The organism is Modestobacter sp. SYSU DS0875 (genome assembly GCF_054050915.1).
Genome location: NZ_JBJHAH010000026.1, coordinates 1 through 56,308, shown reverse-complemented (window position 1 = coordinate 56,308; position 56,308 = coordinate 1). Strand labels below are relative to the sequence as shown.

57 protein-coding genes, 1 tRNA gene and 1 other RNA gene are annotated in these 56,308 nt (G+C 74.6%); 24 read left to right on the top strand and 35 right to left on the bottom strand.

Features of this window, described 5'->3' with window-relative positions:
* Positions 1-50: 50 nt before the first annotated feature.
* Positions 51-1,397 (top strand): reverse transcriptase family protein, encoded by a 1,347-nt coding sequence (locus ACI79Y_RS15240; protein ID WP_457159292.1) that lies wholly within the window; start codon positions 51-53, stop codon positions 1,395-1,397.
* A gap of 71 nt (positions 1,398-1,468) precedes the next feature.
* Entirely contained in the window at positions 1,469-1,882 is a 414-nt protein-coding gene (locus ACI79Y_RS15235) for a hypothetical protein (RefSeq protein ID WP_457159291.1), read from the top strand.
* A 6-nt stretch (positions 1,883-1,888) separates the two neighbouring features.
* Here ACI79Y_RS15235 and ACI79Y_RS15230 read toward each other — a convergent pair whose 3' ends face one another.
* Positions 1,889-2,974: an NAD(P)/FAD-dependent oxidoreductase gene (locus ACI79Y_RS15230; RefSeq protein ID WP_457159290.1), complete on the bottom strand. Its 1,086-nt coding sequence runs from the start codon at positions 2,972-2,974 to the stop codon at positions 1,889-1,891.
* A 101-nt stretch (positions 2,975-3,075) separates the two neighbouring features.
* Here ACI79Y_RS15230 and ACI79Y_RS15225 point away from each other — a divergent pair, with 101 nt between their 5' ends.
* Complete coding sequence (locus ACI79Y_RS15225; protein WP_457159289.1) at positions 3,076-4,545, top strand: MDR family MFS transporter; 1,470 nt, start codon at positions 3,076-3,078, stop codon at positions 4,543-4,545.
* A 3-nt stretch (positions 4,546-4,548) separates the two neighbouring features.
* Here ACI79Y_RS15225 and ACI79Y_RS15220 read toward each other — a convergent pair whose 3' ends face one another.
* The gene (locus ACI79Y_RS15220; RefSeq protein ID WP_457159288.1) at positions 4,549-5,382 is read right to left on the bottom strand and encodes a helix-turn-helix transcriptional regulator; all 834 of its coding nucleotides are present in this window, start codon (positions 5,380-5,382) and stop codon (positions 4,549-4,551) included.
* A gap of 102 nt (positions 5,383-5,484) precedes the next feature.
* Between ACI79Y_RS15220 and ACI79Y_RS15215 the strand changes: the two genes are divergently transcribed.
* Positions 5,485-6,180 (top strand): SDR family NAD(P)-dependent oxidoreductase, encoded by a 696-nt coding sequence (locus tag ACI79Y_RS15215; RefSeq protein WP_457159287.1) that lies wholly within the window; start codon positions 5,485-5,487, stop codon positions 6,178-6,180.
* 49 nt (positions 6,181-6,229) lie between these two features.
* On the opposite strand, the gene mdlC is transcribed toward ACI79Y_RS15215, so the two are convergent.
* Positions 6,230-7,810: a benzoylformate decarboxylase gene (mdlC, locus tag ACI79Y_RS15210; RefSeq protein WP_457159286.1), complete on the bottom strand. Its 1,581-nt coding sequence runs from the start codon at positions 7,808-7,810 to the stop codon at positions 6,230-6,232.
* Between the two features lie 101 nt (positions 7,811-7,911).
* Here mdlC and ACI79Y_RS15205 point away from each other — a divergent pair, with 101 nt between their 5' ends.
* Complete coding sequence (locus tag ACI79Y_RS15205) at positions 7,912-8,826, top strand: LysR family transcriptional regulator (protein ID WP_457159285.1); 915 nt, start codon at positions 7,912-7,914, stop codon at positions 8,824-8,826.
* 183 nt (positions 8,827-9,009) lie between these two features.
* A complete protein-coding gene (locus tag ACI79Y_RS15200) occupies positions 9,010-9,696 on the top strand; it encodes an Ltp family lipoprotein (protein ID WP_457159284.1) in 687 nt (228 codons plus the stop codon).
* Positions 9,697-9,800: 104 nt separating this feature from the next.
* Here the strand turns inward: ACI79Y_RS15200 and ACI79Y_RS15195 are convergent, their stop codons facing one another.
* Entirely contained in the window at positions 9,801-10,994 is a 1,194-nt protein-coding gene (locus tag ACI79Y_RS15195) for a DUF222 domain-containing protein (RefSeq protein WP_457159297.1), read from the bottom strand.
* Between the two features lie 323 nt (positions 10,995-11,317).
* On the opposite strand from ACI79Y_RS15195, the gene ACI79Y_RS15190 reads away from it, so the two are divergent.
* The 3 genes from ACI79Y_RS15190 to ACI79Y_RS15180 all read left to right on the top strand — a co-directional run bounded on the left by ACI79Y_RS15190 (position 11,318) and on the right by ACI79Y_RS15180 (position 13,309).
* Positions 11,318-11,725, top strand: coding sequence for a YciI family protein (locus tag ACI79Y_RS15190; protein ID WP_457159283.1), 408 nt, complete (start codon positions 11,318-11,320; stop codon positions 11,723-11,725).
* Entirely contained in the window at positions 11,722-12,870 is a 1,149-nt protein-coding gene (locus ACI79Y_RS15185; RefSeq protein ID WP_457159282.1) for an RNA polymerase sigma factor, read from the top strand. Before ACI79Y_RS15190 ends, ACI79Y_RS15185 begins: the two co-directional genes overlap by 4 nt.
* A gap of 88 nt (positions 12,871-12,958) precedes the next feature.
* Complete coding sequence (locus tag ACI79Y_RS15180; protein ID WP_457159281.1) at positions 12,959-13,309, top strand: VOC family protein; 351 nt, start codon at positions 12,959-12,961, stop codon at positions 13,307-13,309.
* A 144-nt stretch (positions 13,310-13,453) separates the two neighbouring features.
* Here ACI79Y_RS15180 and ACI79Y_RS15175 read toward each other — a convergent pair.
* From ACI79Y_RS15175 to ACI79Y_RS15140, 8 genes are all read right to left on the bottom strand, one after another.
* Positions 13,454-13,526 (bottom strand) — tRNA-Ala (locus ACI79Y_RS15175).
* 161 nt (positions 13,527-13,687) lie between these two features.
* Positions 13,688-13,924, bottom strand: a complete 237-nt coding sequence (locus ACI79Y_RS15170; protein ID WP_457159280.1) for a hypothetical protein — start codon at positions 13,922-13,924, stop codon at positions 13,688-13,690.
* Complete coding sequence (locus ACI79Y_RS15165; protein WP_457159296.1) at positions 13,921-14,061, bottom strand: DUF6191 domain-containing protein; 141 nt, start codon at positions 14,059-14,061, stop codon at positions 13,921-13,923. Before ACI79Y_RS15165 ends, ACI79Y_RS15170 begins: the two co-directional genes overlap by 4 nt.
* A gap of 22 nt (positions 14,062-14,083) precedes the next feature.
* Complete coding sequence (locus tag ACI79Y_RS15160) at positions 14,084-14,878, bottom strand: M23 family metallopeptidase (protein ID WP_457159279.1); 795 nt, start codon at positions 14,876-14,878, stop codon at positions 14,084-14,086.
* A gap of 203 nt (positions 14,879-15,081) precedes the next feature.
* Positions 15,082-16,176, bottom strand: coding sequence for a hypothetical protein (locus ACI79Y_RS15155; RefSeq protein WP_457159278.1), 1,095 nt, complete (start codon positions 16,174-16,176; stop codon positions 15,082-15,084).
* A 13-nt stretch (positions 16,177-16,189) separates the two neighbouring features.
* Positions 16,190-16,879 carry an SCO family protein gene (locus tag ACI79Y_RS15150; protein ID WP_457159277.1) on the bottom strand — a complete coding sequence of 230 codons (690 nt, stop codon included), beginning with the start codon at positions 16,877-16,879 and terminating at the stop codon, positions 16,190-16,192.
* Positions 16,876-17,592 carry a YcnI family copper-binding membrane protein gene (locus ACI79Y_RS15145; RefSeq protein ID WP_457159276.1) on the bottom strand — a complete coding sequence of 239 codons (717 nt, stop codon included), beginning with the start codon at positions 17,590-17,592 and terminating at the stop codon, positions 16,876-16,878. Before ACI79Y_RS15145 ends, ACI79Y_RS15150 begins: the two co-directional genes overlap by 4 nt.
* A 24-nt stretch (positions 17,593-17,616) precedes the next feature.
* Positions 17,617-19,350, bottom strand: coding sequence for a copper resistance CopC/CopD family protein (locus ACI79Y_RS15140; RefSeq protein WP_457159275.1), 1,734 nt, complete (start codon positions 19,348-19,350; stop codon positions 17,617-17,619).
* A gap of 171 nt (positions 19,351-19,521) precedes the next feature.
* Between ACI79Y_RS15140 and ACI79Y_RS15135 the strand changes: the two genes are divergently transcribed.
* From ACI79Y_RS15135 to ACI79Y_RS15105, 7 genes are all read left to right on the top strand, one after another.
* Positions 19,522-20,139 (top strand): DUF47 domain-containing protein, encoded by a 618-nt coding sequence (locus ACI79Y_RS15135; RefSeq protein ID WP_457159274.1) that lies wholly within the window; start codon positions 19,522-19,524, stop codon positions 20,137-20,139.
* Positions 20,140-20,146: 7 nt separating this feature from the next.
* Positions 20,147-21,145 (top strand): anion permease, encoded by a 999-nt coding sequence (locus ACI79Y_RS15130; protein WP_457159273.1) that lies wholly within the window; start codon positions 20,147-20,149, stop codon positions 21,143-21,145.
* Between the two features lie 9 nt (positions 21,146-21,154).
* A complete protein-coding gene (locus ACI79Y_RS15125; RefSeq protein ID WP_457159272.1) occupies positions 21,155-22,597 on the top strand; it encodes an MFS transporter in 1,443 nt (480 codons plus the stop codon).
* A gap of 52 nt (positions 22,598-22,649) precedes the next feature.
* Entirely contained in the window at positions 22,650-22,763 is a 114-nt protein-coding gene (locus ACI79Y_RS15120) for a putative leader peptide (RefSeq protein WP_457159271.1), read from the top strand.
* An 84-nt stretch (positions 22,764-22,847) separates the two neighbouring features.
* A complete protein-coding gene (locus ACI79Y_RS15115) occupies positions 22,848-23,837 on the top strand; it encodes a sulfite exporter TauE/SafE family protein (RefSeq protein WP_457159270.1) in 990 nt (329 codons plus the stop codon).
* A gap of 134 nt (positions 23,838-23,971) precedes the next feature.
* Positions 23,972-24,976 carry an NAD(P)/FAD-dependent oxidoreductase gene (locus tag ACI79Y_RS15110; protein WP_457159269.1) on the top strand — a complete coding sequence of 335 codons (1,005 nt, stop codon included), beginning with the start codon at positions 23,972-23,974 and terminating at the stop codon, positions 24,974-24,976.
* A gap of 10 nt (positions 24,977-24,986) precedes the next feature.
* Positions 24,987-25,637, top strand: a complete 651-nt coding sequence (locus ACI79Y_RS15105; RefSeq protein ID WP_457159268.1) for a class I SAM-dependent methyltransferase — start codon at positions 24,987-24,989, stop codon at positions 25,635-25,637.
* Between the two features lie 58 nt (positions 25,638-25,695).
* On the opposite strand, the gene ACI79Y_RS15100 is transcribed toward ACI79Y_RS15105, so the two are convergent.
* The gene (locus ACI79Y_RS15100) at positions 25,696-26,673 is read right to left on the bottom strand and encodes an NAD-dependent epimerase/dehydratase family protein (protein ID WP_457159267.1); all 978 of its coding nucleotides are present in this window, start codon (positions 26,671-26,673) and stop codon (positions 25,696-25,698) included.
* A 97-nt stretch (positions 26,674-26,770) separates the two neighbouring features.
* Here ACI79Y_RS15100 and ACI79Y_RS15095 point away from each other — a divergent pair, with 97 nt between their 5' ends.
* The gene (locus tag ACI79Y_RS15095; protein WP_457159266.1) at positions 26,771-27,352 is read left to right on the top strand and encodes a hypothetical protein; all 582 of its coding nucleotides are present in this window, start codon (positions 26,771-26,773) and stop codon (positions 27,350-27,352) included.
* A gap of 78 nt (positions 27,353-27,430) precedes the next feature.
* On the opposite strand, the gene ACI79Y_RS15090 is transcribed toward ACI79Y_RS15095, so the two are convergent.
* The 7 genes from ACI79Y_RS15090 to ACI79Y_RS15060 form a co-directional block, all read right to left on the bottom strand.
* Positions 27,431-27,913 carry a DUF5994 family protein gene (locus ACI79Y_RS15090; RefSeq protein WP_457159265.1) on the bottom strand — a complete coding sequence of 161 codons (483 nt, stop codon included), beginning with the start codon at positions 27,911-27,913 and terminating at the stop codon, positions 27,431-27,433.
* A 439-nt stretch (positions 27,914-28,352) separates the two neighbouring features.
* Entirely contained in the window at positions 28,353-30,242 is a 1,890-nt protein-coding gene (gene typA / locus ACI79Y_RS15085; RefSeq protein ID WP_457159264.1) for a translational GTPase TypA, read from the bottom strand.
* A gap of 151 nt (positions 30,243-30,393) precedes the next feature.
* Positions 30,394-30,738, bottom strand: coding sequence for a hypothetical protein (locus ACI79Y_RS15080; RefSeq protein ID WP_457159263.1), 345 nt, complete (start codon positions 30,736-30,738; stop codon positions 30,394-30,396).
* A gap of 26 nt (positions 30,739-30,764) precedes the next feature.
* Positions 30,765-32,105, bottom strand: a complete 1,341-nt coding sequence (locus ACI79Y_RS15075; RefSeq protein ID WP_457159262.1) for a DUF4232 domain-containing protein — start codon at positions 32,103-32,105, stop codon at positions 30,765-30,767.
* A gap of 40 nt (positions 32,106-32,145) precedes the next feature.
* Positions 32,146-32,913 carry a DsbA family protein gene (locus ACI79Y_RS15070; protein WP_457159261.1) on the bottom strand — a complete coding sequence of 256 codons (768 nt, stop codon included), beginning with the start codon at positions 32,911-32,913 and terminating at the stop codon, positions 32,146-32,148.
* Positions 32,903-33,376 (bottom strand): MauE/DoxX family redox-associated membrane protein, encoded by a 474-nt coding sequence (locus ACI79Y_RS15065; RefSeq protein ID WP_457159260.1) that lies wholly within the window; start codon positions 33,374-33,376, stop codon positions 32,903-32,905. Before ACI79Y_RS15065 ends, ACI79Y_RS15070 begins: the two co-directional genes overlap by 11 nt.
* A gap of 282 nt (positions 33,377-33,658) precedes the next feature.
* Complete coding sequence (locus ACI79Y_RS15060; RefSeq protein ID WP_457159259.1) at positions 33,659-34,216, bottom strand: YceI family protein; 558 nt, start codon at positions 34,214-34,216, stop codon at positions 33,659-33,661.
* 89 nt (positions 34,217-34,305) lie between these two features.
* Between ACI79Y_RS15060 and ACI79Y_RS15055 the strand changes: the two genes are divergently transcribed.
* Together ACI79Y_RS15055 and ACI79Y_RS15050 are read left to right on the top strand one after the other, a co-directional pair.
* A complete protein-coding gene (locus tag ACI79Y_RS15055) occupies positions 34,306-34,836 on the top strand; it encodes a MarR family winged helix-turn-helix transcriptional regulator (RefSeq protein ID WP_457159258.1) in 531 nt (176 codons plus the stop codon).
* A gap of 109 nt (positions 34,837-34,945) precedes the next feature.
* The gene (locus ACI79Y_RS15050) at positions 34,946-35,818 is read left to right on the top strand and encodes a DUF559 domain-containing protein (RefSeq protein ID WP_457159257.1); all 873 of its coding nucleotides are present in this window, start codon (positions 34,946-34,948) and stop codon (positions 35,816-35,818) included.
* Positions 35,819-35,883: 65 nt separating this feature from the next.
* Here ACI79Y_RS15050 and ACI79Y_RS15045 read toward each other — a convergent pair whose 3' ends face one another.
* The 3 genes from ACI79Y_RS15045 to ACI79Y_RS15035 all read right to left on the bottom strand — a co-directional run bounded on the left by ACI79Y_RS15045 (position 35,884) and on the right by ACI79Y_RS15035 (position 40,169).
* On the bottom strand, positions 35,884-37,044 hold the full coding sequence (locus ACI79Y_RS15045; RefSeq protein ID WP_457159256.1) for a glycerophosphodiester phosphodiesterase: 1,161 nt from the start codon (positions 37,042-37,044) through the stop codon (positions 35,884-35,886).
* A gap of 189 nt (positions 37,045-37,233) precedes the next feature.
* Positions 37,234-38,082: a patatin-like phospholipase family protein gene (locus ACI79Y_RS15040; RefSeq protein WP_457159255.1), complete on the bottom strand. Its 849-nt coding sequence runs from the start codon at positions 38,080-38,082 to the stop codon at positions 37,234-37,236.
* Positions 38,079-40,169, bottom strand: coding sequence for an MMPL family transporter (locus ACI79Y_RS15035; protein ID WP_457159254.1), 2,091 nt, complete (start codon positions 40,167-40,169; stop codon positions 38,079-38,081). Before ACI79Y_RS15035 ends, ACI79Y_RS15040 begins: the two co-directional genes overlap by 4 nt.
* Positions 40,170-40,287: 118 nt before the next feature.
* On the opposite strand from ACI79Y_RS15035, the gene ACI79Y_RS15030 reads away from it, so the two are divergent.
* Together ACI79Y_RS15030 and ACI79Y_RS15025 are read left to right on the top strand one after the other, a co-directional pair.
* Positions 40,288-40,767, top strand: coding sequence for a MarR family winged helix-turn-helix transcriptional regulator (locus ACI79Y_RS15030; RefSeq protein WP_457159253.1), 480 nt, complete (start codon positions 40,288-40,290; stop codon positions 40,765-40,767).
* Positions 40,768-40,827: 60 nt separating this feature from the next.
* Positions 40,828-41,856, top strand: a complete 1,029-nt coding sequence (locus ACI79Y_RS15025) for a potassium channel family protein (RefSeq protein WP_457159252.1) — start codon at positions 40,828-40,830, stop codon at positions 41,854-41,856.
* Between the two features lie 11 nt (positions 41,857-41,867).
* Here ACI79Y_RS15025 and ACI79Y_RS15020 read toward each other — a convergent pair whose 3' ends face one another.
* From ACI79Y_RS15020 to ACI79Y_RS15010, 3 genes are all read right to left on the bottom strand, one after another.
* Positions 41,868-42,044: a DUF1059 domain-containing protein gene (locus ACI79Y_RS15020; RefSeq protein ID WP_457081925.1), complete on the bottom strand. Its 177-nt coding sequence runs from the start codon at positions 42,042-42,044 to the stop codon at positions 41,868-41,870.
* A 100-nt stretch (positions 42,045-42,144) separates the two neighbouring features.
* Positions 42,145-42,327: a DUF1059 domain-containing protein gene (locus ACI79Y_RS15015; RefSeq protein WP_457139672.1), complete on the bottom strand. Its 183-nt coding sequence runs from the start codon at positions 42,325-42,327 to the stop codon at positions 42,145-42,147.
* Between the two features lie 43 nt (positions 42,328-42,370).
* Entirely contained in the window at positions 42,371-43,618 is a 1,248-nt protein-coding gene (locus tag ACI79Y_RS15010) for an EAL domain-containing protein (protein WP_457159251.1), read from the bottom strand.
* Between the two features lie 186 nt (positions 43,619-43,804).
* Between ACI79Y_RS15010 and ACI79Y_RS15005 the strand changes: the two genes are divergently transcribed.
* The 3 genes from ACI79Y_RS15005 (at position 43,805) to ACI79Y_RS14995 (ending at position 47,470) form a co-directional block, all read left to right on the top strand.
* Positions 43,805-45,196 (top strand): APC family permease, encoded by a 1,392-nt coding sequence (locus ACI79Y_RS15005; RefSeq protein WP_457159250.1) that lies wholly within the window; start codon positions 43,805-43,807, stop codon positions 45,194-45,196.
* Positions 45,197-45,274: 78 nt separating this feature from the next.
* Entirely contained in the window at positions 45,275-46,816 is a 1,542-nt protein-coding gene (ggh, locus tag ACI79Y_RS15000; protein WP_457159249.1) for a glucosylglycerate hydrolase, read from the top strand.
* 111 nt (positions 46,817-46,927) lie between these two features.
* Positions 46,928-47,470: a superoxide dismutase family protein gene (locus tag ACI79Y_RS14995; RefSeq protein WP_457159248.1), complete on the top strand. Its 543-nt coding sequence runs from the start codon at positions 46,928-46,930 to the stop codon at positions 47,468-47,470.
* A 49-nt stretch (positions 47,471-47,519) separates the two neighbouring features.
* On the opposite strand, the gene ACI79Y_RS14990 is transcribed toward ACI79Y_RS14995, so the two are convergent.
* From ACI79Y_RS14990 to ACI79Y_RS14950, 9 genes are all read right to left on the bottom strand, one after another.
* Positions 47,520-48,521, bottom strand: coding sequence for an aldo/keto reductase family protein (locus ACI79Y_RS14990; protein ID WP_457159247.1), 1,002 nt, complete (start codon positions 48,519-48,521; stop codon positions 47,520-47,522).
* A gap of 61 nt (positions 48,522-48,582) precedes the next feature.
* Positions 48,583-49,419, bottom strand: coding sequence for a hypothetical protein (locus ACI79Y_RS14985; protein ID WP_457159246.1), 837 nt, complete (start codon positions 49,417-49,419; stop codon positions 48,583-48,585).
* 327 nt (positions 49,420-49,746) lie between these two features.
* On the bottom strand, positions 49,747-49,881 hold the full coding sequence (locus ACI79Y_RS14980) for a methionine/alanine import family NSS transporter small subunit (protein ID WP_457159245.1): 135 nt from the start codon (positions 49,879-49,881) through the stop codon (positions 49,747-49,749).
* Positions 49,878-51,506, bottom strand: a complete 1,629-nt coding sequence (locus ACI79Y_RS14975) for a sodium-dependent transporter (RefSeq protein ID WP_457159244.1) — start codon at positions 51,504-51,506, stop codon at positions 49,878-49,880. The genes ACI79Y_RS14980 and ACI79Y_RS14975 overlap by 4 nt, the downstream gene beginning before the upstream one ends.
* Positions 51,507-51,676: 170 nt before the next feature.
* Positions 51,677-52,052: a transfer-messenger RNA gene (gene ssrA, locus ACI79Y_RS14970) on the bottom strand.
* A 75-nt stretch (positions 52,053-52,127) separates the two neighbouring features.
* On the bottom strand, positions 52,128-52,673 hold the full coding sequence (locus tag ACI79Y_RS14965; protein WP_457159243.1) for a GNAT family N-acetyltransferase: 546 nt from the start codon (positions 52,671-52,673) through the stop codon (positions 52,128-52,130).
* Between the two features lies 1 nt (position 52,674).
* Complete coding sequence (corA, locus tag ACI79Y_RS14960; RefSeq protein ID WP_457159242.1) at positions 52,675-53,844, bottom strand: magnesium/cobalt transporter CorA; 1,170 nt, start codon at positions 53,842-53,844, stop codon at positions 52,675-52,677.
* Positions 53,845-54,105: 261 nt separating this feature from the next.
* Complete coding sequence (locus ACI79Y_RS14955) at positions 54,106-54,987, bottom strand: hypothetical protein (RefSeq protein ID WP_457159241.1); 882 nt, start codon at positions 54,985-54,987, stop codon at positions 54,106-54,108.
* 19 nt (positions 54,988-55,006) lie between these two features.
* A complete protein-coding gene (locus ACI79Y_RS14950) occupies positions 55,007-56,002 on the bottom strand; it encodes a GNAT family N-acetyltransferase (RefSeq protein WP_457159240.1) in 996 nt (331 codons plus the stop codon).
* Between the last annotated feature and the right edge of the window lie 306 nt (positions 56,003-56,308).

Sequence of the window (56,308 nt, the reverse complement as noted above, 5' to 3'; positions counted from 1 at the left end):
CTGACGCCTCGATCAGGGGCTGGCTGGCCGCCCCGTCGCGCACCCGACCGGTGACGGCGCCGACCGGGCGGCGGGCGGCGACCACCGCCTCCGGCATCGCCGTGGCGCTGCTGGGTGGTCGCTGGCGGCGGCGGGAGATGGTCCGGCGGACGGCGGTCGCGCTCGGGTTGCCGCGGGCGCCGCGCTGGGTGGGCACGCTGGTGGGTGAGGTGCTGGCGGCCTACCGGGACGCCCCGGTGGACCGGCCGCGGGAGCTCGCCGCGTTCGTCCGGACGACGGAGGGCTGGCGGCGCGGCTGGACGGTGCTCCCGCAGCCGCGGGTGGTGCACTGGCAGCCGACGACCACCGACGTCGCGTTCCGCCGGCACGGGGTGACGGAGCTGCCGGACCTGGCGGCGCTGGCCCGGCTGCTGGACCTGGACGCCGGCGAGCTGGCCTGGTTCGCCGACGCGCACCGCCTGGAGCGCACGGTGCGGGAGCCGCTGCGGCACTACCGGTGGACAGCGCTCTCCGCGCCGGACCGGACCCGCCTGCTGGCCGCGCCGAAGCCGCGGTTGAAGGAGGCGCAGCGGCGGCTGCTGCGGCACGTGGTGGGCCCGCTCCCGGTGCACGGGGCGGCACACGGCTGCGTGCCGGGGCGGTCGGTGCGGACGGCGGTGGCGCCGCACGCGGGGGCGGCGGTGGTGCTGCAGCTGGACCTGGAGGCGTTCTTCCCGAGCATCACGGCGGAACGGGTGCACGCGCTGCTGCGCACGGTCGGCGGGCTGCCGGAGCCGGTGGCGCACGCGGTGACCGGGCTGGTGACGACGGTCGTGCCGCGGTCGGTGTGGGCGGCGGTGCCCGTGCCGGCCGACGTCGACCGGCACTTCCGGATCGGCCGGCGGCTGGCGGTGCCGCACCTGCCGCAGGGGGCGCCGACGTCGCCGGCGCTGGCGAACCTGGTGGCGTTCCGGCTGGACCGGCGGCTGGCGGGGCTGGCCGCGTCGTTCGGCGCGGAGTACACGCGGTACGTCGACGACCTGACGTTCAGCGGCGACCGCGGGCTGGACCGGGGGCGGTTCGAGGCGCTGGTCGGTGAGGTGGTGGCCGAGGAGGGGTTCCGGCTGAACGCGGCGAAGACCCGGTCGACGACGTCGGCGGGGCGGCAGTCGGTGCTGGGTGCCGTGGTGAACGTGCACCCGACGCTGCCGCGGCCGGAGCGGGACGCGCTGCGGGCACTGCTGCACAACTGCGCGGTGCACGGCTGGCGGTCCCAGGTGCGCGACCGGGACCCGGCGACGTTCCGCGACCACGTGCTGGGCCGGGTGGCCTGGGCGGCGTCGATCGACCCGGCGTTCGGCGCGCGGGCGCGCCGGCTGGCCGAACGGATCGACTGGAGCACGCCACCGGGAGGCTGACCCGGCCCCTGGCAGGTGCCGTCCTTGACGCCGGGGCACTCTTGACGGGTGATCGACGAGACGAGCTGCGCGTGAGCTACCGACCGTTCCGGGCCGCGCGGTGGCTGATCCCGCTCCTGTTCGCCGTCTTCGGCGTCGTCGCGGTGGGGATGATCATCGCGACCGCGCAGGGCGAGGGGCCGCCGCTGCCGTTCCTGCTGCTGTGGCTGGGCGCCCTGGGCTGGAACGCCTACTGGTTCCTGGTCCGTGCCTGCGTCGAGCTGGAGGTCGCCGGCGCCCAGCTGCAGTGGGCGACACCGCTGCGCGCAGGTGCCGTCTCCCTGCTGGACGTCGCCCGCATCCGGCGCAGCCGGCTCTCCAACGAGCTCGCGGTGATCGAGCTCCGGACGGGGCGGCCGCTCATGGTGCCGGTCCGGTACGGCTTCGCCGCCGTGGAGCGCGAGATCGTCGCCGGCTCACCCGGGGTGGTGGTCGAGGAGTCCTAGCGCCGCTCAGGCGAACCGCTCGGCGCGGAAGGCCGCCAGCAGCGGGCTCGGCTCGCCACTGACGATCTCGTCGGCGAGCAGCTCGCCCGCGATCAGTGCGAGCGTCGCGCCGCTGTGCGTGAACGCGACGTGCAGCCCGGCCACCCCGGGCACCGCACCGAGCACGGGACGGCCGTCCCCGGGGATCGGCTTGCGGCCCACGCCGATCGCCTCCACGGTCAGCGCGGGATGGCCGGCCAGCAGCCGGGATGCCTCGGCGAGCAGGTCCTGGACGGTGGAGTCGCGGACCTCGAAGGTGCCGTCGTCCCGGCGGACCACCTCCTCCTCCGACCAGGCGGCGTCCATCACCAGCGACCCGCCGGGCGCAGGACGAAGGGCAACCCGCGGGGTGTTGAGCACGGCCCGGAGGGCGTGGTCGACCGGTGGGGTGCGCACCAGCAGGGCGTTCGAGGTGGCGTCCGGGACCACCACACCCAGCTCGGCGAGCGCCGCGGGCACCTCCGCCCCGGTGGCGAGCAGGACCGCGTCGGCCCCGACGACGTCGCCGGCGCCGGTGCGCACGCCGGTGACGCGGCCACCCTCGACGACGGGCTGGCAGCGGCCGGCGGAGGTGCGCACCTCTCCCCCGGCGGCGACCAGCTCGCGGGCCAGGTGGGCGACGAGCGAGGGCAGGTCGACCCAGCCCTCGCCGGGGTTGAGCACGACGCCGTCGTCCGGCAGCGCGGCGACGTCCAGGCCCGGGGTGCGGTCGGCGACCTCGGCCGGCGTCAGCCACTCGGCCGGGTAGCCGATCGCCCGCTGGTGCTCGTAGGACTCCCGGACGCCGTCGCCCCAGCGGATGCCGCCGTCGAAGCGCACCCACGGGACGTCGAGGGCGCGGTAGCGCGCCAGCCCGGCCATCCGCAACCGGTGGTAGTCGGCGGGGAACGAGCCGGCGGAGTTCAGCCAGGACAGCGACCGCCCCGACGCGCCGCCGGCCAGCTCGCCGTCCGTCAACAGCGTCACCCGGGCACCCCGGCCGGCCAACTGCGCCGCGGCCGGCACCCCCAGCGCGCCCCCACCGACGACGACCACCTGCATCCGCGGACCCATGTGGCCAGGCTCCCACCCACGCCCGGCATGCCCGGCGGGGGTCGTTGGTTGCTCTCACCACCTGCCATGCAACGGCGGGCCACCCAGGAACGAGGAGCAGCGTGACCACGACGACGGCGACCGCGGGGGTCGGCTTCCGCTCCGAGCGCGGGCCGGTGCTCATCGGCGTCATGCTGGCGACGGCGCTGGTGGCGATCGACTCGACGATCATCGCCACCGCCGTCCCCTCGATCGTGGACGACGTCGGCGGGTTCGCCGAGTTCCCGTGGCTGTTCTCGATCTACCTGCTGGCCCAGGCGGTCACGGTGCCGATCTACGGCAAGCTGGCCGACCTGTTCGGCCGCAAGCCGGTGATGCTCGTCGGCATCGGGCTGTTCCTGCTCGGCTCGGTGCTCTGCGGGTTCGCCTGGAGCATGGGCTCGCTGATCGCCTTCCGGGCCCTGCAGGGCCTGGGGGCCGGGGCGGTCCAGCCGATGGCGATGACGATCGTCGGCGACCTGTACTCGCTGGCCGAGCGGGCCAAGGTGCAGGGCTACATCGCCAGCGTGTGGGCGATCAGCTCGGTCGTCGGGCCGACGCTGGGCGGGGTCTTCTCCGAGTACGTCAGCTGGCGGTGGATCTTCTTCGTCAACGTCCCGTTCTGCCTGCTCGCCGCGGCCATGATCGGCCGACGGCTCACCGAGACGGTCACCCGCAGCCGGCCGCGGATCGACTACGCCGGGGCCGGCGTGCTCACCGTGGGCCTCACCCTGCTGGTGCTGGGGCTGCTGGAGGGCGGCCAGGCGTGGGCGTGGGCCTCGCCGCAGAGCATCACCGTCCTCGCCGCCGGCGTCGTCCTGCTCGTCACCTTCGTCCTGATCGAGCGGCGGGCTGCCGACCCCGTCGTCCCGCTGGCGCTGTTCCGGCACCGGCTGATCCTGACCACGAGCCTGGTGTCCGCCGCCGTCGGCGCGGTGCTGCTCGGGCTGACCACCTACGTGCCCACCTACGTGCAGGAGGCGCTGGGCACCGGCCCGCTGGTGGCCGGGTTCGCGCTCGCGGCGCTGACCATCGGGTGGCCGATCTCCGCCTCGCTGTCCGGCCGGCTGTACCTGCGCATCGGCATCCGGGCGACCGCGCTGCTCGGCTCCGCCGTGGTGGTGGCCGGCGCCGCCCTGCTGCTGCTCCTGGACGCCTCCTCCAGCGTCGTCCAGGTGGGCGCGACGTGCTTCGTGATCGGGCTGGGCATGGGGCTCACCGCGGCACCGACGCTGATCGCGGCGCAGTCGGCGGTCGGCTGGCAGCAGCGCGGCGTGGTCACCGGCACCAACATGTTCTTCCGTTCGATGGGCAGCGCGCTCGGCGTCGCCGCCTTCGGCGCCGTGGTGAACGGGACGCTGGGCACCGCGTCGCTGGAGTCGGCGGAGGTCGGCCCGGACGCGCTCACCGGCGCCGTCCACGGGGTCTTCGTCGCGACGGCGGGCATGGCCGTGCTGCTGCTGGTGGCCGTCGCGCTCATGCCCCGGGAGGAGCGCTCCACCGAGCCCACCCCGGCCGAGCCGGCGCCAGCCGGGCCCACCGCCGCCGCGTGACGGTCAGGCCGGCGCCCTGCTGAGCCCGGCCACCCCGAGGGTGCGGATCAGGTCGAACCGGGACGCGTCCTCGGTGCCCGGCTCGGCGGTGTAGGTGACGATGCGCAGGTCGGTGCAGTTCGCGGTGAGGATGTCGCAGTCGAGCGTCACCGGCCCCACGGCCGGGTGGGCGAAGGTCTTGCTCTTCGACCGGTGCTCCACGACCGTGCCCTCGGCCCACATCCGCGCGAACCGGTCGTTGCCGTGCAGCTCGGTCAGCAGCGCCCGCACCGACACGTCGTCGGGGTACCGGATCACGGCAGTGCGCAGGTCGGAGACGAGGGCGCGCTCGTGCCGTTCCTCCTCGGCGGGGGTCCACACGACCTGCGGGGTCCGGCCGGCGAACTGCGCGGCGATCAGGTTCCCCCCCGGCTGGACGCGACCGAGCAACGCCTCCGAGGCGGCGTTGAGCGTGAGCAGCGTCCAGTGCGCGGTCCAGACGCTGACGGCGACGTCCGGCAGGCGGGCGATCAGCCGCTGCACGCTGCCGGGGATGTGCGTCGGCACGGCGCTCGCGGCCGGCGCGGGCAGCCCGGCGGCGAGGTACAGCTGGTCACGCTCGCAGTCGCCGACCTGCAGTACCCGGGCGAGCGACGCGACGACCTGCGCCGACGGCCGCTCGGCGCGCCCCTGCTCCAGCCGAACGAGGTAGTCGACCGACAGGCCGGCCAGCAGGGCGACCTCCTCGCGGCGGAGGCCAGCGGTGCGGCGCTGCCCGGCCGGGAAGCCGACGGCGGCCGGTTGCAGGCGCTCCCGCCACGCGCGCAGCAGCGTGGCCAGTTCCCCTCGGTCGGTCATGCACCCATGATCGACCCCCCGCCGGCGAGATGGGTGGTACTGCCGTTCCCACGGTCGAACGTGACCATCCGGCGTGGCCCGGACGGGGGCACCGTCGTCGGCATGACGACGACAGTGATCACCGGTGGGAACAAGAGCCTGGGCCACGAGACGGCCCGGCGGCTGAAGGGGTACGGGCACCGGGTGGTGATCGGCGCCCGCGACCCCGAGCGCGGGTCCCGCGCCGCGGAGGAGCTGGGGGTCGAGTGGGTGCAGCTGGACGTGACCTCCGACGAGTCGGTGACGGCCGCGGCGGCCGCGGTGCGGGAGCGCTTCGGCGGGCTGGACGTGCTGGTGAACAACGCGGGCATCGCCGGACCGATCGGCCCGGTGGCCGACTACACCGGCCCGGACCTGATGGCGGTGCTGGACACCAACACCGGAGGGATCGTCCGGACGACGCACGCCTTCCTGCCGTTGCTGCGGGAGTCGCCGGCGCCGGTGATCGTGAACGTGTCCAGCGGCCTGGGCTCGTTCGCCGCGCGCGCCGACGAGTCCCGGATCGAGCACTCGGTCCCCTCGCTCGGCTACTCGGCGAGCAAGGCAGCGGTCAACATGCTCACCGCCGTGTACGCCCAGTTCCTCCCGGAGCTGCGGATCAACACCGTGGACCCGGGCTACACGGCCACCGACTTCAACGGCCACTCCGGCCCGCAGACGGTCACCGAGGGCACCGACGCGATCGTCGCGATGGCGACGATCGGGGCCGACGGCCCGACCGGCACCCTCACCGACCGGCACGGCGCCGTCGACTGGTGACCCGGCCCGGCCACGGCGCCCCTCGCGGGCGCCGCGGCCGGGCCGCCGGTCAGTGGGGCCTGGTGGTCTCGGTGTCGACCTGGATCAGCCGCGGGGTCTGCGTCGGCTCGGCGAGCAGGGCGCGCAGGTGGTCGGTGCCGGCGGCCTGGACGCCGGTCACGCCGTAGCCCTCGGCGATCTTGGTGAAGTCCATGCCGGGGATGGTGGTGCCCGGCGCGTCGGGCGTGCCGAGCACGTCGGCGAACCACTGCAGCGCGCCGTAGGTCCCGTTGCGCAGCAGCACGAAGGTGACCGGCAGCCGGTGCTGCGCCGCCGTCCAGAGCGCGGTGATGCCGTAGTTGGCCGAGCCGTCGCCGATGACGCCGACGACGGGCCGGTCGGCGTCGGCGAGGGCGACGCCGACGGCGGCGGGCAGGCCGAAACCGAGCCCGCCGGAGGCCGGCCAGAACCAGGAGGCGCCGCGGCGCAGGTCGATCTGCTTCCACCACGCGCTGCTTGTCGAGGTGGACTCGACGACGTAGCGGGTGTCGGCGGGCTGGGTGTCGCGGAGGGCGGCGAAGACCTGCTCGGGGTGCAGCACGTCGTCGGCCTGCGGCTGCGCCGGCGTGGCCGGGGTCGTGTACCCGCGCCTCTGCTCGGGCGGCTCGGGCAGCGCCTTGAGCAGCGCGCGGATCACCGCGCCGGGGTCGGTGACCAAGGCGCGGCCCATCGGCGCGCGGGAGGCGGCCTCGGCGTCGTCGGTGACCTGCACCAGGCGGGTGCCCGCGGGCAGCAGGTCGCCGGGCACGTGCTGGTGGTAGCGGAACACCGGGGCGCCGAGCACGAGCACCAGGTCGTGGCCGGCGAACGCCTCCGAGATGGGTGCGATGCCGGCGGGCAGGACGCCGCGGAAGAGCGGGTGCCGGTTCGGGAAGGGCATCCGGAAGGTGCTGGGCGCGGCCCAGGTGTCGGCGCCCATCCGCTCGGCGAGCGCGGTGGCCTCGTCGAAGAGGCCGTCGGTGTCGAGGTCGCCGCCGAGGACGAGCGCGGGGTTGCGGGCGGCCTGCACCTCGGCGACGAGCCGGTCGAGCTGGGCGGGGTCGGGGTACGCGGAGCGCTCGACGTCGCGGTCGAGCACGGCGGCGGCGTTCGGGTCGGCCTCGACGGTCCAGTCGTCGTAGGGGATGGAGAGGTAGCTGGGCCGGCGGCGCAGCTGGGCCTCGAAGACGGCCTGGGCCAGCGAGCGCGGGACGTCGGCGGCGATGGCGGGCTCGGCGGCCCAGCCGACCAGCGGCCGCATCAGCTGCGCGGCGTCGACGTTGGAGAGCATCGCCTCCAGGCCGATGGCCGAGCGCACCTGCTGGCCGGCGGTGAGCACCAGCGGCGTCCGGGAGTAGACGGCGTTGGTGAGCGCGCCCATGGCGTTGCCCGAGCCGGAGGCGGCGTGCAGGTTGACCAGCGCGGGGCGGCCGGTGGCCTGGGCGTAACCGTCGGCCATGCTGATGACGGCGCCCTCGTGCAGGCCGAGCACGTAGCGGAACTCGCCGGGCAGCTCGGCGAGGAACGGCAGCTCGTTGGAGCCCGGGTTGCCGAAGATCGTCGTCAGGCCCTGACGGCGCAGGAACTCGTGCGCCACGGTGCGGATCAGCACTGATCCCCCTCGCTGGTCGGTGTGGTGGCGCTCACGCTAGGCGCTGGTACCGACAGCGATCCAATAGATGTGGTGTGGATGTCTGGATAGACACTGTCGATGTGCCGGACTTCGACCTGAACCTCGTGCGGGTGTTCGTGCTGCTGTACGAGACGCGCAGCGTGACGGCGACGGCCGAGGCGGTGCACGTGACCCAGCCGACGGTGAGCTACAGCCTCGGGAAGCTGCGCCGGCGGTTCGACGACGAGCTGTTCCGGCGCGGGCGGGGCGGGCTGGAGCCGACGGTGGTCGCCGACCGGCTGTACGAGCCGCTGCGGCAGGCGCTGGCGGGGATCTCGGCGGCGGTGGACCCGTCGTCGGCGTTCGACCCGGCCGTCTCCCAGGCCCGCTTCACGATCGCATTGTCGGACCTGGGCGAGGCGGGCCTGCTGCCGCGGCTGGTGGCACCGCTGCGGGAGGAGGCGCCCGGGGTGTCGCTGACCGTGCGGCCGCTGGACCTGGAGTCCTCGCCGGCGGAGCTCGCGCGGGGGCAGCTGGACGCGTTCGTGGCGACGCCGATCCTGTCCTCACCGCAGCTGCGGCGGATCCCGCTGTTCGCGGAGGGCTACCTGGCGATGGTGGGCGCGGCGCACCCGCGGCTGGGTGGTGACACCGTCACGGTGGAGGAGCTGCGGGCGGAGCGGCACGTGCTGGTCGACAGCGCGACCGGGCACGTGGGGCCGAAGCTGGCGCTGGAGACGCTGGACCTGCTCGATCACGTCGCACTTCAGGTGTCGAAGTTCTCCGTGCTGCCCTACCTGGTGGCGGAGTCGGACCTGGTCGCGATCGTGCCGTCGTACGTGGGGCGGGCGTTCACCGACCACCACCCGGTGCGGCTGCTCTCGCTGCCGATCCCGCTGGAGCCGCTGGAGATCGCCCTGTACGCCCGGCCCGAGGCGTCCCGGACACCGGCGCAGCGCTGGCTGGTCGACGTCCTGCACCGCCACCTCACCGACCCGGCCGCCCGGGGCGGGTAGGGCTCGCCGGCGTCCGGCGGCGAGCTCCTGGTCGAGGCGGCCAGCCCCAGCCATGCAGCCATCGACCTCACCACTTCCGCCCGGTCGTCACGGAGTACCCACGATCCGGTCAGAACCGTTCCATGCACCTTCGGCCCGCCCTACCGTTCAGCGTCCACTGCCGACGCACAGACGGGGAACAGCATGAGCCAGCCGCCCTTCCAGCAGCCGCCGCAGGAATGGGGGCCACCCGCGGGTGTGCCCGGCCCCGGTGGTGCCCCGACGAAGGTCGCACGACCGTTCCACCGGCGGCCGTGGTTCCTGGCGTCGGCCGGCGTCGTGGTGCTGCTGATCGGCATCGGGATCGGAGCCGCGGGTGGCGGTACGCGCACCAGCACGGTGGCCGACGCCGCCCCGGTCACCGCGACGGCGCGGGCGACCACGACGGTCACCGCCACTCCACCGGCGCCGTCCCCGGCGACCGTGACCGTGACGGCGACGCCTCCGGCCGCCGCCACCACCGAGGCTCCGCAGCCGTCTCCTGCGCCCGCACCGGCACCGGCACCGGCCCCCGCGCCGGCACCAGCTCCGGCGCCCGGGCAGACCGTCAGCCAGAAGAACGCACTGGGATCCGCCAGGGACTACCTGGACTACTCGGCGTTCTCCCGCTCCGGCCTCATCGGGCAGCTGGAGTTCGAGGGCTACTCGACCGTGGACGCCACCTGGGCTGTCGACAACGTGGGCGCGGACTGGAACGCGCAAGCAGCGCAGAAGGCCGAGGAGTACCTCGACTACAGCTCCTTCTCCCGCTCCGGCCTCATCGAGCAGCTGGAGTTCGAGGGCTTCACGCGCGAGCAGGCCGAGTACGGAGTGAGCCAGACGGGCCTCTGATCCGAGGACGTCGCACCATCGGCTGGATCGCGGCGTCGTCGAACGGGGCGCGCACCGGCAGCCGGCCACGGTGGAACCGTGGCCGGCTGCCGGTGGCGAGCAGGTCAGTGGAGAAGCGGGCCGATGAGGATCTCGGTGCCGTCGGGTCGCCAGGTGCGCCATCGGCCGTCGGGTTGTCGCTCGACCCGGAAGCCGTGGTGCACCTTGGTGTGGTGGCGCTCGCACAACAGTGCGGAGTTGTTCAGCGACGTCGCGCCGCCGTGGAGCCAGTGGATCAGGTGGTGCACATCGCACCACCAGGTCGGGGCGCCGCAGCCGGCGAACACGCACCCCTTGTCCCGGCGCTCAACGGCCTTGCGGAGGCCCGGGGTGACCACCCGGTGGTCCCGACCCAGGTCCAACGGCACCCCATCGGGGCCCATCACAATCCGGGAGATGCTCCCGTCGCAGGCCAGGTAGCGGGCCCGGGCGGCGGAGAGGGTCGCCCCGAACCCGGTCTGCGCAGCCCCCGGGCCGGTCGCGTCCTCGACGAGGTCGTCCAGGTCGATCCCGACCACCACGTGCGGCTTCACCGTCCGCAACGTCGGCAGGCCACCGGAGGCGAGCTGGTTGTCGCACAACTGCACCAGCGCATCGGCGTTCTGCTGCGCGCGCGTCCGCTCGTCACCCTTGGGGCGGCTGGCCTGCACGATCGACTCGATCGCCGCCTGCACCTTCTCCCCACCCACCGCATCCAGGTCGAACCGACCGGTGACGCTCCCATCGGCGTGCTTGGCCATCGCGAACCGCCGGCCCTCCGTCGGGTCAGGCTCGGGCCCGTCGGGGTCCAGCGCCTCGATGAACGCGCGCACCGCCACCCCGAGCGAGGCATGCGGCGCCTCCCGCGCCACATCCGCCCACACCTGGTCGAACGCACCCAGATCGATCCCCTGCTCTTGAGCACGCGCCCGCTCTGGTTCCCCCACCGCGCTCGCCACGACGTCGACCTGGGCGGCGGTGACCTCCCCGGCGGCGAACCCCGCCGCCAGCGCCGGCAGGTGCGCCAACGCCCGACCGGCCCGCACCACCCGCGACGCCTCGCCCGCCGACAACCGCCGGTGCCCGATCAGCCACGACCGCATCGACGCCAACCCGTCCCGCTCGGCCGCCTGCGCGAGCTCACAGGCGCGCACCGTGCGGGCCAGCTCCGCCGTCACCCGGTTCTGCAGCCGCACCAGCTCGCCCACCCGGTCCAGCAGCTCACCATCACCGAGCGCGTGCAGGTCCTCGGCCGCCAGCGCGTCCAGCGCGGCCGACAACGGCGACCCGAACAACCCCTCCAGGCCATCGGCGGACAGCTCCGCGACCACGTTCGGCGCAGGAGCGTCCAGCGTGATCGAGTCGCTCACGGACACCTCCTAGCCATTCGAACGTGTGTACGAACACTAGCGCGAGACGAGCGCCGCGACCAGTCGAATCCCCAGGTCAGCTGCCTGTCCACTGATCCATCGAAGGGTCTTGACAGAGCCCGCCCGAGCCGGGCCACACCGGACGACCGCCCCATGTCGAGAACACGCAGCCGGTTCCGTCCCTGGGGTGTCCGCGGCCACGATGGGCCGCACCACCAGCGAGGAGAGCCACGATGGCCAAGTACCTGATGCTCAAGCACTACCGCAGCACGTCGAAGTCGCTCGACTGCGCGCCGATGGACCAGTGGACGCCGGACGAGGTCTCGGCCCACGTCCAGTACATGAACGACTTCGCGGCCAAGCTGGAGGAGACCGGGGAGTTCGTCGACGGCCAGGCGCTCGCGCCCGAGGGCCTGTGGGTGCGGTACGACGGCGAGGGCCGACCGCCGGTCACCGACGGCCCGTTCGCCGAGACCAAGGACCTCATCGCCGGGTGGATGGTGATCGACGTCGACACCCACGAGCGCGCCGTCGAGCTGGCCGGCGAGCTGTCGGCCGCCCCTGGACCGGGCGGGGAGCCGATCCGTGAGTGGCTGGAGCTGCGCCCGTTCCTGGGCGCGCCGCCCACCGTCACCGAGTGACCCCACCGGTGGACGACGTCCTGGTGCGGAGCCTGGTGCCAGGGGTGCTCGGCGTCCTCGTCCGCCGCGGAGCCGACTTCGCGGCGGCCGAGGACGCCGTCCAGGAGGCGCTGGTCGAGGCGGTGCGCACCTGGCCGGCCGATCCGCCGCGGAACCCGCACGCCTGGCTGGTCACGGTGGCCTGGCGCAAGTTCCTCGACGCAACCCGGGCGGAGGCCACGCGCCGCCGCCGGGAGGAGACCGTCGCCGACGAGCCGCCGGCCGGACCGGTGCCCTCGGCCGACGACACGCTGCAGCTGTACTTCCTGTGCGCCCATCCGTCGCTGACGCCGTCGTCGGCGGTGGCGCTCACGCTGCGCGCCGTCGGCGGGCTGACCACCCGGCAGATCGCTGCGGCCTACCTGGTGCCCGAGGCGACGATGGCGCAGCGGATCAGCCGGGCGAAGCGCACCGTCGCCGGCGTCCGGTTCGACGAGTCCGGCGACGTCGTCACCGTGCTGCGCGTCCTGTACCTGGTGTTCAACGAGGGCTACTCCGGGGACGTCGACCTGGCCGCGGAGGCGATCCGACTGACCCGGCAGCTCGCCGCCGCCGTCGACCACCCGGAGGTGGCGGGGCTGCTCGCGCTGATGCTGCTCCACCACGCGCGGCGCGCGGCTCGCACGGCGGCCGACTGCAGCCTGGTGCCGCTCGTCGAGCAGGACCGCGAGCGATGGGACACCGCACTGATCAGCGAGGGCGTCGACGTGCTGCAGGCAGCCCTGGCCCGGGACCGGCTGGGCGAGTACCAGGCCCAGGCCGCGATCGCGGCGCTGCACGCCGACGCACGGTCCGCCGCGGAGACCGACTGGGTGCAGATCGTCGAGTGGTACGACGAGCTGGCCCGGCTGACCCACAGCCCGGTGGTGCGGCTCAACCGCGCGGTAGCCGTCGGTGAGGCCGACGGCCCCCGCGCTGGCCTGGCGGCGCTCGCCTCGGTGAATCCCTCGGTCCCCCGCTTCGCCGCCGTCCGGGCGTACCTGCACGAGAAGGACGGCGACCGGACGACGGCGGCGCGGCTCTACGCCGAGGCGTCCGCCCTGGCAGGCAACACGGCCGAGCGCGACCACCTGACCCGCCAGGCGGCCCGGCTCAACTCCCGCTGACGGTCGGGCCGATGACTTCCCCGTCGTCCCGGAGTCAGTGCTGCGAGACGACCGACCCGGAGGAGACCCCGCGCCCACGATCCTGCCCATGCTGCTCACCGCCGACCCGGAACGCCTGAGGGACTTCTACGTCGGAGTACTGGGCGCGGAGGTGGTCGAGCAGACGCCGGAGGCGGACGCCGGCGACCCGCCGTTCTTCCTCAGCCTGCGCATCGGTGACTCGGTGCTGGGGCTCGTCCGGGAGGCCGAGCCACCCGCTGGCAACCGGACCCTGCTGGGGATCGACGTCCCGGACGTCGACGCCCTGCTGCACTCCGTGCGCTCGCACGGAGGCTCCGTCACCGGAGGGCCCTCCGACATGGCGTGGGGCATGCGCGTGGCCCACGTGCGCGACCCGGACGGCAACCCGATCAACCTCCAGCGCCCCGCCAGGGGCTGAGGTCGGCCAGCGAGTGCCTGCCTCCGGTGGGACGGGACCTGTGATCGATTCCGGATCAGCGATCGCATCGTCCGGCTGATCACGCGTACAGGCGCAGGAACGACGAAGGCCGCCCTCCCAGCGGGAGGACGGCCTGTCTACGGGTGGAGCTGAGGGGACTCGAACCCCTGACCCCCACACTGCCAGTGTGGTGCGCTACCAGCTGCGCCACAGCCCCTTGCCGACCCGGTCTGGTGTGTCCGAGCCGTGGAGAAGACTACATCAGGGTGAACGGCCCACGGCGGAGGGGTCCCCTCCGGGCGCCGTGTCGTCAGCCGGACCTCCGCTCCCCGGACCGATGTGCACTGACGGCGGGTTCCGGCCCCCACGAACCCGCCGTCAGCGCACATCGTCGTCGTCAGGCAGCAGGAACGTCACCCCCTCGACCCGGCGCCGCTGCAGATAGCGGTGCGGCGTCTCGCCGAAGGTCGCCTTGAAGGTGCGGATGACGTGCGCCTCGGAGACGTACGCGATGCGGGCCAGCGCCGGGGCGTCCAGCGGCTCGGCGTAGGAGCGGTCCATCGCGTCCCGGGCGCGCAGCATCCGCCGGTTGGAGTCCTCCGTCGCCCGGCTCACCGGGGTGGCAGCACCAGGTGGGCGACCCCGGCGTCGAGGTCGACCCGGCTGCGCGGCAGCGCCCCGTCGGTCTCGTCCTCCCGCATCAGCTCGGTCGCCAGCCGCTGGTCGACGCCGTGCACCCGGGCCGGCTCCAGCGCGGCGGGCCGGCCCTCGGGGCTACAGGTCGACGCCGCGGGCGGCCAGCCACTTGACCGGGTCGACCCGCTTGCCCTCCAGCCCGCCGGAGTGCACCTCGAAGTGCAGGTGCGGCCCGGTCGACTGGCCGCGGTTGCCCAGCAGCGCGATCTGGTCACCGGCCTCGACGACGTCGCCGGCGCGCACCTGGATCTTCTCCATGTGGCCGTACACGGTCACGTCACCGCTCTCGCCGAGGATGTAGACCGCCAGCCCGTAGCCGCTGGCCGCGCCGGCCCGCAGCACGACGCCGTCCTCCACCGCGTACTCCGGGGTGAGCATCGGGGCGGCGAGGTCCACGCCCCAGTGCATGGTGCCCCAGCGCTGGCAGAAGCAGCTGGTCAGCCGGTACGTGTCCAGCGGGGCGACGACCTTGGGGCGGGCGGCCTCGGCGGCGGCCGCGGCCGCCTCCTCCTCGCGGGCGCGGCGCTCGGCGCGGGCGGCGGACACCTCGGCCAGCCGGGCGCGGGCCTCGGCCTCGCTGATCGACGACTGCGGCATCAGCGCCGCCTCCTCGTCGATGAGCGACGAGTCGGCGGCCAGCAGCGCGGCCACCTCGACCGGCTCGGCCTCTGCCGTCGGCAGCGCGTGGCTGCCCAGGAACGCGACCAGGCCACCGATCGCCAGCGCCGCCAGCAGCGCGGCGGGCCGGCGGCGCTGCACCGATGCGGGGCGGACGGCAAGGCGCTCGGCGGTGTCGGGCGAGACCTCGGCGACGACCTCGGCGACGGTCCGTCGGGTTCCCTCGACGACGCTGCCGACGTGCCTCGAAGCCATGCGCGCTGCCCCTCAGTTCGATGGCGGCGCTGCGAGCGCCGGATCGGTACGGCAGTCATCCAAACATCGAGTTGCAGCTTTGTAATTTGTTCGACGGCGTGTTCGCCAAGACACGCCGTGTGACGCCTTCATCACGTTCCGAAACCGGTCGATGTGTCGACACGGCGACACGTCGACTCGGCGATCCGCGCCGCCGGAGCGGGTCAGCCGCCGACGGGCGCCGGCGTGGGGTCCTCGACCGCCGGGCGTCGCCGGACGTCGTCCCGGAACCGGCGGGCGGCCAGCGCCCCGCCGATCACCAGGCCCAGCCCGACCGCGACCAGGACGGCGACCGCGGCCCGGCCGAGCAGCTCCGGCCCCCGGGTGATCGTGTGCGCGGTCCACAGCACGTCGACGTCGGGCAGCCCCTGCACCAGCAGCAGCCACCCGCCCACGACCGCCATCAGCCCGGTGAGCACCCCGCGGTCGCGCAGCGCGGCCCGGACGCCGATGCCCGCGACCAGCACCGCCAGCAGCGCCGGCAGCAGCGCGGAGACCAGCGCCCCCGCGTGGGAGCCGACCGTCACCGGCGGCTCGGGGGTGGCCAGTGCGTGCGCCAGCGCCGCCAGCCCGCCGGCACCCAGCGCGACCGCCAGCGGGCGCGGCGTCCGCGCCCGCCACCCGGCCAGCACGGTGCCGGCCAGCAACAGCGCGTAGACCGGCCAGACCAGCCAGGCCGGCGGTGGCGGACTCCAGGTGAGCTCACCGGTGACCAGCAGCGGCGTACCGGCGTGCGCCATCGGCACGGTCCACTCCGCGACCAGGTGCGCGCGGGTGGGGTCGGCGGCGACCGCCGGGGGCAGCAGCCCCTCGGTCATCCAGTGCGTGCGGTGGTCGTGCCACACGTACTGCGGCTCGGTGGAGACCTGCTCCCAGCGCGGCGGCGCGGTCACGTCGACGTCGTCGGGCACCGGGGTGAGCCCGTAGCGGTCCAGGTTCAGGTAGGTGGCCGGGCTCAGCGCGTTGCGCCAGACGCCGTCCGGCCCGATCCGCAGGTACGGCTCGTCGTTGTAGCCGGGGACGGTCAGCTCCGCGCCGGTCTCGTTGACCACCTCGAGGGCGTCACCGAACTCCAGCACCCGGACGCTCACCCCGGCCGGCTGCGGGGTGACCGAGGTGACCCGCCCGTCGAAGTCGCTGCCGGCCGCTCCCCCGCCGACGTGCGCGACGGCGGGGCTCGCCACCACCAGGGTCGCCAGCAGCGCCAGCAGGACGACGCCCAGCCGGGCACCCCAGGCACGCACCGCCGCGGCGCTCACTCCGGCGTGCCGATCACTCGGCCGCGACGAGCGCCAGGTCGTGGGCGATGTCGCGGCTGGTGTTGCCGGCGTTGAAGGCGACGTCGGCCTCCCCGTCGGTGCCGTAGAGCAGCAGCATCGCCGAGTGCGCCTCGCCGTTGGCCTGCGCCAGCGGCACGCCGGCGGCGATCTGCGCCTGCTCGATCTGCTCCTGGTCGCCGGTCAGCCCGACGAACCGGGTGGGCAGCTCGGCGTCGAACTGGGCCAGGTACTCCCCCAGCACCTCGGGGGTGTCCCGGGCCGGGTCGGTGGTCACGAAGACCACGTTCGTCCGCTCGGCCACCGCCGGGTCGACGTCGCCGAGGGCCAGCCGGACGTCGGCCATCGTGGTCGGGCAGATGTCCGGGCAGTTGGTGTAGCCGAAGAACAGCATCGTCGGCCCGTCGGCGGTGGCCGCGGCGAAGTCGTAGGGCTGCCCGGCGGTGTCGGTCAGCGTGAACGACGGCTTCTGGTACGGGTCCTCCAGGTGCAGACCCGAGTACGGGCTGTCGGCCCCCTCGACCGTGGCCGGGGGCGACGCCTCGGCGCCGTGGTCGTGGCCACCGGCCTGGGCCGGGTCCTCCGCGGCGGCGTCCCCGCCGCACCCGGCGAGCGCCACCCCGGCGGCGAGCAGCACCCCCGCCAGGGCGGGGCGGAACCGGGCAGGGAGGGTCCGGGAGTTCACGAGGACACGGTACGTCGGCGCGCGGCCAGACCGAGCCCGAGACCGCCGAGCCCGGCGAGCAGGCCGAGGGCGCCGAGCACCAGCGCGGTGACGGCCAGCCCGTCGCCGCCGTCGTCCTCGGCGGCGGTCGCCGTCCCAGGGTCGGAGGTCTCCCCGTGCCCGGCGTCTCCACCCGCAGCCAGCGACAGCACCGGCGCCGGGCGCTGGGGCTCGGGCTGCCCCTCGACGGTGGGCTCGATCCAGGCCGCCTCGGTGCCGTCGCTGTAGGTCTGCACCGCGTTGAAGGCCAGCTCGTCGGCGTCGGGGAAGGGCCCGCCGGAGAGCGCGAACTCCTGGAACTGCCCCGGGTCGATGCCCCCGCCGTCGACGGCGCGGAACTCGACCACCGAGACGACCTCGTCGACCTCGCTGCCGTGCACCTCGACCGGCTCGTCGAGCTGGGTGCGGGTCATCGTGACCGTCCAGCCCGGCACCGGCTGCGCGCGCAACGAGGCGAGCGGGGCGTCGGTGGGCACCTGGATGCGCAGCGCGACGGTGCTGGCGGTGTCGCTCTCGTTGGGCACCCGGAAGGTCAGCTTGCCGTAGCCGCCGGGCGAGGCGTCCGCGCTGGAGACGGTGACGTGCGCGGAGGCAGCGCCCACGCCGACGGTGAGCACGGTGGCCAGCGCCACGGGGAGCGCGACGCCGAGGCGGCGCGTGGTGGACAGGCTCATGGGGTTCTCCTCGATCAGGGTGGGTCAGCGCACCGGGAAGGTGGTGCTGGCGGTGACGGCGGTGAACTCGTCCAGCCGGACGGTGACCGTGAGGGTCCAGGTGCCGGCGGTGGGCAGGGTGGGGTCGCCGACGTAGTGGCCGGGCCCGGCGCCGGCGAGGTCGACGTCGATCGGGCCGATCTCCTGCTGCGGCTCGGTGAGCGTGACGCTGATCTGCTGCGGCTGGATCAACGTGCCGGCGTCGTCGAACAGGTAGACGTGCAGCGACGCGGGCCCGGGCGAGGCCGGGGCGAGGGTCATCTGGACCGTGCCGTCGGTGCCGCTGGCCGACTGCAGCGGCAGCGTCACCTCGACGGGGTCGGCGACGGCGGCGCGCGCGGGCGGGGTGCCGACCAGCACGGCCGACACCGCGAGGACCACGGCCGCGCCGGCGAGCTCGACCAGCACCGAGCGACGCAGCACCCCGAGGTGCTCGGCCGGTGACGCCCCGTCCGGGACCCGGGACCGGCGGCGGTCCCCCAGCCGCTGCTGCACCCAGTCCCGGCTGACCAGCGCGGCGACCAGCACCCCGAGCACCAGCACGAGCTTGGCCACCAGCAGCCACCCGTAGGCGGTGTCGACCAGCGCGGACGGCGAGCCGACCTCGCGCACCGACTGCAGGACGCCGGTGACCACCAGCGCGGCGATCAGCCCCGCGGCCAGCCGCGACCACCGGGGCAGGGCGAGCGCCAGTCCCCCCACCCGGTCCGCGGCCTCCTCCCGCCGGCGCAGGCCCCCGGCGAACAGCGCGGTCAGCCCACCCAGCCAGCCGGCCATCGCCGCCGCGTGCACCGCCGCCACCGGCACGGCCAGCCCCGGCAGCGGGCCGGCCACCGGGTGCCCGACGGCGGCCACCGCCACCACCAGCGCCGCGGCGAGCACCCCGCCGCCGACCAGCACCCCCCGCGCCGGCGGCCGGCCGGCGCGCCAGCCGGTGGCGATCAGCGCGGCCAGCGCGGCCGCCAGCGGCAGGCGGGCCAGCAGGGTCAGGCCGTGGGCGGAGCCGAGTGTGGCGCCCACCAGGTCCGGGTCGAACAGCGAGCCGGGACCGAGGCCGGCCGCGTACGGCCCCTGCAGCAGGAACCCGAGCAGCGCGCTGGCGGCGACGGCGCCCAGGCCGCCCAGGGTCAGCCGGCGCAGCAGCGGCACCGCCCAGCCACCGGGCCAGCAGACCGCGAGCGCCAGCGGGACGCCGAGGCCCAGCGCCAGGCCGAGGTAGCCCAGCCAGCGGGCCGTCGGCAGCGCGCTGGCGACGACCGGGTGGACGTCGGCGTCGTCGGCCGCGGCGGAGACCGGCAGCAGCTCGCCGTTCCCGACCACGAAGGAGAAGGCCCCCGAGACCGGGTGGGAGTCGGCGGAGACCACCCGGTAGGTGACCAGGTAGCCGCTGTCGGGGAGGTCGTCGCGCAGCGGCACGGTGACCGTGCCGTCGCGGGCCTCGGCCGCCCCGGTGTCGACCCGCTCGCCGTCGGCGCCCAGGACCCGGGCGTAGCCGGCCCCCAGCGACACCGGCTCGTCGAACTCGAGCGTCACCGCGTCGGGGACGGCGTCCAGCCGCGCACCGTCGGCGGGGGTGGTGGTGACGAGCGTGGCGTGCGCCGCGGCCGGCGGCGCGGTGAGCACGTCGAGCCCGAGCCCGGCGGCGAGCAGCCCCGCCAGCAGCAGGAGGGCGGGGACGACGCGGTGCGTGCGGGTCCTTCCCCGGCCGGCGTGCTGCACGGGTGGTCAGTCGCCCGGCGGGACTCACCGGTTCCCGCTGTGGCGAAGAGCACGCAGGTCCACTCGATGGACGGAGGGTGAACGCCCGATGAACGGTGCGGACCTATGCTCCCTGCGGCCCCGCCCCATCGGGCAGCGCGGCCACCGATCCCCTCGTCCCCGGAGCACCGCGTGGCCTTCCGCCTCACCCCCCGCGACTCGAGCTTCTACGGCATGTTCACCGCGGCGGCCGAGAACCTCGTCACCGCCACCGACGTGCTCGACGAGTTCGTGCACGAGCACACCCGCCGCGAGGAGCTGGCGCAGCGGTTGCGGGACCTGGAGCACACCGGCGACCAGGCCACCCACGCGATCTTCCGGCAGGTCAACTCCAGCTTCGTCACCCCGTTCGACCGGGAGGACATCATCAACCTGGCCAGCGACCTGGACGACGTCATGGACGCGATCGAGGCCGCCGCCGACCTGGTGGTGCTCACCAACCTCGGCACCCTGCCGGCGGAGATGGGCCAGCAGGTGGCGCTGCTGCGACGCTGCGCCCAGGTGACCGCCGAGTCGATGCCCCGGCTGCGCTCGATGCGGGACCTCGCCGACTACTGGATCGAGGTCAACCGGCTGGAGAACGAGGCCGACAAGCTGTACCGCCGGCTGCTGTCCCGGCTCTACTCCGGGGAGTTCGACGCGTTGGAGATCCTCAAGCTCAAGGAGGTCGCCGACGAGCTGGAGGAGGCCGCCGACGCCTTCGAGCACGTGGCCAACGTGGTCGAGACCATCGCGGTCAAGGAGTCCTGACCAGCGCATGGAGCCGCTCTTCCTGGCCCTTGCGGTCATCGTCGTCGTCGCGCTGGCCTTCGACTACACCAACGGCTTCCACGACGCGGCCAACGCCATCGCCGTCGCCGTCTCCACCAAGGCGCTCACCCCGCGGGCGGCGCTCACCCTCGCCGCGGTGATGAACCTGGTCGGCGCGCTGATCTCCACGAAGGTCGCGGAGACCGTCGGCGCCGGCATCATCGAGGCCCCCACCGGGGCCGAGGGCCTGCAACTGGTCTTCGCCGCACTGCTCGGGGCGATCGTGTGGAACGTGATCACCTGGTACCTCGGGCTGCCCTCCTCCTCGCACGCGCTGATCGGCGGCCTGATCGGCGCCGCGCTGGCCGCCGCCCACTCGGTGCAGTGGACGGGCGTGCTCGAGGACGTCGTCGTCCCCATGGTGGTGTCACCGCTGGTCGGGTTCGGCGTGGGCTACCTGGTCATGCTGGCGATCCTGTGGGCCTTCCGCGGCGTCAACGCGCACCGCGCGCACCGGGGTTTCCGCCACGCGCAGGTGGTCAGCTCCGCGGCCATGGCGCTGGGCCACGGCATGCAGGACGCGCAGAAGACGATGGGGATCATCACCCTCGCGCTGGTCACCGCCGGGGAGATCGACACCTTCGAGGTGCCGCTGTGGGTGGTCTTCGCCGCGGCCGTCGCGATCAGCGCCGGCACCTACGCCGGCGGCTTCCGGATCATGCGCACCCTGGGGCGGCGGATCATCCAGCTCACCCCGGCCGGCGGCTTCGCCGCGCAGACGGTGGCCTCCAGCGTCATGGTCACCACCGCGACGGTCTTCGCCGTCCCGGTGTCGACGACGCACGTCACCACCACCTCGATCATGGGCGTGGGCGCCATCCGCCGGTTCTCCGCGGTGCGCTGGGGGGTGGCCGGCAGCATCGTCGTCGCCTGGGTGGTGACACTGCCGGCCGCGGCCGGGGTCGCCGCGCTGGCCTACGTGGTCACCCACGCCGTCGTCGGCTAGGAAGAGTCGGTGACCTCGTCCCCCGCCACGCCCGGAGGGACCCGCTCACCGGACCGGCCCCCCGAGCCGGTCGCGCTGGGCACGCCACCGGGCCGCTGGGTGCTGATGGCCACGGTGCTCGCCTCGGCGATGGCGATGCTGGACGCCACCGCGGTCAACGTCGCGTTGCCGTCGATCGGTGCGGAGCTGGGCGCGTCGCTGTCCGGCCTGCAGTGGACCGTCACCGGTTACACGCTCGCGCTCGCCGCGCTGATCCTGCTGGGCGGTGCGCTGGGTGACCGGTACGGCCGGCGCCGGGTGTTCCTGATCGGCGTCGTGTGGTTCGCCGCGGCCTCGCTGCTGTGCGGTCTCGCGCAGAGCACCCCGCAGCTGGTCGGCGCGCGGGTGCTGCAGGGCATCGGCGGTGCCCTGCTCACGCCGGGCAGCCTGGCGATCATCCAGTCCTCCTTCCGCCGGGGCGACCGGGCCCGGGCGATCGGGCTGTGGTCGGCGCTCGGCGGGATCGCCGGCCTGGCCGGCCCCTTCCTCGGCGGCTTCCTCATCGACGCGGTCAGCTGGCGCTGGGTGTTCGGGGTCAACGTGCCGGTGGCCCTGCTGGTGCTGGTCGCCGCCCGGCACGTACCGGAGAGCCGGGACCCCGCGCACCACGGGCGCTTCGACGTCCTGGGTGCGGTGCTCGGCGCACTGGCGCTGGGCGGTGTCACGTACGCCCTGATCGCCGCCGGGGAGGACCCCGGCGGCGTCGGCGTGTGGCTCGCGGCCGCCGGGGGCGTGCTCGCCGGCGGTGCCTTCCTGCTGCGCGAGCGGCGTGCGCCCGCGCCGATGCTGCCGTTGCGGGTCTTCACCGACCGGCAGTTCAGCGGCGCGAACCTGAGCACGCTGGCGGTGTACGGCGCCCTGGGCGGGATGTCGTTCTTCCTGGTGCTGCAGCTGCAGACCGTCCTGGGCTACGGCGCCACGCTGGCCGGTGCGGCCATGCTGCCCTCCATCCTGCTGATCACGTTGCTGTCGGCCCGTGCGGGCGCGCTGGCCCAGCGGATCGGGCCGCGGCGGCCGATGGCCGTCGGCCCCCTCGTCGCCGCGGCCGGGCTGCTCTGGCTGACCCGGGTGGACGCGGGCAGCTCGTACTGGGTCGACGTGCTGCCCGGGTCGGTGCTGTTCGGGCTGGGCATGGCGGCGCTGGTCGCCCCGCTGACCGCCACCGTGCTGGGCGCCGCGCCCGACCACCTGGCCGGAGTGGCCAGCGGCGTCAACAACGCGGTGGCCCGGGCGGCCAACCTCCTCGCGGTGGCGGCCCTGCCGGTGGCCGTGGGCCTCTCCGGCGCCGACTACGCCCGGCCGGAGGCCTTCAGCGCCGGCTTCGCCGTGGCCATGGTGGTGTGCGCGGGTCTCATGCTCGCCGGCTCGACCATCGCCTGGCTGACCATCCGGGACGACGTCCTGCGCGGCTGATCCCACTGCGTGGGAGACCGTTGCGCGCAATCTGCACCAAAGTGGTAGGAATGTGCCCGTGACGACGACGGCCCAGCTTCCGGCTGCCCTCCCGGGCGAGCTGCTGGTGAGCCGTCTGCACGTCGACCTGCTCCGGGTCGCCACCGCAACCTGTCCGGGCCGCTGACCCCGCGCCGCTCGCGGCGCACCTCGTTCAGCCTGCCCGACGCGCTCCGCCGCGCCCGGCGCCACGATCCCGGAGCACCCCCACGTGAAGACCCTGATCCTGCTCGCGCTCGCCGGCCTCGGCGCGCAGCTCGTCGACGGCAGCCTCGGCATGGGCTACGGCGTCACCTCGACGACCCTGCTTCTGGCCATCGGCACCAACCCGGCCGCCGCGTCGGCCACGGTGCACCTGGCCGAGATCGGCACGAACCTGGCCTCGGGTCTGTCGCACTGGAAGTTCGGCAACGTCGACTGGAAGGTCGTCGCCAAGATCGGCGTCCCCGGTGCGATCGGCGCGTTCGTCGGCGCCACCGTGCTGTCGAACGTCTCCACCGCGATCGCGGGCCCGGCGATGTCGCTGATCCTGCTCGGGCTGGGCGTCTACCTGCTGGTCCGGTTCACCGTCCGCGGCATCGACACGCGCCGGCTGGGCAAGCCGATGCGGGCCCGCTTCCTCGCCCCGCTCGGCCTGACGGCCGGCTTCATCGACGCCACCGGCGGCGGCGGCTGGGGCCCGGTGAGCACCCCGGCCATCCTGGCCAGCGGGCGGCTGGAGCCGCGCAAGACCATCGGCTCGATCGACACCTCCGAGTTCCTGGTCTCCCTCGCCGCCAGCCTGGGCTTCCTCTTCGCCCTCGGCAGCCAGGGCATCAACCCGTTCTGGGTGCTCGGCCTGCTCGCCGGTGGCCTGGTCGCCGCGCCGCTGGCCGCCTGGCTGGTGCGCTACGTCCCGCCGCGGCTGCTGGGCGCCGGCGTGGGCGGGATGATCGTGGCGACCAACATCCGGAGCCTGCTCACCAGCGACTGGGTCGACGCCCCCGACCCGGTCCGCTACGCCGTCTACACCGTGGTCTACCTGGCCTGGGCCGCCGCGGTCGTGTGGTCCTTCCGCGAGTACCGCAGGGAGCGCGCCCAGGCGCAGGCCGACGCGCTGGCCGCCGAGGCCGAGGAGCTCGCCCGCGCCGCGCGGGAGCCGAACACCACCGAGCCGCAGGCGGGCGTCCGCGCCGGCCGCCCCAGCGCTCCCCGCGAGTAGCCGCACCCGCCCTCGCCGTCCCCGGGCCCGGTTTGCCAGACCGGCAAGGTTGTTTGTCTTCCCGGCTGCGGCGCTCGCATCCTCGACCCCGACGGCGGCCGAACCCCGGCCGCCCGGGGACGAGGAGCGCGACCATGGGCGAGCGGTACGACGTGGTGGTGGTCGGCGGCGGTGCCGCCGGGCTGAGCGGGGCACTGGCGCTGGGCCGGGCCCGCCGGTCGGTGCTGGTGGTGGACGGCGGGGAGCCGCGCAACGCCCCGGCGGCCGAGATGCACAACTACCTGGGCCGGGACGGCACCGCGCCCGGCGACCTGCTCGCCGCCGGCCGTGCCGAGGTCGCCGGCCACGGCGGCGAGGTGGTGTCCGGCGAGGTCGCCTCGGCCGCCCGGGACGACGACGGGTTCACCGTCGCACTCGCCGACGGGCGGACCGTGGCCGCCCGGCGGCTGCTGGTGACCACCGGACTGGTCGACGAGCTGCCGGAGGTGCCCGGACTGCGCGAGCAGTGGGGCCACCGCGTGCTCCACTGCCCGTACTGCCACGGCTGGGAGGTGCGCGACCAGGCGATCGGCGTCCTGTCCAGCGGGCCGGGTGGCGCGCTCAAGGCGTTGCTGTGGCGGCAGTGGAGCGCCGACGTGACCCTGTTCCTGCACACCGGCCCGGAGCCCACCGACGAGGAGTCGGAGCAGCTGGCCGCCCGCGGCGTCGAGGTGGTGGTCGGGGAGGTGGCGGCGGTGGAGTCCGACGGCGACCGGCCGACCGGCGTCCGGCTCGCGTCGGGCCGACTGGTCCCGCGCGATGCGCTGGCCATCTCCCCCACCTTCACCGCGCGGTCCGGCGTGCTGGAGTCCCTGGGCCTGCCGGTGCAGCCGGTGGAGGCGATGGGCCACCCCGTGGGCAGCGCCGTCCCCTCCGGGCGGATGGGCGCCACCGACGTCCCCGGGGTGTGGGTGGCCGGCAACGTCACCGACCTGATGGCGCAGGTGATCACCGCGGCCGCGGCCGGGCTGCAGGCCGGCGCGGCGATCAACGCCGACCTGCTGTTCGAGGACGTCCGGCTGGCGGTGGCAGCCCGGCGGGCGTCCGCGTCCGCCGGCGAGCAGGAACTGGTCCCGGGCCCCCGGGCCCAGCGGATCTGAGGAGCAGACGGTGCACGAGCACACCCAGCAGCACGAGCACGAGCACGTCCCCGGCGCCACCGGTCACGACCACGCCTCCTGGGAGGAGCGGTACCGCGAGGCCCCGGCGCTGTGGAGCGGCCGGGTCAACCCGACGCTGGTGGCCGAGGCCGCCGGCCTGCTCCCCGGGAGGGCGCTGGACGTCGGCTGCGGCGAGGGCGGCGACGTCCTCTGGCTCGCCGGCCGCGGCTGGCGGGTGACCGGCCTGGACTGGTCGGCGGTGGCCCTCGCCCGCGCCGCCGAGCACGCGGCGGCCGCCGGGGTGAGCGACCGGGTGGAGTGGGTGCAGGGGTCGTTCGAGGACTGGCAGCCGCCGGTCGCGGCCTTCGACCTGGTCACCGCTCACTTCCTGCACCCGACGGCGGAGCAGCGGGAGGTCCTGCTGCCGCGGCTGATGGCCGCGGTCGCCGCCGGCGGGACCCTGCTGTGGGTCGGCCACGCCCACCAGCAGGAGGCCGCTGCCCGCTGGGGGGCCGACCGGTTTGCCGCCGCCACCGAGGCCGCCGCCGTCCTGGACCCGCGCGCCTGGGAGGTGCTGGTCACCGAGGCGCGACCGCGGCCGGCCGGCGACGACGGTCACCACCACGCCGACGAGATCGTCCGGGCCCGCCGGCGGAGGTGAGCCGTCCGGAGCGGGGTGGGGCCGCGGGCGCACGCGGCCCCACCCCTGCAGGCGCAGGTCACGCCACCGCGCTGAGGAGCGCCTGCTCCAGGGCGGGGGGCAGCCCCGGCAACGATCGCCCGGCCGGCGGCTCGGGGCGCGGGGCGACCTGCATCCACGCCCAGGTGTCGGCGACCGAGTCGCGGACGGGGCGGGACGGCAGGCCGAGCGCGCGGGCCCGGGTCGTGTCGACGTCCCAGGCGGTCACTGCGACGTCGGCCGGCAGCCACAGCGGGAGGTGCTGCCACGGCTGCACGCCGGCCGCCGTCAGCTCGGCCTCGGCCACCGGTACCCACTCGACGTCACCGCCGGTGACCTCACGGCACGTCTCCAGCAGGCCACCGAATGTGGTCATCCCCACCGGACCGGTGGCGTTGACGGCCCCGCCGGGGGGCCGCTCGGCCATCTCCACCAGCCACCCGGCCAGGTCACGGGCGTCGACCAGCGCGATCGGCTGGTCCAGGTGCTCGGGGACGACGACCCGTCCACCGGCCGCGATCCGGTCCAACCACCAGCCCAGCCGGTACAGCGGGTCGTGCGGGCCCACGATCAGGCCGGCGCGAGCGGCCAGGAACCGCCGGCCCAGCGCCGCGCCCAGCACCCGCTCGGCGTGCGCCTTGACCGGCCCGTAGTCGTCGTCGGCCGTCTGCCAGGTCGGCTCGTCCTCGTCCCGCACGGGCCCGGGAGGCCAGTTCCGGTAGGCGTTGAGGCTGCTGACGAAGGCACAGCCGGCGACGCCGGCCAGCGCGGCAGCGGCGTGGTCGGCAGCGGCCCGGGTCTGGCACGAGGTGTCGACGACGAGCTCGGGTGTCCAGCCGTCCAGCGCTGCCGGCAACGCGTCGGGATCGTCCCGGTCACCGTGCAGCGCCAGCACGCCGTCCGGTGGCGCGCCGGAGACACCGCGGGTGAAGGTGGCCACCTCGTGCCCGCGGGCGAGCGCGGCGGTGACGACGTGCCGGCCGAGGAAGTGGGTGCCGCCGAGCACCAGGAGTCGCATGCGCCGACCTCACCGCACCCGCGAGGCCGCCGTCGAGCCGGTTCGCTCTCAGCTCACCGTCGTCCTCGCCTCACGGCAGGCAGCTACCGTCGTGGCCGTGCCACTGCTGGGCCCGGACGATCCGCTCCCCCGGCGTCCGTCCCGGGTGCTGGTGGCGGGCACGTCCGGAGCGGGCAAGACCACGTTGGCGGCCCGGATCAGCTCGGTCCTGGACCTGCCGCAGGTGGAGATGGACGCACTCTTCCACGGCCCGGACTGGGTGCCTCGCACCTGCTTCGAGGACGACGTCCGGCGGTTCGCCGCGGAGCCGGCCTGGGTCACCGAGTGGCAGTACCGGCCGGTGCGCCCGCTCCTGGCCGACCGAGCCGACTTGCTCGTCTGGCTGGACCTCCCCCGTGCACTGGTGATGCGGCAAGTCGCCGGGCGGACGTTGCGCCGCCGGATGCGCCGGAGCCGGCTGTGGAATGGGAACGTCGAGCCACCGCTGCACACGGTGCTGACCGACCCGGAACACGTCGTGCGCGTTGCCTGGCGGACGCACCACCGTTCCCCCGAGAAGGTGCGCACCCTGCAGACCGACCGCCCGGACCTGGTCGTCGTCCGGCTCATCGACCGGCCTCAGGTGCTCCGGTGGGTCACCGGACCACTGACGGCGACACGCGAGCCCGGGCCGGGTTGAGCCGCCTGGGCGTGGGTTGAGCCGTGTGCTGACGCGGCTCAACCCACGCCGAACCGGCTCAGGCTCACGGGCTCAGGGTCAGCCGGCGCGGACGCTGGTGAGCGGGACGACCTCCGGGCCCGGCCGGGAGCCGGCGGCGGCCAGCACCCGCTGGGCGTTGCCGGTGCTCTCCTTCAGCCCGGCCAGGCGCAGCGCCCGCACGCCGGTGAGCGCGTCGGCCTCCGGCGGGACGACCAGCAGGTCCAGCCGCCGGTCGTCCTCGACGGTGAGCGAGACCAGCTGCGGGTCCATGCTGGTGAAGGCGCCGGTGCGCACGATCCGGCCGGCCACCGCGATCCGGCGGTCGACCGGCTGCCACACCGTGGACGGGTAGGTGAACCGCTCGACCCGCACGCCCAGCCCGGCCAGGGCCGCCACCAGCTCGGGGAGCTCGGCCGCGAGGTCGCGGCTGCGCGGCCACCACGCGCCGTCGACCGCGACGTCCGCCCGGGCTCCCTCCCGCCGCAGGCGCACCCGCACGTCGATCCCGTTCCGGAAGCCCACTGCCCGCTGCACCGTCATCGGTTCTCCGACCACCTTCCGCACAGTTCCCCCAGACGCCGTCCGGCCTTCCCCTGCCGGACGCACGTCTCCCGAGCGGAAAGTAGGCCGACGCGCGCGACACCCCGGCGCGGTACGGGCATCGTTGCGCAACGTGTCCGGGCGCCCCGGCCGGTCATCACGCTGCGTTCATGGATGGCAACTGTGACCACAGTGGCCCCAGGCGTCCTGTCCTTGATCATCGGCGTGTGGCGCCCCGACACGCCGCCCGGTGCGACCACCTGCCGATGATCAACAGCGGGAGGACGGCAGGATGGGAGGCCGGCCGGCTGGAGCGGGCGGGGCCGGGAACGACGGACGCCGCCGTCCCCGGTCGGGGACGGCGGCGTCCGTCGTGGTCAGGCCCCGCTGCAGAGACCCCCGCGAGCTCGCGAGCGGAGGGGGTCAGCGGGGCCCTTCCTCAGGGCTTGGGCTTCCGGTTCCTGGACCGGCCGCGGATCGTCTGATCGAGCTCGACCTTGCGCACCCGCACGGCGCCCGGGGTGACCTCCACGCACTCGTCCTCGGCGCAGAACTCCAGCGCCTGCTCCAGGTTCAGCAGCTTCGGCGGGATCAGCCGCTCCAGCTCCTCGGAGGTGGACTTGCGCATGTTGGTGAGCTTCTTCTCCTTGGTGATGTTCACGTCCATGTCGTCCGGACGGGAGTTCTCACCGACGATCATGCCCTCGTACACCTCGGTGCCGGGCTCGACCATCATCTGGCCGCGCTCCTGCAGGGAGAACATCGAGTAGGTCGTCGCCACACCGCTGCGGTCGGCGACCAGCGAGCCGGTCGGGCGGGCGCGCATGTCGCCCAGCCACGGCTCGTAGCCCTCGAGGTTGTGGTTCAGCACGCCGGTGCCGCGGGTCTCGGTGAGGAACTCGGTGCGGAACCCGATCAGGCCGCGCGAGGGGACGACGTACTCCATCCGCGCCCAGCCGGTGTCGTGGTGCACCAGGTTCTCCAGGCGCCCACGACGGACGGCCAGCGCCTGGGTGAGCGTGCCGACGTACTCACCGGGGGTGTCGATGGTGACCCGCTCGACCGGCTCGTGCAGCTTGCCGTCGATCTCCTTGGTGACCACCTGCGGGCGGCCGACGGTGAGCTCGAACTCCTCGCGGCGCAGCTGCTCGACGAGGATGGCCAGCGCCAGCTCGCCGCGGCCCTGCATCTCCCAGGTGTCGGGGCGCTCGGTGGGCAGCATGCGCACCGAGACGTTGCCGACCAGCTCCTGGTCGAGCCGGTTCTTGATCAGCCGGGCGGTCAGCTTCTTGCCCGACTTGCCCGACAGCGGCGAGGTGTTGATCCCGATGGTGATCGAGATCGACGGCTCGTCGACGGTGAGCGGCGGCAGCGGGCGCGGGTCGTTCGGGTCGGCGAGGGTGTCGCCGATCATGATGTCCTCGATGCCGGCGATGGCGACCAGGTCGCCGGGGCCCGCACTGTCGGCCGGGGTGCGGGTCAGGCCCTCGGTGACCAGCAGCTCGGTGATCTTGACGCGCTGGATGGTGCCGTCGACCTTGCACCAGGCCACCTGCTGGCCCCGCTTCATCTCACCGGAGTGGATGCGCAGCAGCGCCAGCCGGCCCAGGAACGGGGAGGCGTCGAGGTTGGTGACCTGCGCGCGCAGCGGCTCCTCGGCGTCGTACTCCGGCGCCGGGATGGTGTCCAGCAGCGTCGTGACCAGGGGCGCGAGGTCCGGACTGTCCGGCACGGTGCCGTTCTCCGGACGGTTCAGCGACGCCTGGCCGGTGCGGCCGTTGCAGTAGACGATCGGGAACTCGAGCGCGTCGGCGTCCATCCCGGCGTCCTCGAGCAGCTCGAGGAACAGCTCGTAGCACTCGTCGACGACCTCTTCGATGCGCGCGTCGGAACGGTCGGTCTTGTTCACCGCGAGGATGACCGGCATCCCCTTGCCCAGCGCCTTGCGGAGCACGAAGCGGGTCTGCGGCAGCGGGCCCTCGGAGGCGTCGACGAGCAGGACGACGCCGTCGACCATGGACAGGCCGCGCTCGACCTCACCGCCGAAGTCGGCGTGGCCGGGGGTGTCGACGATGTTGACGACGACGGGGTTGCCGTCGGAGTCGGCCAGCCGGATGGCGGTGTTCTTGGCGAGGATGGTGATCCCGCGCTCGCGCTCCAGGTCCATCGAGTCCATGACCCGGTCCTGGGTCGAGTCGTTGTCCGTTCCCTCGCCCTTGGCGCGGCCCAGGGCACCCGCCTGCCGGAGCAGGGCGTCGACGAGGGTCGTCTTGCCGTGGTCGACGTGGGCGACGATCGCCACGTTGCGCAGGTCGTTGCGGGTGGGCATGCGGAGAGGCACCTCAGGGGGTCGCGGGGAGTCTGCGCGCAGCCGCGCACATCAGGTCCCAACCGCGTGTGCGGCCGAGACCTTCCCATGGTAGGTGACTCCAGCCGCCCGCCAGACCGGCTGTGACCGGTCCCGCACTCGGACGGGCAGCTCAGCTGGCCGAGGGCGCCCGGTCGGCGACCACCCAGGACAGCGCGGCGACCACCGCGGTCACCAGCCCGACCGCCAGCCACGCCGGCCAGCCGACGCCGAGGGCGAGCACGTGGGCCAGCACGAAGGCCGCCACGTACGCGACGGCCAGGCCCGCAGCGACGGCGAGCCCGCGGCGGCGGTACCAGAGCCAGGCGGCGCCCAGCCCACCCGCGGCGAAGACGATCCCGCCCAGCGCCCGCACCCCGGTGCCCTGCGCGACCCCGAAGCCGGCGGCCAGTCCCACCGCGGCGAGGACGGCGGACGGGACACGGGTCTGCACACGGGCGAGGGTTGAGCTCGACATGCCCACCAGTCTCCCCCGTCGCCGGGTCAGCGCTCCGGCGCCCACGGTGCGATGCCCCACGCGCCGCCGTCGGCGATGTCGAACGGCGCCGATCCGCCGTTCCCGCTCATCCGCGCCTCGACCAGCGTGGTGGACGCGTCCAGCGCGACGGTCACCGCCTGCGGCGTCTCCTGGTCGGCCCAGCCGCCGTAGCTGCGCCAGGTGAGCAGCGCGAACGCCGTCCCGCCCGGGGCGACCCCGACCCGCTGCACCTCGGCGGGGCTGCCCTCCGGGGTCTGCCCGGGTCCGACCTGCAGGGCGAGCGGCTCCCCGCCCTGCAGCAGGACGACGACCGGGACGCCCTCGAGCCAGCAGGGCGAGGACCCGGTGTTGGTGGCCACCAGCGCAGCCGCGCGGGCGCCCATGGCGGCGTCGAACCCGCCGACGTGGAAGGACAGGTCCTGCTGCGCGCACGGCACGTCGGCCACCACCGGCTCCGGCGTCGGCTCCGGTGTCGGCTCCGGTGTCGGCTCCGGTGTCGGCTCCGGTGTCGGCTCCGGTGTCGGCTCCGGTGTCGGCTCCGGTGTCCGCGTGGGCACGGGGGTCGGCGTCGGTGCCGGGTACGGCTCGACCGGCGGGGCCGGGTACGCCACCGGGCCCTCCGCCGGTCCGGGGGTCAGGACCCCGACCAGCAGCAGCACCCCGGCGGCGAGCACGGCGACGCCCCCGGCCACCGACGGCCACACCGGGCGCTGCCCGAGCCACTGCAGCGACCGCTGGCCCAGCACGGCGACCGCGACCACCACGGCGTCGACCACCGGGAGCACCTCCAGCCGCGGCTCCTCGAGCGTCGCCCAGGTGAGCACCACGGCCCCGACGCCCGCCGCGCTCACCGTGAGCGCGGCGAGCCACGCCCGCCCCGGGGTGGAGGCGACCGGGTCCCCGAACTGCCCCACCCACAGCACCACGACCGACTGCGCCAGCCAGGCCGCCGCGAGGGTGACGGCGAGGCCGTGCGGGCCCCAGAACGCCGCGAACAGCAGCGGGAACCCCGCCAGCAGGGCCGCCCCGAAGGCGACCGCCCCGGCGGTCAGGGCGTGCACCGGCGCGGGGAAGCGCCGCGCGGTCTGCTGCGCACGCCGGGGCGGCAGGACCCACGCGAGCAGCACAGCGGCGACGACCAGCACCACCAGACCGCCACCGACCGGCCACCACAGGCGCTGCAACGCCGCCTCCACCTCGGCAGCCGTGCACTCCCCCGCCAGCTCGCAGGGCGGGCCGGACTCCAGCCACAGCGGCGTGTACCGGCCGGCGCGCAGCGCGCCGGCGGCGGCCAGCAGCCCACCGAACGCACCGACGGCGAGGACGGCGTTGCGAGCGCGGGTCACCGCCGCAGCTTCCCCCACCCGGACCCGGCAGCCGGGGAGGTCAGCCCTGGGCGGCGGCCTGCACGGCGGCGGTGATCTCGTCGGGGGTCAGGTCGCTGGTGTCCAACTGCTCGCCGTCGACGAGGACGGTCGGCGTGGCGTTGACGCCGTCCTGGCTGGCCCGGTCGGTGGCCGCGGCCACCCAGTCGGCGTAGCGCCGTTCGCGGATGGCGGACTCGACGGCGTCCCCGGTGGCGCCGGCCTGCGCCGCGTACTCGACGAGCTGGTCGTCGGTCAGGCCCGGACCGCCCTCCTCGGGCTGGTGGGCGAAGAGCAGCTCGTGGAACGCCCGGTAGGCGTCCGTGCCGCCCGCGTCCAGCACGACGGCGGCCGCGTTGAGCGCCCGGCTGGAGTACTCGGTGGTCGAGGCGCGGTCGAGGAAGGCCATCCCGTGGTAGCGCAGGCGCACCGTGCCGTCGTCGACCAGCCGCTGGACGGTGTCGCCGCTGCTGGCCTCCAGCTGGGCGCACGCCGGGCACTGGAAGTCCTCGTAGAGGTCCAGGGTCACCGGGGCGTCGGCCGCGCCGACTGCAACGGTGTACCCGTCCCCGGTGGTGCCGGTGGGCGCGGCGGCGTCGGTGTCGGTGGAGGTCCGGGAGGACTGGACGACGAAGACGACGACGAGGGCGACCACGAGCACGACGGCGGCGGCCACGCCGCCGATCACCGTGCGCCGGCGCCGCTCGGCGGCCGCCCGGGCCGCGGCCTCGGCGGCCCGCTTCTGCGCGATCCGCTGCCGGGCGGCGTTCCGCTTCTCCTCACCGGACACCGGTGGCCTCCGTCCTGTCGAGGGGTGGCGCGCCGAGGGCGAGCCGCGACCGCGGCCACCACGCCAGCGCGAGCGCGACCAGCAGCAGGCCGGTGTCCCGCGCGATCTCGCCGGGGTAGGCGGTCTGGCCGGCCGCGACCTCACCGCCGCCGCCGAAGCAGCCGCAGTCGATCTGCAGGCCGCGGGCCCATGCGGCGGCGATCGCGGCGATGAAGACGGCCATCAGCACCGCCGCGGCGATCGCCGCAGTGCGCACGAACACGCCGGCCAGCAGGGCCAGGCCGGCGGCGATCTCCATCACCGGCAGGCCGAAGGCGACCGGGCTCACCAGCGCCTCGGGCAGCAGCCGGTAGGCGCGCACGGCCCGCTCGGCGGCGGCCGGGTCGGGCAGCTTCAGCGCGCCGGCGACCACCAGGACGCCGCCGAGCAGCAGCCGCGCCGCCGTCGCCAGCCAGGGCGCCACCGCGCCTCCTCGTCCGTCCACTCCCCCACTGTCGTCCCGCAGGCCCGGGGAGTTCCTGGCGATGAGCTGCGGGTTCACCCGAAGGGGCCGACAGATGCCGAAGGTCCCGGGCACCGCCCGGGACCTTCGAACGTGACGTGACCGTCGAGCGCCACGCGCCCGGCGGCCGGCCCCTCTGCAGGGTCCCGCGCCGAGCTTGCGAGTGGCGGGGGAAAGGCCTTCCTCCAGGGGCCCGCCGCGAGTTCGCGAGTGGTGGGGAGGAGGAAGGCCCTTCGACCTCCGTCAGGCGGTGCGGAGCACGCCCTCGATCTCCAGCTCGACGTCGATCTTGTCGCCGACGACGACGCCGCCGCCGTCCATCGGCATGTCGATGTCGACGCCGAACTCCTTGCGGGAGATGGAGGTCTTGCCGGAGAAGCCGGCGCGGGTGCCGCCGTAGGCGTCGGGGCCGAAGCCGTTGAGCTCCAGGGCCAGGGTCACCGGCTTGGTGATGCCCTTGATGGTGAGGTCGCCCTCGACGACCCAGTCCTCGCCCTTGTTGCGCACGCCGGTGGAGCGGAACTCCATCACGGTGTGGTTGCCGACGTCGAAGAAGTCGGCCGACTTGATGTGGGCGTCGCGCTGCTCCTGCCGGGTGTCGATCGAGTCCATGTCGATGGTGGCCGTGACCGACGACTGCGACGGGTCCTCGGCGGTCACGATCACGCCGGAGAACTCGCGGAAGTAGCCGCGGACCTTGCTGACCATCATGTGGCGGACGGCGAAGCCGACGGTCGAGTGGGACGCGTCGATGTCCCACGTGCCGACGACGTAACCGGGGATCTGGGTGGTGCTGGCCATGGTGACCCTCCAACTGGTTGAGCGCTTGACTGTCTCGTCGGGCGCCAGCGTAGTTGAGAGCTTGAGTATTCCGCCAGTACCCTGAGGGGGTGAGCACCGACGTGTCCCCCGAGCGCCCGCCGGCCGCGGAGAGCGCCCCGACCGGCGTCCCCGACCGGCCCCGGGCCGCGACGCGCTGGCTCGACGCGGACGAGCAGCGCGCCTGGCGGGCCTACATGTACAGCTGGATGATCCTCGATGACCTGCTGGACCGCGAGCTCACCCGGGAGACCGGCATCTCGCACGCCTACTACGAGATCCTGGTGCAGCTGTCGGAGACCGAGAGCCGGCAGCTGCGGATGAGCGAGCTGGCCCAGCGCTGCCTGTCCTCCCGCAGCCGGCTCTCGCACGCGGTCTCCCGACTGGAGGAGCGTGGCTGGGTGCGCCGGCAGGTCTGCGCCGAGGACGGTCGCGGCCAGCTCGCCGTCCTCACCGACGAGGGCTTCGCCGCCCTCGAGGCCGCCGCGCCGGTGCACGTCGAGGGCGTGCGCAGCCACCTGTTCGACCAGCTCAGCCCAGCACAGATCGCCGCGATGCAGGACATCGGCGAGACGCTGCTGCGCCACCTGCACGACCAGTGACCGAGTGACAGCTCAGCGGGTTCTCCCGACGCGGGAAGCCCGCTGAGCTGTCACTCAACGGCTGTGGACGGCGCCCGCCCGACCTGTCCCGGTGCGGCAGGGTGCAGCGGTGCCCCGCCCGACCCGCCGTCCCGAACGGCTCCGTGGCCGCGTCTTCCGCGGCAAGACCGCCGTCCGCGACGGCCTGCTGAGCCGGGACGACCTGCGCAGCGGCGCCTGGGTGCGACTCTTCCCGGACGTCTACGCCGACGCCGCCCTCGAGATCACCCACCTGGTGCGCGCGCGGGCGGTGGGCCGCCTGCTGCTCCCCCACGGCGTCGTCTCCGGGATGAGTGCCGCGGTGCTCTGGGGGCTGACCGACCTCGCCGGCGCCGAGGACGACGTGGAGGTGACCGTCGCACCGGGGGCACCCCGCGGCGCCGCCCCGGGGGTGACGGTGCACCGGCGCGTGCTCTGCCGAGAGCAGGTGCGCCCCGTCGAGGGAGTCCGCGCGACCGCCCCCGAGACGACGGCGCTGGAGCTCGCCGGACGACTCCCCCTGGACGACGGCGTCGTCCTGCTGGACCGGTTCGTGGCGGCGCGGACCACCACGCTGACCACGCTGCAGCTCACGGCCGCCGAGCTGACCGGCCGCGGCTGCCGCCGGGCCCGGACGGCGTGCGCCCTCGCCGACGGGCTGGCCGCCTCACCCCAGGAGACCCGGCTGCGCCTGCTGCTCCAGCGGTCCCCGCTGCCGCCCCCGGTGGCCCAGTACGTGGTCCGGCGCGACGGGGCGTTCCTGGCGCGCGTCGACTTCGCCTGGCCCGAGCACCGCGTGGCCCTGGAGTACGAGGGCGCGTGGCACACCACCCGCATCGCCGCGGACCGGCGGCGCATCGAGGCACTCCAGGCCGCCGGCTGGCGGGTGCTCTTCGTGACCGCCGCCGACCTTCACTCCCCCGCCGAGCTGCTGGCGAGGATCGCCGCCGCACTCACCGAGTGACAGCTCAGTGGGCTTCCCAGGCCGGGGACGCCCACTGAGCTGCCACTCGCCGAGCGCAGGGTGCGTCAGGCGGCGGGAGCCGCGGCCGGGTCCGCGCCGAGGAACAGGTCACGGGTGAGCACGCCCGTGTCGGGGTTGTCGGTGAACAGCCCATCGACCCCGGCCGCCCAGAAGCGCAGCTGCTCCTCGATCGCCCGGCCGTAGGCCGCCGGGTCGGTGCCCTCGTCGAGGTCGGCGGGCAGGAACGCGTTCTCGTTGCGGAACGTGTAGGGGTGCACCAGCAGGTCGACCGCGTGGGCGTCCGCCACGAAGGACGTCGGCTCGCCCAGCGTGCCGTCGGCGCGCAGCGGGATGACCTGGGCCTTCTCCGGGCCCACCCCGTCGGCGTACCGGGCGATGGCGGCCAGTCCGGCTGCGGTGGAGAGGTCGGCGTAGGTCCGCGGGTCACCGGCGGCCACCAGGTCCGCCGGGGCACCGCTGGCCGACAGCAGCTGGACCAGCGGCACCCGCACCCGGGCCGCGTGCAGCTCCCGGAGGTTCGCCGTCTCGAACGACTGCAGGAACACCGGTGCGTGCCGGCGGTCCAGACGAGCCTCCCGCAGGTCGGCCAGCAGCGGCTCCTCCAGCGAGAGGCCCACCCCGTCGAAGTAGGTCGGGTGCTTGGTCTCGATGTAGACGCCGACCTCCCGGCGCAGCTCGCGGCTGAGGTCGGCCCGCAGCTCGAGGAACTCGTCCAGGGTCGGTACGGCGAACAGCCCGTCGTAGAGGGTGTTCTCCTCGCGCACCTCCGGCAGCCGCTCGACCGCCCGCAGCGTCTTCAGCTCGGCCAGGGTGAAGTCCTCGGTGAACCAGCCGGTCAGCTCGACGCCGTCCACCGTCTTCGTGGTCCGCCGGTCGGTGAACTCCGGGTGGTCGGCCACGTCGGTGGTGCCGGAGATCTCGTTCTCGTGCCGGCAGACCAGCACGGCGTCGGCGGTGCTCACCACGTCGCACTCGATGTAGTCCGCCCCCGTCCGGGCGGCCAGCTCGTAGGAGGCGAGCGTGTGCTCCGGCCGGTAGCCGGAGGCACCCCGGTGGCCGATGACCAGCAGGTCCTCGGCGGCGTCGGCACCGTGGTGGGCGCCGCCCGGTGGGGTGGCCCAGGACGCCGGGGCGACCACCAGGGACAGCAGGACGGCGAGCACGGCGGTCAGCGCAGCGGCGGACAGCCGGGACGTACGGCTCATCGGAACCCCTCCGGGCTCGGACGGCGACCCTCGCCGGCGGCCCGTCCACCCAGCACAGTGGGACCTCAGCCGCCGCACAGGCAGGGCACCACGAACAACGGGTGAACCGGCAGCCGCGGACGGCGCGTCCCCCCGGCGGGTCGCGCCGCGGGGTGCCCCCACCGGGCCAGCGCCCGGACCGGAGTGGCGTCAGCCCCAGGCCCCGGCGACCTCCGCGGCGACCGCGGCGGCCTGGGCACGGCCGGCCCGGGCGGACGCCGGTCGGGCGGCCGGGTCGAGCACGTTCTTCCCGATCGCCGCCCGGCTGCCCTCGTCCGGCGCGACGACGGCGACCCGGCTGATCATCCCGGTCACCTGCGCGTCCACCCCCGCGATCGGCCCCTTCCCCCGCGGGATCGGGGCCACCACGACCACCCGGTCGCAGCCGGTGGCCAGGTCGGCGTTGGCCGCCGACCGCATCCCGCCGTCGACGTAGCGGCGCCCGTCGATGGTCACCGGCGGGTACACCCCGGGGACCGCGCAGCTGGCCGCCACCGCCGCGAGCAGTTCCACGCCCGACCCGCGGGTGAAGGTGCGGAACTCCCCGCTCTCCGCGTCGACCGCGGTGAGCACCAGCGGCCGGTCCGGCCACTCCGTCCCGGGCAGCCGGGCGGCGATCATGCCCCGCCAGTCCGCCTCCGAGGGGGTGGCCCCGCCGTCGGCCGCGGCCACCGCCAGTGCCCCCACCCGGCGGCGGAACGCGGCGTCGTCCCGGCGTGCCAGGAGCATCGCCAGCCCGTAGCGGGCCAGCGTGCGCCGGCCCAGCTGGGCCGTCTGCCCCGGCCGCGGCGGGGCGACCTCCTGCTCGAACAGCTCGGCGATCGGGACGCCGCTGCGCAGCTGGGTGCCGACCACCGACCCGGCGGAGGTGCCGACCACCAGGTCGGCACCGGACAGGTCGATGCCGGCGTCGGTGAGCCCGGTGAGCACCCCCGTCGCCCAGGCGATGCCGGTGATCCCGCCGCCACCGAGGACCAGGGCCCTGCGCTGCTCGCTCACCCGGCCATCCTGGCCCGGCGCCGCCTCCCCCGCAGCGGCCACCACCAGTTCACCTCGCCGAACGCGGCGACCAGCGCCGGGGTGAGCACGCCGCGCACCACGGTCGCGTCGAGCAGGATGCCCAGCGCCAGGGTGGTGGCGAAGATCTGCACATCGACCACCGGCACGGTCGACAGCGCGATGAAGGCGAGGAACAGGATCAGCGCCGCCGAGGTCACCAGCCGCCCGGTGTGGGCCACCCCGCGCACGGTCGCCTCGTCGGTGCCCAGGCCCGCCTCGTGGCCCTCGCGGATGCGGGACAGGATGAACACCTCGTAGTCCATCGACAGGCCGAACAGGAACGAGAACGCCGCCACCGGCACCCAGAAGGTGAGCGTGCCGGTGGCGCTGGCGCCGAACAGCAGCTCGGTGAGGTGGCCCTCCTGCCAGATCCAGACGGTCATCCCGTAGGCCGCGGCGATCGAGACGGCGTTGAGCAGCAGCGCCTTGACCGGCAGCCAGACCGAGCGCAGCGCTGGAGCGAGCAACGCGAAGGTCACCCCCACGACCAGCAGCAGCACCCACCAGGCGTTGCCGTACACGGCGTCGACCGAGTCGGCGTCGCCAGCCGCGGTCCCGCCGACCCGCGCGCCCGGCAGGTCGTCGGCGGCCGCGCGGACCGCGGTGAGCGCGGCCCGGCCGGCCGCGGACGACGGGTCGGCGGCCAGCACCACGTCGACGAGCCCGGACCCGGCCCGCGCCCAGGGGTCGCCGGGCGGCGCCAGCACCCCGACCACCCCCGGGACGTCGGCCAGGGCGGCGACGGCAGCGTCCCGGTCGCCGGTGAGCACCTCGACCGGGCGCGCCAGCCCCGCCGACAGCCCGGCGTCGGCGACCTGACGGAACGCGGTGGCGGCCGGGCTCGACCCGCCCGCGGTCGCGCCGACCTCGGGCGAACCCAGCCGGATGCCCAGGACGGGGAGGGCCAGCACCACCAGCAGGGCCGTCGCCAGCACCGCCGATACCCAGTGACGGCGCACCACGACGCTGCCGATGCGGTGCCAGAGCCGGCTCTCCGCCGCCGGCGGCCGGCGTCGCGGCCACTCCAGCCGGCGGCCGACGGAGGCCAGCACGGCCGGCAGCAGGGTCAGCGCGACCAGCACGCTGACCAGCGGGATGAACAACCCGCCGAAACCGACCGCGCGCAGGAACGGCAGCGGCAGCACCACCAGGGCCAGCAGCGAGATGGCGACGGTCACGCCGCTGAACACCACGGCACGGCCGGCGGTGCGCATCGCGGTGCGGATCGCCTCGTCGTCGTCCGCGCCGGCCGCCCGTTCCTCCCGCCAGCGGAAGACGACCAGCAGCGAGTAGTCGATGGCCACGCCCAGCCCGATCAGGCCGACCAGGTACTGCACGATGAAGCTGACGTCGGTGAGCGTGGTCAGCCCGAGCACCAGCAGGAACGTGGTGGCGATCGCGACCGCGGCCATCAGCAGCGGCACCAGCGCCAGCAGCGACCCGAAGACCAGGGCGAGCACGACCATGGCACCACCCGCGCCCAGCGCGATCTCCACCACGATCGGTCGCTGCTCCCCGCCGCCCTCGGCCAGCACGTCACGGCCGGTGACCACCGGCTCGGCGCCGGCCACGGTCACCCCCTGCAGGCTGCCCTCCAGCTGCGGGAGGGCGGCGGCGTAGGGCGCCGGCCCGTCGACCACCGGGGGCCAGACCAGCGCCACCGCCGTCCGGCCGTCCTCGCCGATCAGCCCGTCGGCGCCGGGGCCGCCGTCCAGCGGGGTGGCCACCCGCCAGCCGGGCTGCTCCAGGCGGCCGTAGAGCTCGGCCAGCTCGTCGGGGGCGTCGGTGACCCGGGCCCCCTCGGGTGCGGTGACGACGACCAGCAGCGGATCGGTGCCACCGCCGTTGCCGAACCGCTGCTGGATGTCGACGTTCGTCTCGTGGGCCGGCTGGCCCGGGGTGGAGAAGTCGAAGCCCAGCCGGTCGATGGTGCGCGGGGCGAGCACCCCGCCGACGACGGCCACCGCCAGCCAGCCCAGCACCACCAGGCGTCTGTGCCGCAGCACCCAGTCGGTCAGTCGGCCCACGCGCGTCCCCCTCCCGGACGACCATCAGTCAACTGATGGTTCGGAGCACAACCTACGGTCTCCCGTCATGGAGCACCCATCGGACGGAGGCGGTCCGCGTCCACGGGTCCCCGGCTGGGTGGCCCAGGACCCCGGCGGCATCCCCGCCTACTCGCTGGCCCGCGCAGGCGCTGCGGTCAGCGGCCTGTTCGCGGCGCAGCTGGCCCGGGTCGGGCTGCGGACGCACACCTTCTTCGTCCTGGTGCACCTGGCCCGGGACCGGGTGCTCACCTCCGCCGAGCTGGCGCGCCGGCTGCAGCTGACCCCGCAGAGCATGAGCGCGCTGCTGCGCAGCCTGGCCGACGCCGGCTGGATCGAGCGGCAGGAGGAGGTGCGCCGGGGGCAGCGCATCGACGTGCGGCTCACCGACGCCGGGCACGCCGCGCTGGCCGCCGCCGGCCCGCTGCTCGCGGAGCTGGGACGACCGGAGGCGCTGGGCCTGACCGAGGCGGAGGCGGCCACCCTGCACGGGCTGCTCCAGCGGGTGCTCGACCACGTCGCCCAGAACCCCGGCGTCGGCCCGGCCGCGCCGCCACAGGAGACCGCCGACCCCGGGTGAGCGCGGTGGGCCGCCTCAGGTCGCTATCGTCCCCCGGGTGACCAGGAAGGGGCCGGCTCCGTGCTGAACCACGGCGACCACACCGGCGTCCAGCTCGCGCACGTCGAGGCGTCCCCGGCCCAGCAGGTGTGGCGGCGGGTGGTCATCGCCGCCGTCGTGCTCATGCTCACCGTGCTGATCGTCTACCTGCACCGGGACAGCTACCAGGACAGCCAGGGCGGCGAGATCAGCTTCCTGGACGCCACGTACTACGCCACCGTGAGCCTCTCCACCACCGGGTACGGCGACATCACCCCGGTCACGCCCGGCGCACGCCTGGTCAACATCCTGCTGATCACGCCCCTGCGGATCATGTTCCTGATCGTGCTCATCGGGACCACCCTGGAGGCGCTCACCGCGCGCTCCCGGGAGGAGTTCCGACTTCGACGCTGGAGGTCCCGCGTGCGCCAGCACGTCGTCGTCTGCGGTTATGGCACCAAGGGCCGCAGCGCCATCCGCGCGCTGCTGACCACCGGCACCGACGCCGAGCACATCGTGGTGGTCGACACCGACCCGCGGATGATCGAGGAGGCGACCGAGGCCGGCCTGACCGGCATCCTCGGCGACGCCGGGCGCACCGAGGTGCTGCGCCGGTCAGCGGTGGAGAAGGCCCGGGCCGTCATCGTGGCCGCGCACCGGGACGACGCCTCGGTCCTGATCACGCTCACGGTGCGGCAGCTGAACCCCACGGTCCCGATCACCGCGAGCGTCCGCGAGGAGGAGAACGCCAGCCTGCTGCGCCAGTCCGGCGCCGACACGGTGATCACCACCGCGGCGACCTCGGGCCGGCTGCTGGGCCTGTCCACCGACCAGCCGCGGGTGGTGGCCGCGGTGGAGGACCTGCTCACCGCCGGCCGCGGGCTGGACCTGCAGCAGCGCACGGTCACCCACTCCGAGGTGGGGCTGAGTCCCCGTCAGCTGCGCGACGTGGTGCTGTCGGTGACCCGGGGCGGGCGCACGCTGCGCTTCGACGACCCGCTCATCGGCACCCTGCAGAGCGAGGACGTCCTCGTCGTCGTGAAGGCACACCGGAGCCCCGAGGGGGGCTGAGCCGGCCGGCCTCAGACGTCGCGGATCGCGCGCCCCACGACGACGTCGACCCCGGGCATGTCCGCGGCCCCCTTGCCGTGGCCGTGCTCGGCGTGCACGCGCCCGTGCAGCAGCAGCTCCTCTGCCGTCGGGGCGCGGAAGCTGGCTCCACAGCCGGGGACGACGTCGGCGCAGTCGAACTCCTTCACCGGGTTCCTCCGTGATCTCTGGGCCGCAGCCGTGCGGCACCGGGTGTCGCGGCGGACGTCGACCGTCGACGCGCCGCCCTGTTCTCGGGGAGCCGCAGGCTCAGCCGACGTCGCGGATGAGGCCACGGACCGCGGCCTCGATCTCCGGGGTGTAGGCCTCGCCCACGATGCCGTGGTGCACGGCGGCGTGGACCCGGCCGAGGGCGACGATCTCGTCGGCCGTGGCAGCGCGGAAGCTGCCTCCGCAACCGGGCACCATGTCCGAGCAGTCGAACTGCTTCACCGGGGACCTCCGGGGTTCTGCCGCTGCACGGCGGGGGGACGACTCACCGTGCTGCGTCGGCAGCCAGGACCCCGCCCTTGAGCTCGGCCAGCCGCAGCGTCATCCGTTCGGGGCGGACCAGGCCGAGCAGCCGGCCCCCGTCGCCGACGCACACCACCGGGTCGAACCGCCGCGGGGCCACCCGGGTCATCGCCCGGGTGGCGACCTCGACCAGCTGGGCCTCCGGCCGCACCCGCAGGCTGATCGGCACGACCTGCAGCTCGCCCGGGGCGTCGCCGTCCCGCGTCGCCGGCCGGACCAGGTGCGTGGGGCAGCCCAGCGAGTCGACGGTCACCAGCACGTCCAGGCCGGCGTCGGCGGCGAAGCGTGCCCGGGCCTCGGCGAGGTCCACCGCCAGCTCCCCCGCGGGGTCGCCGGCCAGGTCGCCCACGGCCACCGAGGGCACCGTCTCGACCAGCGAGCCGATCGTGTCAACCTGGTGCACCCGCCCGGCCATCGTCCGCAGCAGCTCCGCGACCCCCGGGTCCAGCTGCGGCCAGCCGGGGGCGGGCCGGGCCAGCAGGTAGCCCTGGGCCAGCGGCACCCCCAGCCGCACGAACGCGGCCAGCTCCTCGGGCCGTTCGATCCCCTCCACCAGCAGCCACGCGTCCAGCCGTCCGGCGTAGGTGCCCAGCAGCTCGGCCAGCGCGAGCTTGGCCTCGTCGCGGTCGGCGTGGTCGACCAGCGCTCGGTCCAGCTTGACGAACTGGGGGCGCAGCAGCGCGAGCTGCTGCAGCCCGGAGTAGCCCGAGCCGGCGTCGTCGAGTGCGATCGCCGCTCCGGCCGCGCGCAGCCGGGACAGCAGCGCGGTGAGGCGCTCGTGGTCGCCGACGGGCACGTGCTCGGTGAGCTCCAGCACCAGCCGGCCGAGGTCGGGGGCGGCCAGCAGCACGTCGGCGACCTCCGGCTCGGTGAGCAGGTGGGGGCTCACGTTCACCGACAGGAAGCAGCCCGCCGGCAGGCCCTCGCGGGCGCGCAGGGCGGCGGCGACGACCCGGCCCTCCAGGCGGGCGCCGAGCCCCAGCTCGTCGGCCATGGCGAACCACCGGTCCGGGCCGATCCCGGGGGCGGCGGGAAAGCGGGACAGCGCCTCGTAGCCGGCGACGACGCCTCGGCGCAGGTCCACGATCGGCTGGAAGACGAGCGCCGGCTGGGCGGGGTCGGCGAGCACCGCCGCCAGCGCGGCGGCCCAGCCCCCCTCCGGAGCCGCGCCCGTGCGCACGTCGGGGACGCTGCTGGTCGCTGCCGTCACCGGCCACCCTCCCTGATCGCGGCGCGGGCCCGTCCGTGGACCGTTCGCCGGTGCAACCAGCCTGCCCGAGCCCGCGCCGGCACCGGGAGCGGTGGCGGAGCCGGGTCACCCGGTCGGGGCACGCCGGGGCCGGGCGGCGGAACGCTCCGGTTGCCGGTGACCGGGCCGCCACCCAGAGTCCTGGGGATGAGCCAGGAGACCACTGCCGGCGACGACACGGCCGGGGAGAACACCCAGGACGTGGGCGGAGGCGGGGCCCTGCGCCGAGCGGTCAGCGGAAAGCTGCTGTACCTGTTCATCCTCGGCGACGTCCTGGGGGCGGGGATCTACGCGCTGGTCGGGGAGATCTCCGGCGAGGTCGGCGGCGCGCTCTGGGTGCCCCTGCTGGTCGCCCTGCTGCTGGCCCTGCTCACCGCCGCCTCCTACGCGGAGCTGGTCACCAAGTACCCCCGCGCCGGCGGGTCGGCGGTCTTCGCCGAGCGCGCCTACCGCTCGCCGGTGGTCTCCTTCCTCGTCGGCTGGTGCATGCTCGCCGCCGGCGTGACCAGCGCCGCCGGTCTGTCCCTGGCCTTCGCCGGCGACTACCTGGCGGTCTTCCTCGACGTGCCGGCCACCCCTGCCGCGATCGCCTTCCTGCTGCTGGTCGCGCTGGTCAACGCCAGGGGCATCAAGGAGTCGGTCCGCGCCAACGTGGTGATGACGGTCGTCGAGGTGTCCGGCCTGCTGCTGGTCGTCGTCCTCGGCGCGATCGTGTTCGGCCGCGGCGACGGCGACGCGGCCCGGGTCGTCGAGTTCCCCGAGGGCGTCTCCGCCGGCACCGCGGTGCTGGCCGCGGCGCTCCTGGCCTACTACTCCTTCGTCGGCTTCGAGACCTCGGCCAACGTGGCCGAGGAGGTGCGCGACGTGCGCCGGGTGTACCCGCGGGCGCTGTTCGGCGCGCTGGTGACCGCCGGCGTCGTGTACGTGCTGGTCGGCCTGGCCGCCTCGGTGGTGCTGCCGGCCGACGAGCTGGCCGGGTCGTCCGGCCCGCTGCTGGAGGTCGTGCGCGCCACCGGTTTCGGCGTTCCGGACGAGCTGTTCAGCGCGATCGCCCTGATCGCCGTCGCCAACGGCGCCCTGCTGACGATGATCATGGCCAGCCGGATGGTCTACGGACTGTCCCAGCAGCGGCTGCTGCCGGCGGCGCTGGGCCGAGTGCTGCCCGGCCGCCGCACGCCCTGGGTGGCGATCGTGGTCACCACCGCGGTGGCGATGGGGCTGACGCTCGTGGGCGACCTGGGTGCGCTGGCCAACACCGTCGTCCTGCTGCTCCTGCTGGTGTTCCTCAGCACCAACACGGCGGTGCTGGTGCTGCGCCGCGACCGGGTCGACGAGCCGCACTACCGCGCGCCGGCGGTGCTCCCGGTGCTGGCGATCGCCTCGTGCGTGCTGCTGCTCTGGCAGCAGGAGACGCGCACCTGGCTGCTGGCCGGGGTGCTCCTGGCGGCCGGGGTGCTCGTGTACGCGCTGGCCCAGGCACCCTGGTGGGGGAACCGGGGCGTGGCGCCCCGGGCGGAGCGGTCAACGACTCGTTCGTGACTTCTGCGTGAACAGCGGCGCGACCCTCGCCCCGGCGGGGGAGGATCGCACCGACCGGCGAGAGGAGTGGGACCGCAGATGACCGTGTCGCAGCCCAGTGCGGTGGAGGTCGGCCTGATGGCGGGCCGGGCCGGCTACGTGCTCCGGGCCAACGACCGTGGCCGGTTCACCGTCGCCTCCCCCACCCTCTACCCGCACATGTGGAGCTGGGACGCCGGGTTCGTGGCGCTGGGCATCGCCACCGTGTCGGTGCCCCGGGCGCTGGACGAGCTGCGCAGCCTGCTCTCGGGCCAGTGGGCGACCGGCATGATCCCGCACATCCTGTTCCACCAGCCCAGCGACTACTTCCCCGGTCCCGAGCGCTGGCGCACCCAGGTGGCCGCCGCTCGCCCGGCCACCGTGCTGACCTCGGGCATCTGCCAGCCGCCGATCCACGTCATCGCGCTGTCCCGGATCCTGCACGACGCCCGGCGCCGCGGTGGCACCGACCAGCAGCTGGCCGAGGACTTCGTCCGGGAGACCTTCGACCAGTGGCTGGCCTGGCACCAGTACCTGGCCACCGCCCGCGACCCCTACAGCTACGGGCTGGTGGAGATCCACCACGGCTGGGAGTCGGGGATGGACGACTCGCCGCGCTGGGACGTGCCCTACGCCAACGTGCACCCGCAGCCGGACATGCCGCCGTTCGTGCGCGCCGACCTCGCCCACGTCGCCGACCCCTCGCAGCGCCCCTCGGACGCCGAGTACGCCCGCTACCTCTGGCTGCTGGAGCAGAAGGTCCGCACCCGCTACGACGACACCGCCTACCGGGCGACCGGGGACTTCGTCGTCGGCGACGTGCTGGTGTCGGCGCTGCTGGCCGCCGCCAGCGACCTGCTCGCCGACATGGGCGAGGAGCTGGGGATCGGCGGCGGCTCGGCCGGCGGCGTCGAGCAGTCCCGGGCGATCGCCCGGCGGTTCCGCACCGGGGTGCTGCGGTCGGTGGACCCGGACACCGGGCTGGCCCGCGACCTCGACCTGCGCACCGGCCACTGGCTGCAGGTCGAGAGCGCAGCCGGGTTCGCCCCGCTGCTCTGCGGCGGCGACGAGGGGGTCACCCGCCGGCAGCGCGACCTGCTGCTGGGGCCGCGGTGGTGCGGGCACTCCCGTCTGCGCTGGCCGGTGGTGCCCTCCGTGTCCCCCGCGTCGGCCGACTTCCGCGAGCGCACCTACTGGCGCGGTCCGCAGTGGCCGGTGCTGAACTGGCTGATGGCCTGGGCGCTGAACCGCTCCGGAGAGCAGGAGGCGGCCAACCAGCTGCGGCTGGCCGGGTTGTCCCAGCTCATCGACTGCGACTTCGCGGAGTACTACGAGCCGGTCACCGGCGAGACGCTGGGCAGCCGGGACCAGTCGTGGACGGCGGCGATCGCGCTGGACTTCCTGGCCGCGCGCCGGCCGGCGCAGCGACGTCCGGTGCGGTGGCTGACCAGCGAGCTGCCCCGGATCACCCCGGCGCAGCGCGCCGCACACCAGGCGGGCCAGCACGGCCGGATCGCCGGTCACCGGCCGGCGCACGGCCACGGCCACGGCCACGGCCACGGCCCGGCGACGTTGCCGCAGCCGCAGCAGCGACCGCACTGAGCCGGGCGGCCGGTGACGATCCGGTGACGAACGTCGGCCGGCGGGTGCCTCGGTGCGCGGTTCGGGGCACCCCGGACAGCGCCCGCTCACCGCACCCCTGAGGAGCCCCCCGTGCCGCGCAGCTACCTCGTCCCGGTCGCCACCGCCGTCCTGCTGCTCGCCGCCTGCGGTGACGACAGCAGCCAGACCGGAGTGGGCGGCGACTTCTCCCCCGAGGACGCCACCGAGCTGGAGAACACCCCGACGGTCCCGGTCGAGGAGAGCGCCTACCTGGTCGACCCGGAGGGGGGCAGCGCCGGCCAGGTGACGTTCACCGACGCGGAGACCGGCATGGAGGTGCTGGTGGAGGCCACCGGCCTGCCCGCGGGTGAGCACCCGGTGTCGCTGCACGAGACCGCCGACTGCGACGCGCCAGCCACCTCCGGCGACCCCACCGGCGTGGGCGACTGGACCGGCGTCGGCCCGGCACTGCCCGGCATCGAGCTCTCACAGCTCGTCGTCGGCGAGGACGGCGCCGGTCAGCTGAGCGCTGTGGTGCCGGAGGTCGATCTGGACACCCTGCTGGCCGACGACGGGACGGCGGTGCTGGTGCACGCCGTCGGCGCCGACGGCGAGGACACCGAGGCCCTCGCCTGCGCCGCCGTCGGCGGCTGAGCGGTTCCCCGCCCCGGAGCCGGATCGGCCCCGGGGCGGGGACGGGACGTCAGGGCCGGGGGTTGGGGCTCTGGGTGAGCGCCGGGTCGGTGATGGCCACCGGCGCCAGCACCTCGTCGATGCGGGCCTTGACGTCGGCCTCGAGCCGGACGCCGGCGGCCTTGACGTTGTCGGTGACCTGCTCGGGGCGGCTGGCGCCGATGATCGCCGCGGCCACGTTCTCCTCCGACAGCACCCAGGCCACCGCGAGGGCGGCCATCGACAGCCCCAGGTCGTCGGCGATCGGCTTGAGCTCCTGCACCCGGGTGAGGACGTCGTCGTTCATCCACCGCGAGATGAAGGTGGCGCCGCCACCCTTCTCGTCGGTGGCCCGCGACCCGGCCGGCGGCGGCTGACCCGGCTGGTACTTGCCGGTGAGGATGCCCTGCCCGATCGGCGAGAAGACGATCTGGCTGATCCCCAGCTCGCGGCAGGCGGGCATCACCTCGGCCTCGGGCACGCGGTACAGCGCCGAGTACTGCGGCTGGTTGGACACCAGCGGGATGCGCAGCTCGTCGGCGAGGGCCTTGGCCGCGCGGATCTGGTCGGCCCGCCACTCGGAGACGCCGATGTACAGCGCCTTGCCGCTGCGGACGACGTCGGCGAACGCCTGCATCGTCTCCTCGAGCGGGGTCTCGTGGTCGTAGCGGTGAGCCTGGTAGAGGTCGAGGTAGTCGGTGCCCAGCCGGCGCAGCGAGCCGTCGATCGACTCCAGCACGTGCTTGCGCGAGAGGCCGCGGTCGTTCACGCCCTCCCCCGTCGGCCAGTAGACCTTGCTGAAGATCTCGATGCCGCTGCGCCGCTCACCGGCGAGCGCGGCGCCCAGCACCTCCTCCGCCCGGCCCCCCGCGTAGACGTCGGCGGTGTCGAAGGTGGTGATGCCGGCGTCCAGGGCGGCGCGCACGCACGCGTGGGCGGCGTCGGCCTCCACCTGACCGCCGTGGGTGATCCAGTTGCCGTAGGTGATCTCGCTGATCTTCAGGCCGCTGCGGCCCAGGTGTCGGAACTCCATGCCGCACGTCCTACCCGGGCGGGACGCGCTCGCACGCACCGGGGCCGTGCGTGCGTCGCGCTCACGTCCGCGCGTTGATCGGCACGATGCCGTGGTGGGCGGTCAGCGCCGCGAAGACGAGCGTCAGGACGACGACGACGGCGAGCGTCACCACCGGCAGCGTCCAGGCCCGCCGCGTGGTGGTGGACGCCGGCGCACGGTCGGCCGACCGCAGGTGGATGCACAGCACGGTGACGGCGATCGACAGGTGCAACCCGAACTCGACCCACTCCTGGAACCGGGTCAGCGGCGGCAGCACGGGGAGCCCCAGCGCGACCGGCCAGTACAGCGCCATGCCGAGGAAGCCGGGGACGGCGCACAGCGGCGGGGTCACCCGGGTCCAGAACGGCCCGTGCAGCACCGGCCGGGGCCCGCGCACCAGCAGGGCCAGCGCCAGCCCTCCGACGCCCATGAGCCAGGACACGGCCTTGAAGACGGCCTGGAGGCTGAACTCCCCGGCGACCCGCACGTTGTGGACGTTCACCTCCGCCTGCTGGTTCACCGCGGCCAGCTCCCCCGGGGTGTCGAAGGCGAACACCCGCTGCCCCCAGGAGATCTCCTCCCCGGCCAGCACGAAGGCGCCCAGTGCCACGGCGATCAGCAGCGCGGCCGGCAGCAGCTCCCGCCGGCCGGCCAGGCGCGCGGCCGCCGCGGCAGCGAGGACCGCGGCGAGCAGGCAGACCGCGAACTGCAGCCACTCCACGACGTTGTCCTCGCGGAGCACCGTGTAGTAGAGCGGGCGGGCGACCGCGAGGAGGAGCACGGCGACGGCGACCCCGGCCACGGGGATCCAGCCGACGGCGCGCACGAGGGAACGGGGCAACCCGTCGTCGACGGCGTCCCGGTCGATCGCGGCCACGGTCGCGTGCCCGGGTCGCCGGGCCGTCGCGGACCTGTGCGCTGGGCTGCTGAGGCTGGTCAACATCGTCACTCCCGGTGCTGACGGACGCCGGCACCGCACGGGGGACCATGAGTGAACAGCAAGCGAACATCAGCCGTTGATCGAGGGAGCGGCAGCTTAACCAGCTACAACGCCCACGCGCCCACCGGGGACCGCGCTGGCCGTGGACGGACTCCTCCCCGGGAGCCGGTGACGGTGCGTGGCGGACGGACGACCGCGGGCCGCGTCCGTCGTCCGCCCGGGTCAGGAGACCCGGCGCAGGAGACCCGGCGCAGGAGTGCCGCGTCAGGAGTCGCGGTGCAGGTTCTCCGAGCGGTCCTCGACGGCGCCGTGGCGCAGCAGGCTCACGACGGCCAGGGCGAGGCCGCCCCAGATGACCACCATCGCCACCACCATCATCACGATCGCGTCCGTGCTCATCGGGGCCCTCCCTCGTGGTGGCCGGTCGCCGGGCGGCCCGGGTCCGTCGTGCTGGGGGTCGTCGTGTCCAGCGGCGCCGCCGGGTCGGAGCCCGGCGGTGGCCCGTCCAGGTGGGTGCCCGGGCGCCACTTCCCCCGGGCGAGCAGGAAGCCGACCAGCGGCAGCGCCACGACCAGCAGCCAGCCGAGGACCAGCAGCATCCAGGTCGGGTAGCCCTCGTAGGGGGCGGTGAGGTCGTCCCGCAGGGCGAAGACGAGCACGATGGCCAGGCCGACCGGGGCGACGATGCTCGTCAGCACCCGCCAGCCGGTGCCGACACGGGGACGGCCGTGGACGTTGAGGTGGTCGCCGAGGACGGGCAGGGCCCGGACCACCCAGGCGAGGACCAGCATGCTGACCAGGGCGACGACGAGGATGCCGTACTGGTTGACGAAGTGGTCCACGATGTCGAGCACGTAGACCCCGCTCGTCGTGCTGAACAGCACCAGGCTCAGCACCGCGGCGGGAACGCCCACCGCGAGGGTCGCGGTCAGGCGGCTGGTGTCGAACTTGTCGCGGACGGCCGAGATCACCACCTCGATCACGCTGATCAGCGAGGTGATGCCGGCGAGCACCAGCGCCCCGAAGAACAGGACGCCGAGGAGGGCGCCGGCCGGGGCCTCGCTGATGATCGTCGGGAAGGCGACGAAGGCCAGGCCGATCCCACCGCTGGCGACCTCGTCGACCGCAGCCCCGTTGGCCTGCGCCATGAAACCGAGGGCGGCGAAGACGCCGATGCCGGCGAGCAGCTCGAAGCTGGAGTTCGAGAAGCCCACGACCAGGCCGGAGCCGACCATGTCCTCGCGGCGACGGACGTAGGACGCGTAGGTGATCATGATGCCGAAGCCGACCGACAGCGAGAAGAAGATCTGCCCGAACGCGGCGGCCCAGACCGAGGCCGAGGTGAGCGCCGACCAGTCGGGGGTGAACAGCGCGTCGAGGCCCTCCCCGGCGCCCGGCAGCAGCAGCGCCTGGACGACGAGGGCGACGAAGGCGAGCACCAGCACCGGGATGAAGACCAGCGAGACGGCCCCGATGCCCCGCTGCACGCCGAGCCCCATGATCACCAGGACGGCCAGCCAGACCAGCGCGAGAGGCACCAGCACGCCGGGCACCACGTCGGCGGTGACCCCGGGGGCACCGGCCTGGAGGAACTCACCGAAGAAGAAGCCGTCCGGGTCGGCGCCCCAGGCCTGGTCGAGCGAGAAGAAGGTGTAGCGCAGCGCCCAGGCCAGCACCGCGGCGTAGTAGATCGCGATGAGGAAGCAGATGCCCACCTGCCACCAGCCGAGCCCCTCGGTGCCGCGGCGCAGCCGGGCGAAGGACAGCGGCGCGGAGCCGCGGTGGCGGTGCCCCATCGCGTAGTCCAGCAGCAGGAAGGGGATGCCGGCGGTCAGCAGGGCCACCAGGTAGGGCAGCAGGAAGGCGCCGCCGCCGTTCTCGTAGGCGACGTAGGGGAACCGCCAGATGTTGCCGAGCCCGACGGCCGACCCGATCGCCGCCAGGATGAACACGCGCCGGGAGCTGAACCCGCCACGCCGGCGCTCCACCTCGGCCTGTTCCGTGGCCCGCCCCGCGGTGCTCATCCGACCTCCTGTGTCCTGGTCCGCCGAGCCGGCCTGCACGGAGCGCAGCGGTCGGCGTCCCGCCGATGGGGAGAGGATGCCAGGGCCCGGGCCCGTCGGCTGCCGCGGACCCACCGCAGACGACGAACCGCCCCGGACCTCTGGGGTCCGGGGCGGTTCGTCGACATGAGGGGTGGAGGCGGCGGGAATCGAACCCGCGTCCTGCGACGCATCACCAGGGCTTCTCCGAGCGCAGTTCGCTCTGCCTCTGCTCGGCCCTCCTGATCTCACGAACGAGTCAGGATGACGGGCCCAGTCGCTGTGTGGTGTCCCGCACGCACCCGCGACCGGTGCGTGCGGTGAGTCATCTAGCTGATGCCAGGATCCGGGCCGATGACGAACCCGGGCTGACAGACTCGCCTAGCTGCCGTCAGGCAGCGAGAGCGAAGTCGCGCTGATTGGAATCGGCGCTTGTGTTTTTTGCAACGGATGGTTAACGAGATCATCGTTGCCTTCCTCGGCTCGCTTCCCCTGGTCAAACGACCGCAGTCGAGACCAATCGCCCCCCTGTGTAGTTGTGCAACCAGGGTAACGGCTGCCGGGCCGCCCGTGTTCCCCGCCGTCCCGATCCGCCGCGGGAGGTCAGGCCCGGCGCTCCCACCAGCGCACCCGGCCCACCGACCCGTCCGGCCGCGACACGGACTCGATCCCCCGGTCGCGGTAGCCGGCCCGGGCGGCGACGGCGACGCTGGCCTCGTTGTCCGGCAGCATCCCCAGCTGGACGCACGGGTGACCCACCGACAGCAGCCAGTCGGTCATCAGTCGGACCGATGCGACGGCCAGCCCGCGCCCGCGACCGGCCGGCAGCAGCGCGTACCCGACCGACGGCTCGGGCGAGCGCTCCACGGTGAGGGCCGCCATCCCGACCGCCTGGCGCTCGGCCCCGTCCTCGACGGGGCACACCGCGTAGCGCTGGCCGAGCCGCCGGCGGGCCCGGTCGACCACGTCCGCCATCCGCTGCCGCGCGGTCGCCTCGTCCAGGTGCGGCGGGTGGGTGGTCCACCGGATGACCTCGGGGTCGCGGGACAGCGCCTGCTCCAGCGGCCAGTCCGCCACCGTCATCGCCCGCAGGACGACGCCGTCGGTCGCCAGCCGCTCCGGCGGAGCGGCCTCCAGCCGGTCGGCCACCTCAGATCCAGTCGCGGCGCTTGAAGACCAGGTACAGCGTGAGGCTGACCATGAACATCAGCACCAGCGCGAACGGGTAGCCGTAGTACCACTCGAGCTCGGGCATGTTGTCGAAGTTCATCCCGTAGACGCCCCCCACCAGACTGGGCGCGAACAGGATCGCCGCCCAGGCGGAGATCTTCTTGACCTCCTCGCCCTGGGCGATGCTGGTCACGGTCAGCTCGCGGATCTCGTCGTTCTGCCGCTGCGCGACCAGCGTGGCGTTCACGGTGAGGATGTCGCGCAGCTGCAGCCGGAAGCCCTCGATCCGCTCGTTGACCTGGGTGACGTGGTCGGCGACGTCGCGCAGGTAGCTGCGCAGCTCCTCGTCGACGCCGTACTTCTCGAACCCGGCGGTGATCGCGGCGAGGATGCCGGTCAGCGGCTGGCAGGCCCGCTGGAAGTCCACGACCTCCTGGGACAGCTCGTAGATGCGCCGGGACACCTGCGGGTCGCCGCGGAACACCTCGGCCTCGATCTCGTCGATGTCGTTCTCCAGCCCGGTGACCACCGGCGCGTACCCGTCGACGACGGCGTCCAGGATCGCGTAGAGCACCGCCTCGCTCCCCCGGGCCAGCAGCTCCGGGGTGCTCTCCAGCCGCCGCCGCACCCGGGTCAGGTCGGGGGACTCGCTGTGCCGGACGGTGACCACGAAGTCCTTGCCGAGGAACAGGTGCAGCTCGCCGAACTCCACCTCCTCGGTGGCGTCGACGTACCGGGCGGCCTTGAGGACGACGAACAGCGTGTCGCCGTAGCGCTCGAACTTGGGCCGCTGGTGGGCCTGGATCGCGTCCTCGACGGCCAGGTCCGGCAGGCCGTACTGCTCGGCGAGCTCGCCCAGCTCGGCCGGCTGCGGGCGGTAGAGCCCGAGCCAGACCATGCGGTCGTCGAAGCCCTCGGTGAGCCACTCGTGGCTCTCCTCCGCGGTGTCGGGGGTGGCGATCCGCCGTCCGCCCGAGTAGACGGCGTTGTCGATGATCCGCGACGGGCCGGACGGCGTGGCCCCGTTCGCGACCGGGCCCGGGGGCGGGTCCTGCGGCGGGACGACGAGCAGCGGGCGGGCGCGGCGGGTCAGGGTGGACAGCGCAGCGCGGGGCGCGCTGCGGGTGGTGGCACGGCGACGGTCGGTCACGAGGGACTCCCGAGGGCTGCTGGATCAGGACGCCGAGGAGGTCCCCGCCGCACGGCCGCCGGGTCGAACGGTGACCGGGCGGATCAGCAGGTGGGGACCTCGGGACTGCAACTGGGGGGTTCGGTGCGCACGACCAGTCACCTCCCGGAGGTCCCACAGGGCCGGCGTGGATCAGCGGGCCGTCGTCCATCGTGACACGCCCGGGGCGGGCGCCGCACCCCCGGGCGCCCGTCCGGGTGATGAACACCCGGCGACGCCGGCTCAGTCCCCGGCGGGGGTGCAGGCCCGGTTGTGGTCCAGCCGGCCGACGACGTACTGGACCATCGTCACCTCACCGCCGTCGACGAGCGGGGCCGACCGGCACATCCGCGCGGCGTCGGCGCGGTCGTCGGCGCCGGCCAGCCAGCTGTCCAGGCCGGTCAGGCTGCTCCCCGTCGGCACCGAGCCGGCGATCTGCCGCCACTGGTAGCCGGTCGAGTACACGCCCACCTCACCGCCCAGCGCGGTGAGGTGGTCGGCCATGCCCTCCAGCGTGGCCCGGTTGTTCCGCTTCGCATCGGCGCCGCCGGCCTGCCAGGTGTTCATCGTCTCGACGTCGAGCCACCAGCGGTACCCGGCCAGGTCGGCCACGTCCCGCACGGCGGCGATGTCGGCCGGGACGTCGTCGTCCAGCTCCGCGGCCAGCTCCCGCGCCGCGGCGAGCACGATCCGCACGTCGCCCGCGGCCCGGGCGACGCCGTACTCGTAGGAGCAGGCGGCGCTGTTCCCGCCGTCGCAGACGCCGTAGCGGTTGCTGCCCAGCTCGGGCCAGGTGGTCACCTGGTCACGCACCTGGCCGGGGTTGGCGGTGTTCACGTAGAACTGCACCGGCGGCTGCCCGGGCACCTCCCCGCTGGCCCCGGTCGCCCAGGCCCACTGCTCGGGCAGGCACCTGTTCGGTGTGGTCGCCAGCCCGCCGTTGACCCCGACGACGGCGAACGCGGCGTCGTCGGGCAGCTCCGACCGGCACTGGGGGTAGGAGACGTCGTAGCCGACGGGGTCACCGCGGTCCGGGCGCTCGGCGGCGGCCGCCGCGGTGGGCGCCACCAGCGCAGCGCCGACCGTCAGGCCGGTGGCCGCGAGGACGCGCAGCGAGGTCCGCATCACCCCGACGGTACGCCGTTCAGGCCCCGGCGACCGGCTCGAGCAGCCGCGACCAGGAGACCTGCGTGCGGGCGGTGGTGAACCCCAGGCTCTCGTAGACCCCGAGCGCGCCGGTCACGTTCTCGCTGTCGACCTCCAGCCCGGCGGTCCGGCAGTCCCGCGCCGCGGCGATGTGCAGCGCCTCGATGATCACCGCCTTGGAGATCCCCCGGCCCCGGGCCGACGGGACCACCCCGATCTGACCGAAGTAGCTCTCCCGGGAACCGGTGGCCGCGGCGGTCGCCTCGGAGACGTAGGCCAGCGCGTAGCCGAGCACCTCGCCGTTCTCCACGGCCAGCAGCGACAGGTCGGGACGGAAGTTCCGCTGCCCGGTGAACATCACCTGCCAGGAGGCGACGTCCCGTTCGCTGGAGCCGTAGTGCTCGGTGAAGGCGGCGTTGTGCGCCAGCCGCACCTGCTCGTCGCGGTCCCAGGTGAAGGGCACCAGGTCGACACCGTCGAGCCGGCGCCGCGGCGGCAGGTCGGTGAGCGGGCGCTCCATGTGGAAGAACCAGCGCACCTGCACCAGCCCGGCCCGGCGGAGCAGCGCCTCCAGGGAGGGCATGGTCGTGTACACGGTCGCGGTCAGCCGGGCCGGCGCCTGCGGGTGCCGCTGCGCGTGCAGCTGCTCGCCCCGCGCCAGCTGCCAGGCCAGCAGTGCCCGCCCGATGCCGCGGCCCCGCCACTCCGGGTGCACCCGCCCCTGCAGGTGCACCCCGTAGGCGTCCCGGAACGTGGGCGGGGCGATCGCGGTCGCGTACCCGACGACGGCGCCGTCCGTCGTGGTCACCAGCCGGGTGTCGTGCGCCAGGTCGACCAGCTCGTTGAGCCAGGCGCCGGCGAGGTCCTCCGGCGACTCGTGCACGCCGGTGTCGTCCACCTCCTCGGCTGCTCCGAGCAGCGCCGCCACGGCGCCGACGTCGTCGGGCCGGATCGGGCGGGCGGTCAGTCCGGCGGGGAGGGTGAGGTCGGGCACGGGCGTCGACGTTATCGGGTGCGCCCGGGTGCACGCGCCTGCGGCACCGATCGGGCGGGGATCGCGAGCACCCCGGCACCTGCGCCGCCGGACCGGCTGCGCCGCCCCCTCGGCAGTCGTGGTCTGCCCACCAGGAGTGAGCGGACCACGAGCGGAGCCGGGCCATCCGTACCCCACCGACAGTCGTGGGGGGGGGGGGGGGGGGGGGGGGGGGGGGGGGGGGGGGGGGGGGGGGGGGGGGGGGGGGGGGGGGGGGGGGGGGGGGGGGGGGGGGGGGGGGGGGGGGGGGGGGGGGGGGGGGGGGGG

Coding starts and splice junctions, on each gene's coding strand:
- ACI79Y_RS15200 (WP_457159284.1), top strand. CDS start 9,010: ATGAGCCAGCCGCCCTTCCAGCAGCCGCCGCAGGAATGGGGGCCACCC.
- ACI79Y_RS15080 (WP_457159263.1), bottom strand. CDS start 30,738: ATGTCGAGCTCAACCCTCGCCCGTGTGCAGACCCGTGTCCCGTCCGCC.
- ACI79Y_RS15060 (WP_457159259.1), bottom strand. CDS start 34,216: ATGGCCAGCACCACCCAGATCCCCGGTTACGTCGTCGGCACGTGGGAC.
- ACI79Y_RS14955 (WP_457159241.1), bottom strand. CDS start 54,987: ATGCGGACCTCGCTGCGCGTCCTCGCGGCCACCGGCCTGACGGTCGGC.
- ACI79Y_RS15230 (WP_457159290.1), bottom strand. CDS start 2,974: ATGGGTCCGCGGATGCAGGTGGTCGTCGTCGGTGGGGGCGCGCTGGGG.
- ACI79Y_RS15045 (WP_457159256.1), bottom strand. CDS start 37,044: ATGAGCCGTACGTCCCGGCTGTCCGCCGCTGCGCTGACCGCCGTGCTC.
- ACI79Y_RS15145 (WP_457159276.1), bottom strand. CDS start 17,592: ATGAGCCTGTCCACCACGCGCCGCCTCGGCGTCGCGCTCCCCGTGGCG.
- typA (WP_457159264.1), bottom strand. CDS start 30,242: ATGCCCACCCGCAACGACCTGCGCAACGTGGCGATCGTCGCCCACGTC.
- ACI79Y_RS15215 (WP_457159287.1), top strand. CDS start 5,485: ATGACGACGACAGTGATCACCGGTGGGAACAAGAGCCTGGGCCACGAG.
- ACI79Y_RS14990 (WP_457159247.1), bottom strand. CDS start 48,521: ATGGAGTTCCGACACCTGGGCCGCAGCGGCCTGAAGATCAGCGAGATC.
- ACI79Y_RS14975 (WP_457159244.1), bottom strand. CDS start 51,506: ATGAGCACCGCGGGGCGGGCCACGGAACAGGCCGAGGTGGAGCGCCGG.
- ACI79Y_RS15180 (WP_457159281.1), top strand. CDS start 12,959: ATGCTGCTCACCGCCGACCCGGAACGCCTGAGGGACTTCTACGTCGGA.
- ACI79Y_RS15005 (WP_457159250.1), top strand. CDS start 43,805: ATGAGCCAGGAGACCACTGCCGGCGACGACACGGCCGGGGAGAACACC.
- ACI79Y_RS15110 (WP_457159269.1), top strand. CDS start 23,972: ATGGGCGAGCGGTACGACGTGGTGGTGGTCGGCGGCGGTGCCGCCGGG.
- ACI79Y_RS14980 (WP_457159245.1), bottom strand. CDS start 49,881: ATGAGCACGGACGCGATCGTGATGATGGTGGTGGCGATGGTGGTCATC.
- ACI79Y_RS15130 (WP_457159273.1), top strand. CDS start 20,147: ATGGAGCCGCTCTTCCTGGCCCTTGCGGTCATCGTCGTCGTCGCGCTG.
- ggh (WP_457159249.1), top strand. CDS start 45,275: ATGACCGTGTCGCAGCCCAGTGCGGTGGAGGTCGGCCTGATGGCGGGC.
- ACI79Y_RS15090 (WP_457159265.1), bottom strand. CDS start 27,913: ATGACGGTGCAGCGGGCAGTGGGCTTCCGGAACGGGATCGACGTGCGG.
- ACI79Y_RS15190 (WP_457159283.1), top strand. CDS start 11,318: ATGGCCAAGTACCTGATGCTCAAGCACTACCGCAGCACGTCGAAGTCG.
- ACI79Y_RS15160 (WP_457159279.1), bottom strand. CDS start 14,878: ATGGCTTCGAGGCACGTCGGCAGCGTCGTCGAGGGAACCCGACGGACC.
- ACI79Y_RS15100 (WP_457159267.1), bottom strand. CDS start 26,673: ATGCGACTCCTGGTGCTCGGCGGCACCCACTTCCTCGGCCGGCACGTC.
- ACI79Y_RS15220 (WP_457159288.1), bottom strand. CDS start 5,382: ATGACCGACCGAGGGGAACTGGCCACGCTGCTGCGCGCGTGGCGGGAG.